Origin of the sequence: Photobacterium lutimaris (assembly GCF_003025555.1) — a bacterium.
GTDB lineage: Bacteria > Pseudomonadota > Gammaproteobacteria > Enterobacterales > Vibrionaceae > Photobacterium > Photobacterium lutimaris.
This window is the reverse complement of sequence record NZ_PYMH01000008.1, coordinates 56,390-112,508: the sequence shown is the minus strand read 5'-3', so window position 1 is coordinate 112,508 and position 56,119 is coordinate 56,390. Positions and strand designations below refer to the sequence as shown.

The 56,119-nt window shown below is 51.8% G+C and carries 54 protein-coding genes and 17 tRNA genes (1 of these 71 only partly in view); 22 read left to right on the top strand and 49 right to left on the bottom strand.

The annotated features are described in order from the left end of the window. Positions 1-55: 55 nt before the first annotated feature. From C9I99_RS16750 to C9I99_RS16735, 4 genes are all read right to left on the bottom strand, one after another. Positions 56-517 (bottom strand): DoxX family protein, encoded by a 462-nt coding sequence (locus C9I99_RS16750; protein WP_107350002.1) that lies wholly within the window; start codon positions 515-517, stop codon positions 56-58. 316 nt (positions 518-833) lie between these two features. Then, the gene (locus C9I99_RS16745) at positions 834-1,970 is read right to left on the bottom strand and encodes a glycerate kinase (protein ID WP_107350001.1); all 1,137 of its coding nucleotides are present in this window, start codon (positions 1,968-1,970) and stop codon (positions 834-836) included. A gap of 12 nt (positions 1,971-1,982) precedes the next feature. Next, complete coding sequence (locus C9I99_RS16740; protein WP_107350000.1) at positions 1,983-3,248, bottom strand: GntP family permease; 1,266 nt, start codon at positions 3,246-3,248, stop codon at positions 1,983-1,985. Positions 3,249-3,405: 157 nt separating this feature from the next. Beyond that, entirely contained in the window at positions 3,406-4,542 is a 1,137-nt protein-coding gene (locus C9I99_RS16735; RefSeq protein ID WP_107349999.1) for a sugar diacid recognition domain-containing protein, read from the bottom strand. A 118-nt stretch (positions 4,543-4,660) separates the two neighbouring features. Here C9I99_RS16735 and C9I99_RS16730 point away from each other — a divergent pair, with 118 nt between their 5' ends. From C9I99_RS16730 to C9I99_RS16705, 6 genes are all read left to right on the top strand, one after another. After that, complete coding sequence (locus tag C9I99_RS16730; RefSeq protein ID WP_107349998.1) at positions 4,661-5,029, top strand: YacL family protein; 369 nt, start codon at positions 4,661-4,663, stop codon at positions 5,027-5,029. Between the two features lie 191 nt (positions 5,030-5,220). After that, on the top strand, positions 5,221-5,559 hold the full coding sequence (locus C9I99_RS16725) for a P-II family nitrogen regulator (RefSeq protein ID WP_107349997.1): 339 nt from the start codon (positions 5,221-5,223) through the stop codon (positions 5,557-5,559). Between the two features lie 25 nt (positions 5,560-5,584). Then, positions 5,585-6,814 (top strand): ammonium transporter, encoded by a 1,230-nt coding sequence (locus tag C9I99_RS16720; protein ID WP_107349996.1) that lies wholly within the window; start codon positions 5,585-5,587, stop codon positions 6,812-6,814. Positions 6,815-6,975: 161 nt separating this feature from the next. Further along, complete coding sequence (locus tag C9I99_RS16715; RefSeq protein WP_107349995.1) at positions 6,976-7,989, top strand: Fe(3+) ABC transporter substrate-binding protein; 1,014 nt, start codon at positions 6,976-6,978, stop codon at positions 7,987-7,989. A gap of 182 nt (positions 7,990-8,171) precedes the next feature. Further along, positions 8,172-9,800 (top strand): ABC transporter permease, encoded by a 1,629-nt coding sequence (locus C9I99_RS16710; RefSeq protein ID WP_107349994.1) that lies wholly within the window; start codon positions 8,172-8,174, stop codon positions 9,798-9,800. Next, entirely contained in the window at positions 9,800-10,834 is a 1,035-nt protein-coding gene (locus C9I99_RS16705) for an ABC transporter ATP-binding protein (RefSeq protein ID WP_107349993.1), read from the top strand. Before C9I99_RS16710 ends, C9I99_RS16705 begins: the two co-directional genes overlap by 1 nt. 87 nt (positions 10,835-10,921) lie before the next feature. Here C9I99_RS16705 and C9I99_RS16700 read toward each other — a convergent pair whose 3' ends face one another. Further along, entirely contained in the window at positions 10,922-11,512 is a 591-nt protein-coding gene (locus tag C9I99_RS16700) for a TetR/AcrR family transcriptional regulator (RefSeq protein WP_107349992.1), read from the bottom strand. A gap of 223 nt (positions 11,513-11,735) precedes the next feature. Here C9I99_RS16700 and hpt point away from each other — a divergent pair, with 223 nt between their 5' ends. Further along, positions 11,736-12,269 (top strand): hypoxanthine phosphoribosyltransferase, encoded by a 534-nt coding sequence (gene hpt, locus C9I99_RS16695; RefSeq protein WP_107349991.1) that lies wholly within the window; start codon positions 11,736-11,738, stop codon positions 12,267-12,269. Between the two features lie 97 nt (positions 12,270-12,366). Here hpt and can read toward each other — a convergent pair whose 3' ends face one another. Then, positions 12,367-13,026 carry a carbonate dehydratase gene (can, locus tag C9I99_RS16690; protein ID WP_107349990.1) on the bottom strand — a complete coding sequence of 220 codons (660 nt, stop codon included), beginning with the start codon at positions 13,024-13,026 and terminating at the stop codon, positions 12,367-12,369. A gap of 197 nt (positions 13,027-13,223) precedes the next feature. Between can and C9I99_RS16685 the strand changes: the two genes are divergently transcribed. Continuing rightward, positions 13,224-14,156 carry an ABC transporter ATP-binding protein gene (locus C9I99_RS16685; protein WP_107349989.1) on the top strand — a complete coding sequence of 311 codons (933 nt, stop codon included), beginning with the start codon at positions 13,224-13,226 and terminating at the stop codon, positions 14,154-14,156. Further along, positions 14,153-14,923: an ABC transporter permease gene (locus C9I99_RS16680; protein ID WP_107349988.1), complete on the top strand. Its 771-nt coding sequence runs from the start codon at positions 14,153-14,155 to the stop codon at positions 14,921-14,923. Before C9I99_RS16685 ends, C9I99_RS16680 begins: the two co-directional genes overlap by 4 nt. A 79-nt stretch (positions 14,924-15,002) precedes the next feature. Here the strand turns inward: C9I99_RS16680 and panC are convergent, their stop codons facing one another. The 8 genes from panC to thpR all read right to left on the bottom strand — a co-directional run bounded on the left by panC (position 15,003) and on the right by thpR (position 21,745). Beyond that, positions 15,003-15,881 carry a pantoate--beta-alanine ligase gene (gene panC / locus C9I99_RS16675; RefSeq protein ID WP_107349987.1) on the bottom strand — a complete coding sequence of 293 codons (879 nt, stop codon included), beginning with the start codon at positions 15,879-15,881 and terminating at the stop codon, positions 15,003-15,005. Between the two features lie 9 nt (positions 15,882-15,890). Beyond that, the gene (panB, locus tag C9I99_RS16670) at positions 15,891-16,685 is read right to left on the bottom strand and encodes a 3-methyl-2-oxobutanoate hydroxymethyltransferase (protein ID WP_107349986.1); all 795 of its coding nucleotides are present in this window, start codon (positions 16,683-16,685) and stop codon (positions 15,891-15,893) included. 28 nt (positions 16,686-16,713) lie between these two features. Beyond that, complete coding sequence (folK, locus tag C9I99_RS16665) at positions 16,714-17,199, bottom strand: 2-amino-4-hydroxy-6-hydroxymethyldihydropteridine diphosphokinase (RefSeq protein ID WP_107349985.1); 486 nt, start codon at positions 17,197-17,199, stop codon at positions 16,714-16,716. Beyond that, entirely contained in the window at positions 17,196-18,566 is a 1,371-nt protein-coding gene (pcnB, locus tag C9I99_RS16660; protein WP_420849249.1) for a polynucleotide adenylyltransferase PcnB, read from the bottom strand. The genes folK and pcnB overlap by 4 nt, the downstream gene beginning before the upstream one ends. A 212-nt stretch (positions 18,567-18,778) precedes the next feature. Continuing rightward, complete coding sequence (gene gluQRS, locus C9I99_RS16655; RefSeq protein ID WP_107349983.1) at positions 18,779-19,681, bottom strand: tRNA glutamyl-Q(34) synthetase GluQRS; 903 nt, start codon at positions 19,679-19,681, stop codon at positions 18,779-18,781. Positions 19,682-19,807: 126 nt separating this feature from the next. Beyond that, on the bottom strand, positions 19,808-20,257 hold the full coding sequence (dksA, locus tag C9I99_RS16650) for an RNA polymerase-binding protein DksA (RefSeq protein ID WP_107349982.1): 450 nt from the start codon (positions 20,255-20,257) through the stop codon (positions 19,808-19,810). A gap of 136 nt (positions 20,258-20,393) precedes the next feature. Further along, entirely contained in the window at positions 20,394-21,107 is a 714-nt protein-coding gene (gene sfsA / locus C9I99_RS16645) for a DNA/RNA nuclease SfsA (protein ID WP_107349981.1), read from the bottom strand. A gap of 17 nt (positions 21,108-21,124) precedes the next feature. Further along, on the bottom strand, positions 21,125-21,745 hold the full coding sequence (gene thpR, locus C9I99_RS16640) for an RNA 2',3'-cyclic phosphodiesterase (RefSeq protein ID WP_133638256.1): 621 nt from the start codon (positions 21,743-21,745) through the stop codon (positions 21,125-21,127). A gap of 95 nt (positions 21,746-21,840) precedes the next feature. Here thpR and hrpB point away from each other — a divergent pair, with 95 nt between their 5' ends. Next, complete coding sequence (gene hrpB / locus C9I99_RS16635; RefSeq protein ID WP_107349979.1) at positions 21,841-24,306, top strand: ATP-dependent helicase HrpB; 2,466 nt, start codon at positions 21,841-21,843, stop codon at positions 24,304-24,306. Positions 24,307-24,321: 15 nt separating this feature from the next. After that, a complete protein-coding gene (gene mrcB / locus C9I99_RS16630; protein ID WP_107349978.1) occupies positions 24,322-26,775 on the top strand; it encodes a penicillin-binding protein 1B in 2,454 nt (817 codons plus the stop codon). A gap of 78 nt (positions 26,776-26,853) precedes the next feature. On the opposite strand, the gene C9I99_RS16625 is transcribed toward mrcB, so the two are convergent. From C9I99_RS16625 to mutY, 22 genes are all read right to left on the bottom strand, one after another. Then, complete coding sequence (locus C9I99_RS16625) at positions 26,854-28,110, bottom strand: cyclic di-GMP phosphodiesterase (RefSeq protein WP_107349977.1); 1,257 nt, start codon at positions 28,108-28,110, stop codon at positions 26,854-26,856. Between the two features lie 148 nt (positions 28,111-28,258). Continuing rightward, positions 28,259-28,334, bottom strand: a tRNA-Thr gene (locus C9I99_RS16620). 42 nt (positions 28,335-28,376) lie between these two features. Further along, positions 28,377-28,452, bottom strand: a tRNA-Asn gene (locus C9I99_RS16615). Between the two features lie 49 nt (positions 28,453-28,501). Beyond that, positions 28,502-28,577: transfer RNA gene (locus C9I99_RS16610), tRNA-Phe, on the bottom strand. 55 nt (positions 28,578-28,632) lie between these two features. Then, a tRNA-Thr gene (locus C9I99_RS16605) sits at positions 28,633-28,708 on the bottom strand. A 10-nt stretch (positions 28,709-28,718) separates the two neighbouring features. Then, positions 28,719-28,794 (bottom strand) — tRNA-Asn (locus C9I99_RS16600). 49 nt (positions 28,795-28,843) lie between these two features. Then, positions 28,844-28,919, bottom strand: a tRNA-Phe gene (locus tag C9I99_RS16595). 32 nt (positions 28,920-28,951) lie between these two features. After that, positions 28,952-29,027: transfer RNA gene (locus C9I99_RS16590), tRNA-Thr, on the bottom strand. A gap of 46 nt (positions 29,028-29,073) precedes the next feature. Continuing rightward, positions 29,074-29,149, bottom strand: a tRNA-Asn gene (locus tag C9I99_RS16585). Between the two features lie 47 nt (positions 29,150-29,196). After that, positions 29,197-29,272, bottom strand: a tRNA-Phe gene (locus C9I99_RS16580). Positions 29,273-29,405: 133 nt separating this feature from the next. Then, the gene (locus C9I99_RS16575) at positions 29,406-30,035 is read right to left on the bottom strand and encodes a glutathione S-transferase family protein (protein ID WP_107349976.1); all 630 of its coding nucleotides are present in this window, start codon (positions 30,033-30,035) and stop codon (positions 29,406-29,408) included. A gap of 292 nt (positions 30,036-30,327) precedes the next feature. Beyond that, positions 30,328-30,403, bottom strand: a tRNA-Asn gene (locus tag C9I99_RS16570). Positions 30,404-30,452: 49 nt separating this feature from the next. Beyond that, positions 30,453-30,528, bottom strand: a tRNA-Phe gene (locus tag C9I99_RS16565). 55 nt (positions 30,529-30,583) lie between these two features. Beyond that, positions 30,584-30,659: transfer RNA gene (locus tag C9I99_RS16560), tRNA-Thr, on the bottom strand. A 10-nt stretch (positions 30,660-30,669) separates the two neighbouring features. Continuing rightward, positions 30,670-30,745, bottom strand: a tRNA-Asn gene (locus tag C9I99_RS16555). A gap of 49 nt (positions 30,746-30,794) precedes the next feature. Further along, positions 30,795-30,870 (bottom strand) — tRNA-Phe (locus C9I99_RS16550). 32 nt (positions 30,871-30,902) lie between these two features. Beyond that, positions 30,903-30,978 (bottom strand) — tRNA-Thr (locus C9I99_RS16545). A 46-nt stretch (positions 30,979-31,024) separates the two neighbouring features. Then, positions 31,025-31,100: transfer RNA gene (locus C9I99_RS16540), tRNA-Asn, on the bottom strand. Between the two features lie 44 nt (positions 31,101-31,144). Next, positions 31,145-31,220, bottom strand: a tRNA-Phe gene (locus tag C9I99_RS16535). Positions 31,221-31,348: 128 nt separating this feature from the next. Beyond that, the gene (gene mltC, locus C9I99_RS16530; RefSeq protein ID WP_107349975.1) at positions 31,349-32,485 is read right to left on the bottom strand and encodes a membrane-bound lytic murein transglycosylase MltC; all 1,137 of its coding nucleotides are present in this window, start codon (positions 32,483-32,485) and stop codon (positions 31,349-31,351) included. A 105-nt stretch (positions 32,486-32,590) separates the two neighbouring features. After that, positions 32,591-32,863 carry an oxidative damage protection protein gene (locus tag C9I99_RS16525; RefSeq protein ID WP_107349974.1) on the bottom strand — a complete coding sequence of 91 codons (273 nt, stop codon included), beginning with the start codon at positions 32,861-32,863 and terminating at the stop codon, positions 32,591-32,593. A gap of 67 nt (positions 32,864-32,930) precedes the next feature. After that, the gene (gene mutY / locus C9I99_RS16520; RefSeq protein ID WP_107349973.1) at positions 32,931-33,989 is read right to left on the bottom strand and encodes an A/G-specific adenine glycosylase; all 1,059 of its coding nucleotides are present in this window, start codon (positions 33,987-33,989) and stop codon (positions 32,931-32,933) included. A gap of 155 nt (positions 33,990-34,144) precedes the next feature. On the opposite strand from mutY, the gene trmB reads away from it, so the two are divergent. The 3 genes from trmB (at position 34,145) to C9I99_RS16505 (ending at position 36,363) form a co-directional block, all read left to right on the top strand. Further along, positions 34,145-34,882: a tRNA (guanosine(46)-N7)-methyltransferase TrmB gene (trmB, locus tag C9I99_RS16515; protein ID WP_107349972.1), complete on the top strand. Its 738-nt coding sequence runs from the start codon at positions 34,145-34,147 to the stop codon at positions 34,880-34,882. A 104-nt stretch (positions 34,883-34,986) separates the two neighbouring features. Next, positions 34,987-35,907 (top strand): glutaminase B, encoded by a 921-nt coding sequence (glsB, locus tag C9I99_RS16510; protein ID WP_107349971.1) that lies wholly within the window; start codon positions 34,987-34,989, stop codon positions 35,905-35,907. 54 nt (positions 35,908-35,961) lie between these two features. Further along, the gene (locus tag C9I99_RS16505) at positions 35,962-36,363 is read left to right on the top strand and encodes a YggN family protein (RefSeq protein ID WP_107349970.1); all 402 of its coding nucleotides are present in this window, start codon (positions 35,962-35,964) and stop codon (positions 36,361-36,363) included. A 98-nt stretch (positions 36,364-36,461) separates the two neighbouring features. Here the strand turns inward: C9I99_RS16505 and hemW are convergent, their stop codons facing one another. The 7 genes from hemW to C9I99_RS16470 all read right to left on the bottom strand — a co-directional run bounded on the left by hemW (position 36,462) and on the right by C9I99_RS16470 (position 41,394). Next, a complete protein-coding gene (gene hemW / locus C9I99_RS16500) occupies positions 36,462-37,628 on the bottom strand; it encodes a radical SAM family heme chaperone HemW (RefSeq protein ID WP_107349969.1) in 1,167 nt (388 codons plus the stop codon). Between the two features lie 3 nt (positions 37,629-37,631). Next, positions 37,632-38,225 (bottom strand): XTP/dITP diphosphatase, encoded by a 594-nt coding sequence (locus tag C9I99_RS16495; protein ID WP_107349968.1) that lies wholly within the window; start codon positions 38,223-38,225, stop codon positions 37,632-37,634. A gap of 112 nt (positions 38,226-38,337) precedes the next feature. After that, positions 38,338-38,775, bottom strand: a complete 438-nt coding sequence (locus C9I99_RS16490) for a DUF4426 domain-containing protein (RefSeq protein ID WP_107349967.1) — start codon at positions 38,773-38,775, stop codon at positions 38,338-38,340. A gap of 145 nt (positions 38,776-38,920) precedes the next feature. Then, positions 38,921-39,214 carry a DUF167 family protein YggU gene (yggU, locus tag C9I99_RS16485; protein ID WP_107349966.1) on the bottom strand — a complete coding sequence of 98 codons (294 nt, stop codon included), beginning with the start codon at positions 39,212-39,214 and terminating at the stop codon, positions 38,921-38,923. Then, the gene (locus tag C9I99_RS16480; RefSeq protein WP_107349965.1) at positions 39,211-39,765 is read right to left on the bottom strand and encodes a YggT family protein; all 555 of its coding nucleotides are present in this window, start codon (positions 39,763-39,765) and stop codon (positions 39,211-39,213) included. Before C9I99_RS16480 ends, yggU begins: the two co-directional genes overlap by 4 nt. 9 nt (positions 39,766-39,774) lie before the next feature. After that, positions 39,775-40,593, bottom strand: coding sequence for a pyrroline-5-carboxylate reductase (gene proC / locus C9I99_RS16475; RefSeq protein ID WP_107349964.1), 819 nt, complete (start codon positions 40,591-40,593; stop codon positions 39,775-39,777). Between the two features lie 99 nt (positions 40,594-40,692). Beyond that, entirely contained in the window at positions 40,693-41,394 is a 702-nt protein-coding gene (locus C9I99_RS16470; protein WP_107349963.1) for a YggS family pyridoxal phosphate-dependent enzyme, read from the bottom strand. Between the two features lie 23 nt (positions 41,395-41,417). Here C9I99_RS16470 and C9I99_RS16465 point away from each other — a divergent pair, with 23 nt between their 5' ends. Together C9I99_RS16465 and C9I99_RS16460 are read left to right on the top strand one after the other, a co-directional pair. Further along, a complete protein-coding gene (locus tag C9I99_RS16465; RefSeq protein ID WP_107349962.1) occupies positions 41,418-42,455 on the top strand; it encodes a type IV pilus twitching motility protein PilT in 1,038 nt (345 codons plus the stop codon). A 14-nt stretch (positions 42,456-42,469) separates the two neighbouring features. Continuing rightward, a complete protein-coding gene (locus C9I99_RS16460; RefSeq protein ID WP_107349961.1) occupies positions 42,470-43,576 on the top strand; it encodes a PilT/PilU family type 4a pilus ATPase in 1,107 nt (368 codons plus the stop codon). 339 nt (positions 43,577-43,915) lie between these two features. Here C9I99_RS16460 and ruvX read toward each other — a convergent pair whose 3' ends face one another. The 4 genes from ruvX to rsmE all read right to left on the bottom strand — a co-directional run bounded on the left by ruvX (position 43,916) and on the right by rsmE (position 46,745). Beyond that, complete coding sequence (gene ruvX, locus C9I99_RS16450; protein ID WP_107349959.1) at positions 43,916-44,344, bottom strand: Holliday junction resolvase RuvX; 429 nt, start codon at positions 44,342-44,344, stop codon at positions 43,916-43,918. Beyond that, positions 44,341-44,904 (bottom strand): YqgE/AlgH family protein, encoded by a 564-nt coding sequence (locus C9I99_RS16445; RefSeq protein WP_107349958.1) that lies wholly within the window; start codon positions 44,902-44,904, stop codon positions 44,341-44,343. Before C9I99_RS16445 ends, ruvX begins: the two co-directional genes overlap by 4 nt. 144 nt (positions 44,905-45,048) lie before the next feature. After that, complete coding sequence (gshB, locus tag C9I99_RS16440) at positions 45,049-45,996, bottom strand: glutathione synthase (protein WP_107349957.1); 948 nt, start codon at positions 45,994-45,996, stop codon at positions 45,049-45,051. 17 nt (positions 45,997-46,013) lie between these two features. Then, entirely contained in the window at positions 46,014-46,745 is a 732-nt protein-coding gene (gene rsmE / locus C9I99_RS16435) for a 16S rRNA (uracil(1498)-N(3))-methyltransferase (protein ID WP_107349956.1), read from the bottom strand. Positions 46,746-46,976: 231 nt separating this feature from the next. Here rsmE and C9I99_RS27230 point away from each other — a divergent pair, with 231 nt between their 5' ends. Then, positions 46,977-47,141 (top strand): hypothetical protein, encoded by a 165-nt coding sequence (locus tag C9I99_RS27230; protein WP_166645472.1) that lies wholly within the window; start codon positions 46,977-46,979, stop codon positions 47,139-47,141. Between the two features lie 21 nt (positions 47,142-47,162). On the opposite strand, the gene C9I99_RS16425 is transcribed toward C9I99_RS27230, so the two are convergent. Beyond that, positions 47,163-47,645 carry a SprT family zinc-dependent metalloprotease gene (locus C9I99_RS16425; protein ID WP_107349954.1) on the bottom strand — a complete coding sequence of 161 codons (483 nt, stop codon included), beginning with the start codon at positions 47,643-47,645 and terminating at the stop codon, positions 47,163-47,165. Positions 47,646-47,837: 192 nt separating this feature from the next. After that, complete coding sequence (metK, locus tag C9I99_RS16420; protein WP_107349953.1) at positions 47,838-48,992, bottom strand: methionine adenosyltransferase; 1,155 nt, start codon at positions 48,990-48,992, stop codon at positions 47,838-47,840. 396 nt (positions 48,993-49,388) lie between these two features. Between metK and tkt the strand changes: the two genes are divergently transcribed. The 5 genes from tkt to mscS all read left to right on the top strand — a co-directional run. Further along, positions 49,389-51,383: a transketolase gene (gene tkt / locus C9I99_RS16415; RefSeq protein ID WP_107349952.1), complete on the top strand. Its 1,995-nt coding sequence runs from the start codon at positions 49,389-49,391 to the stop codon at positions 51,381-51,383. A 273-nt stretch (positions 51,384-51,656) separates the two neighbouring features. Then, positions 51,657-52,733 (top strand): erythrose-4-phosphate dehydrogenase, encoded by a 1,077-nt coding sequence (gene epd, locus C9I99_RS16410; RefSeq protein ID WP_107349951.1) that lies wholly within the window; start codon positions 51,657-51,659, stop codon positions 52,731-52,733. 78 nt (positions 52,734-52,811) lie between these two features. After that, the gene (locus C9I99_RS16405; protein ID WP_107349950.1) at positions 52,812-53,975 is read left to right on the top strand and encodes a phosphoglycerate kinase; all 1,164 of its coding nucleotides are present in this window, start codon (positions 52,812-52,814) and stop codon (positions 53,973-53,975) included. Positions 53,976-54,121: 146 nt separating this feature from the next. Then, complete coding sequence (fbaA, locus tag C9I99_RS16400; RefSeq protein ID WP_107349949.1) at positions 54,122-55,198, top strand: class II fructose-bisphosphate aldolase; 1,077 nt, start codon at positions 54,122-54,124, stop codon at positions 55,196-55,198. Between the two features lie 538 nt (positions 55,199-55,736). Then, positions 55,737-56,119, top strand: the 5' portion of a protein-coding gene (mscS, locus tag C9I99_RS16395; RefSeq protein WP_107350110.1) for a small-conductance mechanosensitive channel MscS. It continues 541 nt past the right edge of the window; 383 of the gene's 924 nt are visible here — the first part of the coding sequence; its start codon is at positions 55,737-55,739; its stop codon lies beyond the right edge, outside the window.

Genomic DNA, 56,119 nt, shown 5'->3' with positions numbered 1-56,119 from the left:
AAAAAACGCCTCCAATTGGAGGCGTTTTTTTATGGTAAGTATCAAGAATAAAGGTTTAAGCGGTTTTCTCTTTGGCCAATGCTTTCGCTTTACGGCGCTTGCTCAGCCAGAAGTGCTCAAGACCGATACGGCCACCGCCTTGTACCATCAGGGTGAGGTAAACCAGCGAATAGATAAAGGCCAGTTCGGCCCCCGCCCAGCCTTTTAGCATTCCTACCGCGTAGGTGGCGGTTCCCATGGTAAACAGTAGTACCAAGGCGCTGACACGAGTTAGTACACCCAGCATCAGGGCGATAGAGCCCAGTACTTCGGCCAGCATTGCCAATACCAGGCTTGGGGTGGAGCCAATGCCGAGCGGGTCGATAAATGTCGGGGCTAGCTCACTGAAGTTCATTATTTTGCCGACGCCGTGGGTCAGCATTGCACCGCCGATGGCCAACCGGAGCAACAGCAGGAGCAGATCTTCGATACGGTGAGATCCGTTTCGGCCGGATAGGAGAGCAAGTAGTTTGTCCATGACAGGATCCTTCACGAGAATAAGAGTAGCTTGCCCTATTAGACTACGGGGGAGATGACCATAGTCTGAATGACGCGGATCAATGTGTGGTTCTGTGAGGAGGCTAACACTGCTTGGGTTGGTGTTTTTGTGGGGAAGGTAACACTCGGGCTAGAGGCTAGAGGCTAGAGGCTAGAGGCTAGAGGCTAGAGGCTAGAGGCTAGAGGCTAGAGGCTAGAGGCTAGAGGCTAGAGGCTAGAGGCGTAGGGTAGGAGCTTCAAATGGGAAAGAATGAAGCTCTACCCTACAACTTAACGGTCTGCGCGAAAGATCAGGATTAGCGTTTGCCCACCGTCAGCATCGCGGCCACGTTGCGTGCGGTCATCTGGACATTGAATGCTGCTTCATCCATGGCTGTTTGGAGATCCATCGCGCGAGGTGTCACGCTGAATACGGCGTCGATACCGTGGTCGTAAACCGCGTCGCAATCGGCGGCCAGACAACCTGCGATACCGATCACCGGGATATTGAACCGCTTGGCGGAACGGGCAACACCGATAGGGGTTTTGCCGTGAACCGTCTGGCTGTCGATACGGCCTTCACCGGTAATGACCAGGTCGGCATCAGCACACACATCCAGCAGGTTGACCGCATCCATCACAATGTCGATACCCGGGCGCAGGCTCGCATCTAGCAGGCCAAGTAGGGCGGCACCAAGGCCACCGGCAGCACCGGCACCGGCCATGTCTTTCACATCACGGCCCAGTTGGGCTTTGATGATGTCAGCGTAGTGGGCCAGATTCACATCAAGCTGCTCGACCATTTGTGGTGTGGCACCTTTTTGTGGGCCGAAGATATGCGACGCGCCTTTAGGGCCGCATAGCGGGTTGTCGACATCACAAGCGACTTCCAGCTTCACAGTTGCTAGGCGTGGATCAAGGTTGGTTTTGTCGACAGTCGCAATACGGGCTAGCTCAGCACCGCCAAAACCGATTTCTTCACCGTTTTCGTCCAGCAGGCGGATACCCAGCGCCTGGGCCATACCGATACCGCCGTCGTTGGTGGCACTGCCGCCGATACCGACAATGATGTGCTCGACGCCTTTGTCCAGCGCCGCTTTGATCAATTCACCGGTACCGAAGGTGGTGGTTTTTAGCGGGTTGCGCAGTTCGGGTGCAACAAGATGCAGACCGGAAGCGGCAGCCATTTCGATGATCGCCGTGCGGCCATCTCCCATCACACCGTAGAAGCCTTCTACCTGCTCGCCCAGCGGGCCAGTAACGGGGTGCGCGATGATTGAGCCGTTGGTCGCATCCACCAGAGATTGAACGGTGCCTTCGCCACCGTCAGCCATTGGCAATTTGTGGTATTCCGCTTCCGGTAGGACTTGGCGGAAGCCCGCCTCGATAGCCGTTGCCACTTCCATGGCCGTCAAACTTTCTTTGTATGAATCAGGGGCAATAATAATTTTCATGGCTATAAATCCTTAAACGAAGAAACCGAATACACCAAAAATAAGGGTTGAGATGACAGCGATCACGAGACCGACTGCTGATTCGTATGGCACTAGCTTGAGACGCTCTTTGATATCCATATGAACAGCACCGCCTGTGGCATGGAAGAAGCTGCCGTGCGGCATGTGGTCTAGCACTGTGGCACCGGCGTGGATCATTGCCGCACCAGCGAGTGCCGGTACGCCCAGCTCAAGGATCGTGTGGCTGAACACGCTAGCAGCAACGGCAGTACCTGCCGTGGTGGAAGCGGTGGCCAGTGACATCATAGAGCCGGAGATAGGCGCGAGCAGGTAAGATGGCAGGCCAGAAGCGGTTAGCAAATCAATCAGGCCGTCGCGCAGACCTGAGTTGGCAATAATACCAGCCAGGGTACCGGTACCCAGTAGCATGACAGCAACCGGTGCCATACGGGTCAGGCCAGATACAGCAAAGTGGTTGGTATCGCGGAAGCGGCCCATGACAACGGCACCGACCAAGCCACCTAATGGTAGGGCGATCAGTGGATCAACATTGATCCCGGCAATAGGGCGCAGCGCCAGTAAAGAAATTGCGATAAGCGGAGCCACAATGGCTGCACCGAATGTCGGCAGGCGGCTGTGGTCGACTGCGACGACTTCGTGCTCGGCCACTTTGCTACCGCGGTTAACCAGCTTCTTAGCGATGAAATAAGCGAAAACCATACCGCACAGGCCAGGGATCACACCGGCTGCCATCACTGATGTTAGCGGGACATTAAAGGCATCAGCGGCAGCAATGGCATTGGGGTTTGGCGACATGATGTTACCGGCTTTACCACCACCGACCATGGCCAGCAAGATAGCCATTTTTGATAGGTCGGCACGGCGTGCAATCGCCAGCGCAATGGGGGCGACAGTGATAACGGCAACGTCGACAAAGACGCCGACGGCGGTCAGGATCATGGTGGCGACGGCCAGTGCCAGCAGGGCGCGGGTTTCACCGACTTTTTTGACAATGGTTTCAGCGATGGAAGTCGCCGCGCCGGACTCAATCAGTACGCCGGCCAGCACACCCGCAGCCAAGATCCGTAGCACTGCTGTGACAATGCCTTGGGCACCGCCGATCATCAGGTTAACGGTATCGGTCAGAGATACACCGCCGACAATACCACCGACAAGGGCACCGATGATCATGCCGTAAGCAGGTGGGACTTTCTTCAGGATCAGGCTAATGGCCACTACCAGCGCAGCCAGCGCGCCAAGTGTTGATACTTCTACCATGTTCTATTCCACGTCAAAATTAAAAAGAAAAAAGAAAATTCCTAACTGCGGTGGAATGTACTCGGACTGGTGGCTTTTGGCTTTAGGCGAGGTGACGAAAAATCATCACCCCAGATCTTCTTTTTTGTGCGCCTGCACAAGTTGTTGGTTTTTTGAACTAACAGGAGAGGGCGATGTATAATCGGGTTTTGTCAGATAAGTTATTGAAACTTAGCTGTGTTTCCTGTTCGATACGATCGAGTCGGTAACGCAGGGTATTACGGTGAATATGGAGCATTTCGCACGTTTGAGCTAAATCACAATTCTGAGCAAAAAATATCTTTAGGGTCTTGAGCAAGGTCCCTTTGGGGTCATTGGCCTTGAGAGCATCGAGCGGTTTGACCAATTGCTCGTAGCGCCAAGGGTCGTCTTTGAGTCCGCTGAGCAATACAGGTAGCAGGTGATCTTGGTAGAACAAGACATCCTCGTCGTTTTTACCGGCACTGAGAGTCGCCTGGGCTGTTTGGAATGAGCGAGATAACCCCGGCAGGCCGGGAAAGTAGTCGCCCAGGGCGATCTGAATCGAGAACTGGCTCTCCTTGGCAACCCGGCGCATCAGTTTGTTGATCCGCTTTTGCTCGATATCCCGTGACCACCCCGCCTCTTCTAACGTGATAGGCTTAAGCACCACAATTTCATTGAGCGACACCGAGTGGATCCCGACCAGGTTATCGCGCTCGGGGTATTCGAGTAGATGTACCATTTTTTGCAGGTGCTCGAGTGACAATGACTCGCCTTCAGCTGGGAGTACTTTGACCAAGGCAGCTATGCGCGGCTGGGCCAGATCCAGATCGAGCTTCTGGGCAATGGAGAGCAGTTGGGCGTCATTGAGCTCGGTGTCCTTGATCAGCTGCAGTACCAGTTCTTCGCGATGGCGCTTGTTCCACTGGACCTGAGACATCAAGGCTTCTTGTTCGACGATCAGTTCGGCGGTCATCTTGACCAGTTCGCCATAGTTACGCACTTGATCAGGTGTGCCGGAAACCCCTACGACGCCTATAATTTGGTCGCGGAAGACAATAGGCAGGTTAATGCCGGGTTTAACACCTTTGAGCTGCAACGCGGTACCGGGATCAATCTCGACGACCCGGTTGTCAGTGATGGCCAGTACGGCACCCTCATGGCGTTGATTGAGGCGGCTGGGATCGCCTGAACCAATGATCCGGCCATGTTCGTCCATCACATTGACCGAGTAATGGATGATTTTCATCGTCCGCTCGACGATTTGCCGGGCAATGGTCGCATTGAGTTGCATTTCTGTGTCAGATCCTGAAAATGTGCGCTCTTGCGCGAAGAGGCGAGTACATCACCCCGCTTCAGTCAAGTTTACCATCATTGCACTTAAGATCACTGACATCACACAGAGGATAGCTATGGATTACGATTTTAAAAAGAATACCCTGGACGGTAGCTATCATGCGGTTTTCTCGATGGGGCATGAAGCCTTAGGGCGCTGGCTGGTGGAAGAGATCGGCAAGGACTTTGACAAGATGGACACTGTGATGTCCCAGCTTGGTGCACTGAAAAACAGCACCCAGGAATGGCGCGTTATAGGTGATGAGCTTACCCTCACCTTGCAGGACAACGAGGCGGTTATACAAGCTAATTACTTGTTTTCAGAGGACGATACTGAACTGGAAGATGACATGGACTTCTATGACGAAGAGGCTATGGCAGTTTGCGGGTTTGAGGACTTTGCACAGGTTTTGACGGCGTGGCGAGGATTCGTTACCCGTTTTTGACCAACAGGCCCGGTTGAGTGGGCGAATGCTTTATTTCGGTGAAAAGGCTGCACTATTACGGTGCGGCCTTTTTTGTATTAACATCACATATTTTTTTAAATCGTTGAAAATAAAGTATTAAAAAAGTTGGCACGTTGCTTGTTTGTTATTGAACTGTGATTGAGAAGGAATTCCGTTTTGAGGAGCAGGCAATGAAATTGATCAACGCAATAATCAAACCATTTAAGTTGGATGATGTACGTGAAGCGCTAGCAGATGTTGGGGTCGAGGGAATGACCGTTACTGAGGTGAAGGGGTTCGGTCGCCAGAAAGGCCATACCGAGTTGTACCGCGGTGCGGAGTATCAGGTCGACTTCCTGCCGAAGGTCAAACTGGAGATTGCCACTCAGGCTGAAAATTTAGAGGCCATTATCGAAGCCATTTCAAAGGCTGCACAGACCGGCAAGATTGGTGACGGCAAAATTTTTGTCTATGACCTAGACCATGCAGTACGTATTCGTACCGGTGAAACGGATTTAGAAGCTTTATAAGAATTAAGCGTAGGGGACGAAGATTATGGAACTCGCAACGACTGTAACTGAGCTGCGTTATGCACTCGATACTTTTTACTTTTTGATTTCTGGTGCGCTGGTGATGTGGATGGCTGCGGGCTTTGCCATGCTGGAAGCCGGCTTGGTGCGCTCTAAGAACACCACTGAAATTCTAACCAAAAACTTCTGCTTGTATGCCATCGCTTGTACCATGTACCTGATTGTCGGCTACAACATTATGTATGTTGATAATGGTGAAGGTGGCTGGATCCCTTCCATTGGTGCCCTGATTGGTACGCAGGCCGAGGGAGCCGATCACTCACTGGAATCTGATTTCTTCTTCCAGGTCGTGTTTGTGGCAACGGCGATGTCTGTTGTATCTGGGGCGGTTGCCGAGCGTATGAAGCTGTGGTCATTCCTCATTTTCTCTGTCATTTTGACTGCTTTCATCTACCCATTAGAAGGCTACTGGACGTGGGGCGGCGGCTTCCTGTCTGAGGCGGGCTTCAGTGACTTTGCCGGCTCGGGTATCGTCCATATGGCCGGTGCAGCAGCAGCTTTGGCGGGTGTGATACTGCTGGGCGCCCGTAAGGGGAAATATGGCAAGAACGGGGCTATCCACCCAATCCCGGGCTCAAACATGCCGCTGGCGACACTGGGTACCTTTATCCTGTGGCTGGGCTGGTTCGGCTTCAACGGCGGCTCGCAGCTGATGGTGTCTGACTTTGATAACGCCACGGCTGTCGGACAGATCTTCCTGAACACCAACGCTGCTGCCGCAGCAGGTGCCATCGCTGCACTGGCTGTGTGTAAGACAACATGGGGCAAGGCCGACCTAACAATGATCCTCAACGGCGCCTTGGCTGGCCTGGTAGCGATTACTGCCGACCCATTGTCTCCATCGCCAATGTCATCTGTGATTATCGGTGTGGTAGCGGGTGCCGTTGTCGTGTTTAGTATCATCGGCTTGGACAAGATCAAGATTGATGACCCAGTCGGTGCTATCTCGGTTCACGGTGTGTGTGGTTTCCTTGGCCTGATGGTTGTGCCGTTCAGCAATGCTGATGCGACCTTTGGTGCGCAGCTATTAGGTGCTGCTGTTATCTTCGGCTGGGTATTTGCTGCAAGCCTGGCGGTATGGGCTGTACTGAAGTACACCGTTGGCATCCGAGTGACCGAAGAAGAAGAGCTGGCGGGGATGGATTTGCACGACTGTGGTATCGATGCCTACCCAGAGTTCGTCAGTGTGAAATAAGTAACATATATTTAGTTCACAACTTTAAAAAAACGCTGCTAATTGGCAGCGTTTTTTATTTTTTCTTGCTTTTACGCATTGTTTTGCTTTTCGGCTACAGTATAATTGATCGATATTGATAACCGTTATCATTACATTTTGCGTTTAAGGGAAGGATAAAAATGAAAAAGCTGTTGGCATCGGCAATTCTATTGGGTTTGGCGGCTCCTCAAGCGGCTATCGCTGCTGAAGAAGTGAATGTTTACTCATACCGCCAGCCGTTCTTGGTTGAGCCTATGTTCAAGGAGTTTACGGCTGAAACGGGCATCAAGGTAAATGTAAAGTTTGCTAAAGAAGGTTTGGCTGAAATGCTGCAGCGAGAAGGCCAGTACAGTCCTGCAGATGTGGTTTTGACAACGGATATTAGCCGTCTGGTTGAGCTTTCTGATAAAGAGCTTGTACAGGCCGTAGATAGCAAAGTCATTGATGGCAATGTACCAGCACAGTTCCGCGATAGCGAAGACGAATGGTTCGCTCTGACACTACGTACCCGTAACGTGTATTCATCGCGTGATCGTGTTGGTCGCCTACCTGCGGACTTTGATTACACTGACCTTGCCAACCCTGAGTGGAAAGGCAAAATCTGTACTCGCTCTGGTAAGCACCCATACAACATTTCTCTCGTTTCTTCGATGATTGCCCACTACGGTGAAGCTGAAACCAAAGAGTGGTTGGAAGGCTATAAAGCGAACCTCGCTCGCAAGCCTCAGGGTAACGACCGTGCGCAAGTTAAAGCCGTGAATGAGGGCTTGTGTGATCTAGCCGTTGGTAACAGCTACTACCTTGGTAAGATGGTCAATGACGAGAAGCAAAAGTCATGGGCTGAAGCGGTATACATTAATTTCCCAGGCCAGGAAAGTAACGGTACCCACGTGAACGTCAGTGGTATGGCAATGGCGAAATATGCGCCTAACCAGGAAAATGCCCAAAAACTGATGGAATTCCTGACTGGTGACAAAGCACAGCAGATGTATGCCGAAGTAAACTACGAATACCCTGTGAAAGAAGGCGTTAAGCGTTCAGAACTAGTGGCATCTTGGGGTGACTTCAAAGCCGATGATGTATCACTAGACAAAGTAGCCGAGTACCACAGCACAGCAATCAAACTGCTAGACGAAGTGAAGTTTGATCTGTAATTGGTTACAAAAAATGGGGTGTAATGCCCCATTTATTGCTAAAGGCTAAGTACTTTTTCCAATAAGTTGTGGTAGTTTCTCCCCTCCTGTAGCAAGGTTATTCCCCTGTCTCGGGAAGGCTTGCCGAAGGTGGAGAACCCCGGTGCCACATCTTGATTGCAAAAGGTACTAAGTAGTAAGCAATGAAAGAAAAATATCTCTTTTGGCGAACCAGCGGTTGGGGCTTTTCCCTGCTGCTGGTGTTGCCTATTCTCGCCATTTTTTACACCGCCCTTGGTGAGACTGACGACGTCTTCTCCCACTTGATGGGAACTGTGATGCCGACCTATGCCGCCAATACCTTCTGGTTGGTGGCCGGTACGATGCTATTGGCCCTGCTTTTCGGTTTACCGTCAGCGTGGCTGATGGCGATGTGTCGGCTCCCTGGTGAGCGGGTGCTGCAATGGTCATTGGTGCTGCCGCTTGCGATGCCGGGCTATATCATCGGTTATATCTATACCGACTGGTTTGATTATGCCGGTCCAGTCCAGATCCTACTGCGTGATATTTTGGGCTGGCAAACCATCCATGATTACTGGTTCCCGAATATCCGCTCGCTTGGTGGTGCTAGTCTAGTATTGGCGTTGGTGCTTTACCCTTATATTTACTTGTTGGCCCGTGCGGCGTTTATGGAGCAAAGTACCAGCTTGCTGCAATCGGCACGTTTGCTTAAATGCAGTCCATGGGACAGTTTCCGCCGTATCTCTTTGCCGCTGGCCCGTCCATCAATCGCCGTCGGTCTATCGCTGGTGGCGATGGAAACACTGGGCGATTTTGGCACCGTCAACTATTTCGCGGTCAATACCCTTACCACGGCGGTGTACGATACGTGGCTTGGCTATTCGAACCTTAATGCCGCAGCAAAAATTTCGGCTATCATGCTGCTGATGATTTTTGTTCTGATCAGTGCTGAGCGCTTTAGCCGCCGTAAGCAGAAACTGTTCCAGCAGGAATTTGAGCATGGCGATGATATTCGCTATACCCTTTCCGGCTGGAAGAAGTGGTTCGCATTGGCTTGGTGCTGGGGCTTGATTGGCTTTGCCTTCCTGATGCCGCTGATGCAGCTTGCTTATTATGCTTGGCATTATTTTGGCGATAGCTGGACCAGCCAGTTCCAACAGTACAGCTTCAATAGTTTGAAAGTGTCGCTTATTGCTTCTGTACTGGCGGTAGCACTGGCGCTGATCGTGAATTTCTATCGCCGCCTGGACGGCCGTAGTATCACGGTTGTGCCGACCCGCATTTCCTCCTTGGGCTATGCGGTACCAGGGACAGTGCTGGCAATCGGTGTGATGATCCCACTGACCAGCGCCGATCATTTGCTTAATGACTTTACCATTGCCAATGGCTTGGGCCGGCCGGGACTGATTTTCTCCGGTACCATGTTTGCCATTATTTTCGCTTTCGTGGTGCGCTTTGCAGCGGTGGCTGTGGGCAGTATCGAAAGTAGCTTGGCCAAGATCCCACCGTCACTTGATATGGCTTCCAAGACCATGGGCTATGCCTCAATGGCAATGCTGCGCCGGGTCCATTTGCCGCTGATCCGCCGTGGTTGTTTGATTGCGGGCCTGCTGGTGTTCATTGAGTCGATGAAAGAGCTCAATGCCGCACTGCTGCTGCGGCCGTTTAACTTCGAGACCTTGGCAACGTATGTTTATAATTTCGCTTCTGATGAGCAGCTAGAACTGGCTGCCTTGCCGGCGATCCTACTGGTCATTGTTGGCTTGATCCCACTGGTGATGGTAAACCGTTCTTTGGAGCAGAAACACTGATGACTTATGCATTATCTGTAAATAACCTGACCTGTAAATACAATGGTCTGGCCGTGCTGGAAAACTTGTCACTGCCGGTAAAAGACAATGAGATTGTTTGTTTGCTAGGTGCCAGTGGCTGTGGCAAAACAACGCTGCTCAAGGCAATCGCAGGCCTACTGCCGTTGGAAAGCGGTGTGATCCATATCAACGGTCGTACTATTGCCGATGAACATACTTGGTTGCCACCGGAGAAGCGTAATATCGGGATGATATTCCAGGACTATGCGTTGTTCCCGCACTTAACGGTGGCGGAAAATATCGCCTTCGGCCTGCGTGATTGGAGCAAGGAGAAAGTCACAGCCAAGATCCAGCAGATGCTGGAGTTGGTCCGCTTGACCGGGCTTGATGACCGCTACCCGCACCAGCTATCGGGTGGCCAGCAGCAACGTGTTGCCATTGCCCGTGCATTGGCCTGCGAGCCGGATTTGATCCTGCTGGATGAACCCTTTTCCAATATCGATACCCAAGTGCGCCATGGCTTGATCAAAGAGATCCGCCGTATTTTCAAGGCCCAGGGTGTGACGGCAATTTTCGTGACTCACAGCCGCGAAGAGGCGTTCGCCTTTGCCGACCGCATGGCGGTAATGAATAACGGGGTAATTGAGCAGTTTGGTAGCGCAACCGAGCTCTATTATCGTCCAAGCAGCCGCTTTGTAGCCGAATTCCTGGGTACTGGCTCCTATTTGCCTGTGACATTGGCTGATAACCGAACGCTGTCGACACCGTTCGGGGCGATTAACGTCAATGCAGCCACTGCCAGCAATGGTGACGCTGAGTGGTTGCTTCGGCCACAGAACCTCAAGGTACAACCGGCAGAAGATGGGGCTGGAATTATTACCGAGCAGCTGTTTATGGGGGATATTTGCCGCTATACGGTGGAATTCCAAGGCCACAGCCTGATTGTCAATTCACATCTTATCTTGCAGATCGGCGAAAGGGTCGCGGTAACCTTAGAGCCGCATGAGCCTGTGGTGTTTGCCGCAGCCAGTTAGTCGCTCCAGTAGAGATATTAGTAACATAAAGCGCAAGGCCGGTCATTTGACCGGCCTTGCTTGTTTTGGTCGTACCAAAAGTACCTATTACTTTTTGAGCAATGCTTTTATATGGCTATTAGCTAAAGCCTGCATCTCTTCCCGTTCTGGGGTGATGTTGGTTTGTAGGTAGAGCACGTAGCAGAGGCCCTGAAATTGCCATGTACGATCGCTGGGAGAAAAGTCACCGGATAGGTTAGCTTGTTCGAATCGGTCGGCAATTTTGGTGAAATTATCCTTGTTGCTACTGACGAATAGAGGCCAAATATCCTCACGGACCGAGGTACTCCATTCGAACCATACTTTTATCCAGTCTTGCTGTTCTATCACCTGATCAATAAGGTGATAGCAAACATCGGTGAGCTGGTTTTCTAGTGATTTCTCGCTGGCAAAGCTGTCGCTCATCATCAGCTTGAAGCGCTGTTCGACCTGGGTCAATACTTCTTCGACCAAGGCCTCTCGGGTTGGAAAATAGTTGAAAACGGTGGCAACTGACACGTTGGCCATATCGGCGATATCAGCATGGCCCGCCCGGCCGATGCCGCGTCTTGCAAAAACATCCAAGGCAAAGCTGAGAAGCTGCTCTTTACGTTTTTCAGGGGATAGACGAGTCCTTGTTTTTTTTGCGATCGTATCCATGTCGATGATTCCTAGCTCAATTGTCTTTGTTTTGGTTATGTTTTGTACGCGTTGTCACTTTACCGTAGCAACCGTCCATATTCAATCGTGTTTTATTCATTCTGTATCATATAATTGACAGGATCGATAAAATAACTATTACTTTTTAGGGGTGGTAGAATAAGGGTCCGTTTTTACCGCAAGCCGACAGGCGGCTGATTGAGCCGTACTGATGGAGATAAAGATGAAACATACCATTGAAGTAATGATTTCTGAGCAGGATGTTCAGGCACGTGTATTAGAGCTAGGAAAGCAAATTACTGAACATTATAAAGACTCTCAAGATCTTGTGATGGTGGGCCTGCTACGCGGCTCGTTTGTATTTATGGCCGATCTGGCTCGTGCAATTGAACTTCCGCATGAAGTCGACTTCATGACGGCATCAAGCTATGGCAATACCATGGAAAGCAACCGTGATGTCCGTATCCTTAAAGACTTGGATGATGACATCAAGGGCAAGGATGTACTGTTGGTTGAAGATATTATCGATACCGGTAATACCTTGAACAAGGTACGTGAGATCCTGTCGCTGCGTGAGCCTAATTCGATTGAGATCTGTACCCTGCTGGATAAGCCGGAGCGCCGTGAAGTTAACGTTGACGTTAAATGGGTGGGTTTCGAGATCCCTGACGAGTTCGTGGTAGGCGTTGGTATCGATTACGCGCAGAAATACCGCCACTTGCCATTTATCGGCAAGGTTATCCCTCTGGAAGATTAAATCATCGGGGTTACAGGTATTAAAAAGCGACTGCGAGCAGTCGCTTTTTTATTGCTTGTCTATCTCAGCATTTTGACATGACTTGGGGGGAGCTGGGTTATTTCTCGTTGAAACCCGGCAGTATTTCCGCCATGGCCGCCTGATAGGCCACTTCCAGTGATTCGCGGCTCGTTGCCGTGACTCCTAGGTCACTCAGTACCCCATCGTTGATACCGTAGATCCAGCCATGGATTTTGACTTGCTGTCCACGCTCCCACGCCTGTTGCATGATGGTCGAGTTACCGAGGTTGTAAACTTGACTGGCAACGTTGATCTCGCACAGTTTGTTGTCCCACTTCTCGCGTGGTAGTTGGCCTAAGTCGGAACGGTGCTTCATGTAAAGATCGCGGATATGCAGTAGCCAGTTGTTGATAAGGCCAAGCTGTGGGTTCTCGATAGCGGCGGTGACCCCGCCACAGCCATAGTGGCCGCAAACAATGATATGACGCACTTTCAGTACATCAACCGCATACTGAACCACTGAGAGGCAGTTGAGATCGGTGTGTATCACTTGGTTGGCGACGTTACGGTGAACAAATAGCTCGCCGGAGTCCAATCCGGTTAGGCGTTCGGCGGGAACTCGGCTGTCGGCACAGCCGATCCAGAGGTATTCAGGGTGTTGGGCCTCCGCAAGGTGGCTGAAGAACTCAGGCTTTTCTTCCTTAATGTTCTCTGACCAAGCTACGTTATTTGCGAATAGCTGTTTTATATCTGCCATGATGATGCCTTTCTCTGATATTTTATACCCGTAGCACAAGGAAGATCCCTTGTGCTGAGGAAATACAATTTACATAGGTATCAGTCCTGCGGGAGTTCTGAGACCGATGTAAACCGGATGTAACTATACACAAGCTATCTGGATATCAAATCGGAGTAGTTGTCCGAAGAAAGTTTCTAACATTAAGATCGCATTTTATGAACGCTTTGGAAATAAAAAACTTAAACAAAACCTATAAAGGTGGCGTTAATGCACTGAAAAATATGAGCCTATGTGTTAATGAGGGCGACTTTTTTGCTTTGCTTGGTCCCAACGGTGCTGGGAAGTCAACCACCATTGGCATCATCAGTTCTCTCGTTAACAAAACCTCCGGCGAGGTAAAGGTCTTTGGTTATGACCTTGATACCCAATTGGTCGAGGCCAAAAAGCAACTGGGGCTGGTGCCGCAGGAGTTCAACTTCAACCAATTTGAGACGGTCGAGCAGATCGTGATCAATCAGGCCGGGTACTACGGAGTGGAAAAGGAGCTGGCTAAGGAGAGGGCGAAGAAGTATCTCTCCCAACTGGATCTGTGGGGTAAGCGCAAAGAGCGTGCCCGTAACCTTTCTGGTGGGATGAAGCGCCGCCTGATGATTGCCCGTGCGCTGATGCATGAGCCGCGGTTGCTGATCCTCGATGAGCCAACCGCCGGGGTGGATATTGAATTGCGTCGTTCGATGTGGGATTTCCTGCGTGAAATCAACCGTGAAGGAGTGACGATTATCCTCACCACCCACTACCTCGAAGAAGCGGAGATGCTGTGCCGCAATATCGGCATCATCAACCATGGCGAGTTGATTGAAAATACCTCGATGAAAGCACTGCTTGGCAAACTGGAGGTCGAAACCTTTATTCTGGATGTGAAGCTGAATGGCAACAAGCCTGCGCTCGAAGGTATCGGTTGGACGCTGCCGGACAACCATACCCTGGAAGTCGATATCCAAAAAGGGGATAGCCTCAATCAAGTGTTTACTCTGCTGACCGAGCAGGGGATTGATGTTATTTCAATGCGCAATAAGGCTAACCGCCTTGAAGAGTTATTCGTGACTCTGGTAGCCAATAGTAAGAGCAAGCAAGGAGCCCAATCATGAACCGGCAGTATTGGATCGCATTCAAGAGTCTGATCACCAAAGAGGTGAATCGCTTTGCCCGGATCTGGGTACAGACCATGGTGCCGCCGGCTATTACCATGACCTTGTATTTTGTGATATTCGGTAACCTTATCGGCAGTCGGATTGGGGAGATGGGTGGTTTCAGCTACATGGAGTATATTGTGCCTGGCCTGATCATGATGTCGGTGATCACCAACTCATACTCTAACGTGGCCTCCTCCTTCTTCAGCGCCAAGTTCCAGCACAATATCGAAGAGTTGCTGGTGGCACCGGTGCCGAACTATATCATTATTGCCGGTTTTGTCGGTGGTGGGGTATTGCGTGGCCTTGGTGTCGGCGTGATTGTCTCGGCGGTGTCATTGTTGTTTGTCGACCTGCAGATCGCCCACTTTGGCGTTGTCGTCGCGACAGTCTTGATGACCTCGGTGGTGTTCTCACTGGGTGGGCTGATTAATGCCATCTTTGCCAAGACCTTTGATGATATCAGTATTATCCCGACCTTTGTGCTGACCCCGTTGACCTATCTTGGGGGCGTGTTCTACTCACTGAGCCTGCTGCCGGAATTCTGGCAGGGTGTGTCTAAGCTGAACCCGATTGTCTACATGGTCAATGCGTTCCGCTATGGCTTCCTCGGGGTGTCAGATGTCGGTATCGGCACCTCTTTCGCGGTGCTGGGTGTTTTCACCGCTATCCTGTATAGCCTGTGTTACTACTTGATCTCGCGGGGTATTGGTCTGCGCTCATAACTGGCGGGCCAAAGCGGTTAGCATAAAAACAAAAATCCCGGCCTTGGCCGGGATTTTTTATGGTGGTCACAAAGGAGGATTACTCTTCCACAGCGGTTGCCGTTGACGTATTGAGCTCAACCACTTGGTTGTCGATAAGGCGTGCCTTGCCGAGGAAGGCTGACATCAAAATCACCGCTTGCTGGGTGTCTTCGCTGACAGGCTGCAGACTGACCGCATCGCGGATATAGACTTCATCCGGTTGCAATCCAGCGGCGCGCAACTGGTCGTTGGCATCCACTACGATTTCAGCGTAATCGGTGCGGCCACCACGCATTTGACTGCTGATCCAGCGCATGGTGCGGGCCAGTACCGGTGCACGCTGGCGCTCGTCGACCGTTAGGTAGCCGTTGCGTGAGCTCATGGCCAGGCCATCCATCTCACGTACCGTTGCGACGCCGATAACCTCGATATCCATGGCGAGATCGATCACCATCTGGCGGATCAGGGCCAGTTGCTGGTAGTCCTTCTCACCAAAACAGGCAATATCTGGCTGCACAATATTGAACAGCTTGGTCACAATCGTCGAGACGCCACGGAAATGGCTCGGGCGCAGTGCCCCTTCAAGCATGGTGGAGAGTCCAGGTACCTCAACATAGGTTTGGCGATCCAGGCCTTCGGGATACATGCTATCGGGCGTCGGCGTAAAGACCAGCTCAACCCCTTCGTTGTTCAGCTTGGCCAGATCGTCTTCCAGTGTGCGCGGGTAGTTATCAAGATCGTCTGCTTTGTCGAACTGCATCGGATTAACAAAAATGCTGACTACAACCACGTCTGCCAATTCACGGGCTTTGCGGACCAGCGTCAGGTGGCCTTCATGCAGGTTTCCCATGGTCGGAACGAAAGCAATTCGACGGCCTTCACGGCGCCAGCTACGGACTTGCTCTCGGATCTGGGCAATCTCGGCGAATGTTTGCATTTATATTCCTTATTCAAAGGTATGTTCTGGGCCCGGGAAGGTTCCGGCCTCGACATCTTCTAGGTATTTGGTGACGGCTGCGCGCATCTCGCCGGTTTCTGCCAGGTAGTTCTTGGAGAAACGAGGGATATAGTTGGCTGAGATCCCAAACATATCGTGCATGACCAGGATCTGACCATCGGTTACATTGCCTGCTCCGATACCGATAACCGGTACTTCAACGGCTTTGGTGATGCGCTCTGCCAGGCTGACTGGTACGCATTCCAGTAAGATGATCTGTGCACCCGCGTTTTTCAGCAGGATAGCATCTTTTACCATCTGCTCAGCGTGGTCGGAGTCACGTCCTTGCACTTTATAGCCGCCAAAAATATTGACTGATTGAGGGGTTAGCCCCAAATGCGCACAAACAGGTACGGCACGCTCGGTCAATTTGGTCACGGTTTCAGCGAGCCATGCACCGCCTTCCAGCTTGACCATGTTGGCACCAGCACGCATGAGTGTGGCAGCATTCTCGCAAGCCTGCTCTGGTGTGGCGTAGCTCATAAATGGCATATCGGCCATCAGCAGCGAATTCGGGCTGCCAGCACGAACACTGCGGGTGTGGTAAGCGATTTCTTCAACCGTTACCGGCAAGGTGTCTGGCTTGCCTTGCAGTACCATGCCCAATGAGTCACCGACCAGCATCACCGGCACATTTTGCTGCTCGAACAGTTGTGAAAAGCTGGCATCATACGCGGTAACTGAGGCAAATTTACGACCTTCCTGCTTCCATTTCATCAGGTCGTTGATAGTGATCTTTTTCATGTTTTCTCCCTTTGGTCCTGAGAAACGGCTACTGAGACCAGATGCTCAGCCCGTTACGGTCTACCTGCTCAAGCAAAGCGGTCAGCGGCGTGTGGTCTGGCAGTACCAACTCAGGGGCAATTTCAGCGAGTGGGTATAACACGAACTCGCGGTCTTTCATTCCATAGTGCGGCACCGTAAGGCGCTCGCAGTGATATTCCAGGTCGCCGTAGAGGACGATATCGAGATCCAGGGTACGTGGCCCCCAGCGCTCAGCTTTGCGGACACGGCCGTGCTCTTGCTCGATGGACTGGGTGCAGTCGAGCAGGGCGAGCGGGCTGAGTTCGGTTTCGACAGCAACGACGGCATTGATGTAGTCAGGCTGGTCCTGCGGCCCCATTGGGGTGCTGCTGTAGAGCGAGGACACGGCGGTTACGTTGAGATCGGGGTGCTGCTTGAGCACCTCGATCGCACTGTTGGCCTGAGCGACAGGATCGGACAGATTACTGCCGATCGCAATGTAGGTCAGGATCATGATGATTTAGCCTGTGGCTTCTTGCGGCGCTGCGGACGGCGGCGACGGCTGCGAGGTGCACCCGAGCCCCCCTCGTTGATTTCCTGAACCATCTTGTGTCGCAGGTTGCGGTCACCGTGCTGGAATTGATCCCACCACAGGGCGAGGTCGGCAATCTCTTTGCTCTCGAAGTTACCGCGCATTTCCAAGAAATCGAAGGCTGCACGGAATTTCGGGTGCTCCATCATCTTGAAGGCACGTTTGCCGTTACGGCGGCTGAAGCGAGTCTGCTGCTGCCAGATATCACGGATCGTGGTCGTAAAGCGGCGCGGGATAGCAATGCTCTTGACCTGTTCATCGAGAATATCATTAGCCGCCACCATAAAGGCATCATAGTAGGCCAGACCACTGGTAAAGGCGACTTCTTCGGCGCGGGTAACCAGCGGGTACCACAGCATAGCGGCGAACATAAAGGCGGGGTTAACGCGTTTTCCGTCGCCGATACGCTTGTCGGTCGCAGCTAGAATATGCTCGATCATCAGCTCGGTCTGGCTGCTGTGATCTTCGGTGAAGTGCTCGCTCAGAAGCGGGAACAGTTGCTGGAACAAGTTGTATTCGCGCAACAACTTGTAGGTGGCAAGACCATCACCGGACTGAAGCAGCTTGAGGCTTTCCTCGAACAAGCGGGCGGCTGGAATATCCTGCAGCAAAGTTGATAGCTGCTTAATTGGACCAGCGGTGGCTGGCTCAATGGTCATATCTAACTTGGCGGCAAAGCGTACCGCACGAAGCATACGAACCGGATCTTCTCGGTAGCGGGTTTCAGGATCACCAATCAGGCGGACAATGCGGTTGTCGAGATCTTCGACCCCGTTGACATAATCGGCAACGGTAAAATCCTTGATGCTGTAATACAGGGCATTGATCGTGAAGTCACGGCGTTCAGCATCTTCTTCGATGGTGCCGTAGACATTGTCACGTAGCAGCATGCCTTCTTGGCTCTGGGCCGAGACCTGTTTCTTGTCTTTCAGGCTTGGCTTAGCATCTGCATGGTGGCCACGGAAGGTTGCTACCTCGATAACATCACGACCAAACAGGATATGAGCCAAGCGGAAACGGCGGCCAATCAGGCGGCAGTTACGAAATAGCTGCTTGATCTCTTCCGGCGTAGCATTGGTGGCAATGTCGAAGTCTTTAGGTTGTTTGTCCAACAGGAGATCGCGAACACCACCACCTACCAGATAGGCGTCATATCCGGCTTTATTTAGGCGGTAAAGGACCTTCAGCGCATTTTCGCTGATATCTTTACGTGAAATACCGTGCTCTTGGCGCTGATAAACTTGCAAGGCGAGTTCCTCATGGTCGAGATCACTTGCGTCTCGATTCAGTACCTTACGGCAAAAGCTGGCGACTCGATTAAAGATAATACACCTCATTTATGTGGTTCGGATTCAACAAACAGCCGCATATCATATATCACAGCAGCCCATTTTAGAATCCTAGCGCTTGTTTCCTTGCATTTTGAAGGCCATTTTCAGCCACTTTGAGGTAAACAAGGCGGTTAACTGTTACTGGGCGATAAAACTGCAGGCGCTCGGTTTCATCCGTGTGAAGGGGGAAACGGGGCCAGGGTAATCGCCGTTGTTTGCGGCAGGTTTGATAGCTGCCAATGGGCAATGCCCCAAAGTAGGATATCGCGGGTTGATGAGCTGGCCAGATCAACCGGCGGCTGCATGCCCAGAAACCGTATTGCTTCGATAAGGGCTGGTCTTGGGTTAGCCTTGTCGATTGCCGGGGCATGGTTCTGCTTTGATAGCTTGTTGCCACTCTCTGTCACTGCCAGTGGCAGGTGCAGATAATTTACTTCCGGTTGGCCGAGCAGGCGGTATAGCCCAATCTGGCGGCCGGTTGGTTCAATTAAATCGGCGCCGCGAACCACTTCAGTGATCCCTTGCTCGATATCATCCAGCACTACAGCCAGATTATAGGCGAATAAGCCATCGCGGCGGCGGATAATAAAGTCTTCCTCAGCGAGCGGAGCAGGGATGCTGATATGGCCATGCAGCAGGTCGTCGAAAGCCAGCACGGGGGCGTCAACCTTTAGGCGGATAGCATTGCCAGCCTCATCCAGCTGTTTGGCCCGGCAGCTACCTGGGTAGAAGCCTCCTGCTTGCTTGATTTGCTTACGGGTACATTGGCAGTAATACGCTTGTTGGTGGTCAAGCCAGCTCTCTATCTGGGCTTGATACGCGTCGTGGCGCTGGCTTTGGTACATGATACCGCCGTCCCACTCGAGGCCATAGGCTTCCAGAGTGCGCAGGATATCATCCGCCGCACCGGGCATTTCCCGTGGTGGATCCAGATCTTCCATCCTGACCAACCAAGTACCTTGGTTTGCTTTGGCCTGAAGGTAGCTGCCAAGGGCGGCAACCAGTGAGCCGAAGTGCAGTGGGCCTGATGGAGAGGGGGCGAAGCGACCGATATATTGCTTGATTGTACTCATAAAAAAATCACTATACCAAACTGAATATTACTCTCTGATTGGTCAGAATAGTATTCAGTATGGTATTAAACGAAAAAGGGAGCTTGGCGCTCCCTCTTGACTATCATGGTGCAGTACGTAGCGTACTTAGCCGGCCATCTGTTTTTCTTTGATTTCAGCCAGCGTCTTACAGTCGATGCATAGGTCGGCTGTTGGACGGGCTTCCAGACGGCGGATACCAATCTCAATACCGCAAGATTCACAGAAACCGAAATCGTCATCTTCAATACGCTGAAGCGTTTTTTCGATTTTCTTGATCAGCTTGCGTTCGCGATCTCGGTTGCGTAGCTCCAGACTGAACTCTTCTTCCTGAGCAGCTCGGTCAACGGGATCTGGGAAGTTGGCCGCTTCATCCTGCATGTGGTTTACAGTACGATCAACTTCTTCGCGTAGCTGGTTGCGCCAGGCATCTAGAATTTTACGGAAGTGCTCTAGCTGAGCTTCACCCATGTATTCTTCGCCAGCTTTTTCCTGGTAAGGTTCAACCCCAGCAATAGCCAGGATGCCTAGCGATTTTTTAACGTTGCTCTCTGGCATATAGCATCTCCTAATATACCTAATAACCGTCACTGGTTAAATTTGGGCGGTATCTATAGCAGAAAGGGAGTGGTGTGGCAATTGCTGCATATATTCAATTTTATACCAATGTGAAGAAAGCATCACTTTGAGGTAGTTACTGGTTGAATTTTATGCAATGGTCAAGATAGAGTTCCGTTGGTTTCAATACCGCCTTGTAACACAGGATCTCTACGCCAGCCCGTTCTGCTTGCTTAATTAATGAAAAGTAATCCGGGTCTATATGGTGTGCCGCAGATACTTTTTCAATCCCCGAATGTAAAATGGCGAAAAAAAGTATGGCACGCTCACCATTTTGTGCCACTTCTATTAACTCCCGCAGGTGTTTTTGTCCTCGGGAGGTGACTGCATCCGGGAAGTACCCTTGCCCTTCCTTTCCCTGCTCCAGCAGGGTGACACTCTTTACCTCGACGTAGCAGTCAGGCTTTTCTTCGTCTTGTAACAGAATATCTATCCTGCTGTTTTCACAACCATACTTAACTTCGGTACGGAGTGATGCATAGCCTTTCAATTCTGTGATGGCATTCTTGTTAATTGCTTCCACCACTAACCGGTTGGCCTGGGCGGTGTTGACGCAAATACTGTGTCCTTCCGGAGTTTGCGATAATTCCCAACTATGCGGATATTTTCGCTTTGGGTTATCGGATGTTGAATACCACACGGTGTTGCCTGGTTCGGCACATCCGGTCATGGCCCCGGTATTGGCACAGTGGATGGTGGTGACAGAGCCGTCAGGCAGGGTGATGTCGGCGAGAAACCGCTTATAGCGCTTGATAAGGGTCGCTGATTGCAGTGGCGGGGTGAACTTCATGCCTTGTCCTTGGGTTATTATTGGTAACGGCTGGTGAGTGACCATTGTCCGAGGCTCCGGTAATGGACGCTCTGGCGGCCGTCATGGCTGACTGATTCGGAAATATACAGGCCAAAGTGATTGAAGTGAAAATCTATTTTGTCGAATAGCGGTAGCGGCTCTGGGCGTCGGGTGGCGGATTTGGCAAGGGTGACATGGGGGCGGTAGGGGCGTGACTCTTGTTCGAGGCCGCAACTGAGGGCTAAGTCTTTCAGTTGCTGTGCCAGTGTCAATAATGCGGCGGGAGGCTGCTCAGGGGCCACCCAGATAACCTTGCTGCGTTTCCAGTACCCTAATGTGTTCAGTTGCAAAGAAAAGGCCTGTGGGGGCCTGAGTTGCTCGGTGGCGGTCACGATCGCCTCTGCCTGCTCGGTGGTCACCATGCCGAGAAAGGCCAGAGTGATATGGAGGTTATCGGCACTGACCGGGCGGCCGAACTGGCCACAGACCGCCGACAGGTGGGTGAGGCGGCGAAAAGCCTCGTCGCTATGATCGGGGGCCAATGCAAAGAATAGGCGCTGCTTTTTCTCTTTCATGAGGTAAATACCAAAATGAGTAATATCCTGCCTATCAGCAAGAATGAAAAGGGGCAGGCGCAAGGCGCTTGATTGCCAGTGTATTCACATCCATCAAAATCAACGGGTATAAGGTACAATGGTCAAGCCTAAATTGAATATGACACAAGGTGTTCCCATTGTCACAACTGCCTATTGATGACGTGCTTCCAGCACTGCTGACCCAACTTGATGCCTGCGCGCAACTGATCCTCAAAGCCCCGCCCGGTGCTGGTAAGTCGACCCGCTTGCCTCTGGTGCTCCTGCAACAGGAAGCCGTCGCGGGCAAGATAGTGATGCTGGAGCCGCGCCGGTTGGCTGCGAGGAACATTGCCCGCTACCTGGCCTCCCAGCTTGGTGAGCAGGTCGGAGAAACCATCGGCCTGCGGGTCAGGGGAGAGACCCGGGTCAGCCGTGATACCCGGCTGGAGATTGTCACCGAGGGGGTGATGACCCGGATGCTGCAGCAAGATCCTGAGCTGACAGGGATCGATTTGCTTATTTTCGATGAGTTCCACGAACGCAGTATCCATGCCGATACCTCACTGGCGCTGGCGCTGGAAGTACAAGAAGCGCTGCGCGACGATCTCAAGTTGTTGGTGATGTCAGCGACGCTGGATGCCGATGCCCTTACTGGCCTACTGCCTGAGGCCGGATACATTGAGTCAGAAGGGCGCAGCTATCCCGTTGAGCTGCGCTACCAGAAACTTGCCGATCAGACCCGGTTCATAGAGGCTACAGCCCGTGAGATTTCCGCGCTGCTGTCTACCGAGCCTGGCTCAATGCTGGTCTTTTTGCCGGGGGCGGGGGAGATCCGCCGTTTGGCTGAGCAGCTTGACGGCTTGCTCGGCCAAGATGTCTTGGTGTGCCCGCTATACGGTCAGCTAACCGGTAGTCAGCAACAGCAAGCGATAACCCCGGCCCCGAAAGGCAAGCGCAAGGTGGTGCTGGCAACCAATATAGCCGAAACCAGTTTGACCATTGAGGGGATCCGAATGGTGGTGGACTGCGGGCTGGAGCGTATCGCCCTTTGGGATCCGAAAACCGGGATCAGCCGTCTTGAGTCGGTCCGAATTGCCCGCTCTTCTGCCGAGCAGCGTGCCGGTCGTGCCGGCCGTTTGGAGCCGGGTATGTGCCTACGGTTATATAGTGAGGAGATGCTGGCACGCCAGCCTGCCACACCGCAACCGGAGATCTTACGGGCAGATCTCACTTCGCTGGCAATGGAGCTGGCACAATGGGGCTGCCAGTCAGCCGCTGATCTGCATTGGTTGGACTTGCCGCCAGCGCCTGCTCTGAAACAAGCCCATGCGCTATTGGTGAGCTTGGGGGCGTTGGATGACGCTGGCCGTATGACCGAGATGGGTACGGCGATACAGGCGCTGGGTGTCGATCCCCGCCATGCGGCGATGTTACTGATGGCGCAACAGCACGGGGAGCAGGCCATGGCAACCGCCGCTCTGATGGTCGCCTTGCTTGAAGAGCCGCCAAGGGGCAGCAATAACCCGGATTTGCACTTTCAGCTCAATCTTGTTGAGAGTGGCAAGCAATCACGCAGCAAGGCCTATCTGCAACGGGCCTCCCAGCACTTAGCGAAGCTGGGGGCCAAGCAAACAAGGCCCAAGGTTGCCAGCGAGTGGATCGCCCCTTTGCTGGCTGCTGGCTTCCCGGACAGGATCGCCTTGTCCCGCGGTAAAGACAGCCGATATCAGCTGGCTAACGGCCAAGGGGCAATGATGATGCCGGATGAACCGTTGGCAGATGAAGCGCTGCTGGTGGTTGCCGATATCATCAAGACCCGGCAGGGGGACAGTCGGATTTTCTCAGCGGCTCCCGCCCATTTGGCAGCGCTGCAGCAAAGCTTGCCCCACTTGTTTGTGTGGCGGGAGTGGCTGGATTGGGATGACAAGAAAGGCCGGCTGACCGCAGAGAGGCATTTGTGTTGTGGCAAGTTGGTGCTGGAGCGCCAGCCGATGGGCGAACCTGATCCCGCCAAGGCCAGCGAAGCCCTGCTCAATGCTATTGTGCGCAAGGGGCTAGGCATCTTGCCGTGGGGGAAGGCATCGGAAGGATTATTGCTCCGTGCCCGCTGTGCCGCCGAATGGCTGCCAGAGCTGGCGTTGCCGGCAATGGATGAAGCTGCCCTGTTGGCGGAAGCGGATACGTGGCTGCTGCCTTACATGAACGGGATGAAAACCCTCAAGGCCCTGGAGCGGATTGACTTGGTGGCGGCACTGGAAGCGCGGCTTGGCTGGGACAAGAAACAAGCGCTCGATAATGCGCTTCCCACCCACTACACGGTGCCGACGGGCTCACGCTATGCGATTCGCTACCTGCAGGGCCAACATCCGGTACTGGCGGTCAAGCTGCAGGAAATGTTTGGCGAAAAAGCCTCGCCGCTGATAGCCAACGGCAAAATCGCCGTAGTGCTGGAGTTGCTTTCACCGGCACAGCGGCCATTACAAATCACCCGTGACTTGGCGGCCTTTTGGCAGGGAGCCTACCGCGAGGTGCAAAAAGAGATGAAAGGGCGTTACCCTAAACACCCTTGGCCGGATGATCCTGCCAACCACGAGCCGACGAAAAAAACAAAAAAATACATGTAATAAAAGAAGATCATGATGACAGAGCAAGCAAGGCGTTCGGTGGCGCTGGCACCCCAAAAGCCCGCCACGGGAAAGGACGGTACCAAAAAGCCGGTGCGCAAGCGCAAGCCGGCGGCTGCGAACCCAAACAAGGCAACGGCCAAGAAGCGCCCGGCCAAGTCGACCCGTAGCCGCAAAAAGAGTACCAAGGGGAAACGTCAGGGGTTACCAGGATGGTTCAAATGGGTGGTCGGGTTTGGCCTGAAGGTCTCCATTGTTGTTCTGGCAGTGCTGCTGGTGGTTGGGATCTACCTCGATAACATTGTCCGTGATCGTTTTGATGGCCAGCTGTGGAACCTACCTGCTGTTGTTTACGGCCGGGTACTGGATTTGCAGCCGGGACAGGCGATCACCCTTAATGAAGTCCGCCGCGAGTTGGATTTACTGCAGTATCACAAGGTGCGCACCCCGCAACGCAATGGCGAGTACTCATCTTCGTCGACCCGTATTGAGGTGATCCGCCGCCCCTTTGAGTTTGCCGACGGCCCTGAGGGCGCTCGGCATATTATGCTGACTTTTGATGGCAGCGAGCTGAAAAGTATTCAGGAAGCGGGATCCAAGCGCCAGCTTGGTTACGTACGGATCGAGCCCAAGATGCTGGGGATGCTGGAAACTGGAGAAAGTGAACAGCGGTTATTCTTGCCGCGTGAGCAGTTCCCCGAAGTCCTGGTTGATGCCTTGCTGGTGACAGAAGACCGTGATTTCTACCATCATGATGGCGTATCGCCTCTGGCCATCGCCCGGGCGATGGTGGTCAACCTCAAGGCGGGAAGAACCGTGCAGGGGGGGAGCACCCTGACCCAGCAGTTGGCCAAGAATATGTTCCTGTCCCGTGAGCGTTCGCTATGGCGGAAGATCCGGGAGGCCTACATCGCCATTATCCTGGATTATCGTTATAGCAAAGATCAGATCCTCGAGGCCTACCTCAATGAGATCTACTTGGGACAAAATGGCGGCAAGGAGGTTCATGGCTTCGGCTTAGGAGCGAGATTGTATTTCGGCCGTCCGCTGCAGGAGCTCAGGATCGATCAGCAGGCCCTACTGGTGGCCATGGCAAAAGGACCGTCCTACTACAACCCATGGCGCAACCCCGAGCGTGCCAAGCAGCGTCGCGACTTGGTGTTGAGGTTGATGATGGACAGCGGGACCCTATCTGGCGCGGACTATGAACTGGCAGCGTCAAGGCCGTTGGATGTTCAATCCCGGCCGATGATCGCCCGTCGCCAACCGGCTTATTTCCAGCAGTTGCGCCGCGAACTACAGCTGCGGGTCGGCAATAACTACACCCCGGGCGTTGGCCTGCGGATCTTCAGTACCCTGGATCCTTTGTCGCAGAAGGAGGCTGAGGACGCGGTGGTCAGTATGGTACCCAAGCTCAAGCAGAAAGCGGGCGTTGGGCTTGAAACGGCACTGGTGGCCGCCGACCGGCGCACCGGTGAGATCCGGGCGATGATCGGCGGCAGTAATCCGGGCTATGCTGGCTTCAATCGCGCACTGGATGCCAGCCGTCAAATCGGCTCGCTGGTCAAGCCGGCGGTCTACCTTGCCGCCCTGCGCCACCCCGAGCAGTTCTCCCTGGCCACAACGGTTGAAGATAAACCCATAATGCTCAGCGGCAGCAAAGGAAAAAACTGGCAGCCGCGCAACTATGATCGCAAGTTTCGCGGTGAAGTGCCGCTTTACTATGCGCTGGCAAAATCGCTCAACGTCCCTACGGTCAACCTTGGCATGCAGGTTGGGTTGAACGAAGTGATAGATACCATGGTGGACTTGGGCATTGATCGTGGCGAGGTACCTAAACTGCCATCTATCCTGCTGGGGGCTTTCACCCTGACGCCGTTTGAGGTGACCCAGATGTACCAGTCGGTTGCCAGCGGTGGACTTAAAGCCGATCTCACGGCTCTGCGGGCTGTTGTAGACCAGCAGGGCAACCAGCTTTACCAGTGGATGCCAAGGGCAAGCCAGACAGTACCGGAGCAGGCGGCGTGGCTGACCACCTATGGGATGAAAAACGTGGTCTCTCAAGGTACGGCACGTTTTCTTCAACCTCAATTTGGCTGGGCGGCCCTGGCCGGAAAGACCGGTACAACGGATAAAAACCGCGATAGCTGGTATGTCGGTGCCGACGGGCGTGAAGTGGTGACTGTCTGGGTTGGCCGCGATGATAACAAACCCGTCAACCTGACCGGCTCTGCCGGTGCACTGCGACTGTATAGTGATTACCTCAAGCGTCGTCAACCCGAGCGCTTGGCGCTGCCTTGGCCGCAGAAGTTGACTACGGCCAAGTTCAGTCAGATGCCTAACGGCACCTTGGTCAGGGACTGTGCCGGCCAGCATTCGTTGCCAATGTGGGATCAGGATGGCTCGGTCAAAGGCTACTGCGACGGTAACAAGCCAGCCGGGTGGATAAAAGAGATGTTCAGCTGGTAAGGATTTTTTACCGGCAGATGAGCACCCCTATTATCGATAATAGGGGTGTTTTTTTATGTTCTTTGCTGAAGAAAAGGCTTAGTCATCAGGATCGAAGTAGAAAGAGATCCGGCTCCGGGGATTGAGGTAGTCGTGAATCTTATCCGGTAGTTTATTCGGGTGGATAACTTGCTCGATACACAGGTGGCTTTCTTCCAAATCAATGATTGGCGCCTCGTTAGAGGGGACGGTTGGATCATAGAGCAAGATATTGGGCGTTAGCAGGCTCTCTGAGTTAACCGAAATAACCAAGCCTAATTGCTGATTTGACAGCTGGACCACACTGCCCGGCGGATAAACCCCGAGTAAGCGGATCAGTAAGGCCAGGTAATCATTGTTGTACTGGTCTTTTTTATGCTTGAACAAGTAGGAGAGGGCGCTGTAGGGGATCTTCGCCTTGGCTGGATCCTGCGGGTGGCACAGGTTGTCATAGGCATTGACCACTGCAACCAATTGGGCTTTGGTATCGATTTGATCTGCCATCAGCTGCTTGGGATAGCCGCTGCCATCAAGCAGTTCGTGGTGCTGGGTAAGGATAGCCTTGGCCTGCTGCGGAAAGCTATCAGACAAGTTGGCCAGGTCGACACTGTATTTGGGGTGGAGTTTTAGATAGTTCTCCTCCGGTTCGGTTAACGGTGTCGTCTTACGGGTAATGGCCGTTGGCACCTTCATTTTGCCCATATCATGGAACAGGGCTCCGATGGCAATCGTCTTGATATCCTGCCCTGCCATACCACTGGAGCGGGCCAGCATCATTGACATGATGGCGACGTTCAGCGAGTGGCTGTAGATATCTTCATTGTCGCAGCCCTCATTCATGAGGTGCAGGGCGACATTGTCGGCTTCAAGCAGGGCGTCGACCATCTCTTCGACCAGCATTTCGGCTTCTTTGACAGCAGTCACTGGGCGGCTTTTGATTTTACCGACAATCGAGCGCAGTTGTGCCATCGAACGGGAAAAGTTCTTTTCACAGCGTTGCAGTTTGCGCTTGTAGTTCTTGAGTTTCTCTATGCGGCCTTGTTTTTCTTGCCATAGCTTTTCAGCTTGCTGGTCGAGAAAGCGGCTCTCGTGCTCGCTGATGGCCTCTAGGGTATTGTCCGGGTCAAGAGGCTGGCTGTCGCTTTTCTCCGGGATCAGCAGGACGTGCTTTATGCCCAGGTTCTTGATCAGACGAATTTGTTGGCTGTCTTTGATTTTGAAGTGGTTCAGCAGAAACGGATGATCGGTCCATTGCAAAGGCAGCTTGATATATAGCCCCTCGGTTAAGCGCTCTACTGATAGTTTGATACTGGCCATGGTGTCCGGCGCAACCTGTTGATACTAGCTCTTTATTCTACCTAACCGCGTTGATTTCCCCAATATGCGCGATGGTGCTTATGGCTGCTAGGGGGGGAAGAGGAATTGCACGCAAAAAAAAACCTCATCAAAGATGAGGTTTCAAAAATGGTGCCGACTACCGGAGTCGAACTGGTGACCTACTGATTACAAGTCAGTTGCTCTACCTACTGAGCTAAGTCGGCAAATTATTTTTATTAACTCAAGCACAAGGCTTAAGATTTATTTGGCTCCCCCTGCAAGACTTGAACTTGCGACATACGGATTAACAGTCCGCCGTTCTACCAACTGAACTAAGGGGGAATTATCTCTTTTTACATCATGTTGCTATTGCTAGCACCATAACTAAATATGGTGCCTCGAGGCGGAATCGAACCACCGACACGAGGATTTTCAATCCTCTGCTCTACCGACTGAGCTATCGAGGCAAAAGTAGCGATGGTTAAGTCTCTACTTTGCATTCTTGCTAAGCAAGAAAATAAATGGTGCCGACTACCGGAGTCGAACTGGTGACCTACTGATTACAAGTCAGTTGCTCTACCTACTGAGCTAAGTCGGCACACTATGTTTGGCTCCCCCTGCAAGACTTGAACTTGCGACATACGGATTAACAGTCCGCCGTTCTACCAACTGAACTAAGGGGGAATTATCTCTTTTTACATCATGTTGCTATTGCTAGCACCACAATTAAATATGGTGCCTCGAGGCGGAATCGAACCACCGACACGAGGATTTTCAATCCTCTGCTCTACCGACTGAGCTATCGAGGCAAAAGTAAAACTACGTTCTACTTTGCAAAAGATGGTGCCGACTACCGGAGTCGAACTGGTGACCTACTGATTACAAGTCAGTTGCTCTACCTACTGAGCTAAGTCGGCACACTGTATCTTTTTTAGTTTCAAGCCATTGGCTCAAAACTGAGTTTGGCTCCCCCTGCGGGACTCGAACCTGCGACATACGGATTAACAGTCCGCCGTTCTACCAACTGAACTAAGGGGGAATTATCTCTTTTAAATCATGTTGCTATCTAGCACCACAATATGAATATGGTGCCTCGAGGCGGAATCGAACCACCGACACGAGGATTTTCAATCCTCTGCTCTACCGACTGAGCTATCGAGGCAACGGGGCGCATTAAAAAGGTTTTCGGCCTTTGCGTCAATGGTTTTTTGATAAAAATATACTGACTTTGCCTTTTTTGCGCTGATTGCTCGGTTTTTGAACTTATTGTTGACGAGAAACGGCTTATAGCGCGGTTAATCGCTATCTAGAAGAGTTCGGTTTTCACGGTCAAGGGCACGAGAAAGAGCCGGTCGGCGACACACAAATTGCCTATATTTCTCAAGTTTCAATGGGAGTTTCTGATCAAACTTGATGGCCCAGTTGAGAGTGTGGGCCAGTAAAATATCGGCAACGGTTGGAAAATGCCCCAGTAAGTACTCGTCGCCTTGCATGCGGCTTTCTGCCACTTTGAGGGCTTTTTTGAATTCCCAGGCAGCAACCGCGAGCATTTCAGGCAGGCGAATGGACTCGGGGAGAGCGAAGCGGTGTTTGCCCATACTCCAGAGCGGCTGCTCCAGCTCGGTAATGATGTAGCTGATCCACTCGTGATGGCTGGCTGATTCGGCCGTACCGGGTGCTGGCAGCCAGTGGTGACCGTATTTTTCAGCAAGGTATAGGCAAATCGCCGAAGATTCACAGATGGTGATGTCGTTATCGCATAAGCAGGGGACTTTTCCCAGGGGATTAAGAGCGAGGAACTGGGGGGAGCGATGATCATTCTTGGCAAAATTAACCAAGCGGTATTGCCAGTCAAGGCTGAGCTCTTCAAGCAACCAGGAGACACGGAGCGAGCGGGTACGCGGATAGCCGTAAAGGGTGATCATCTTTTCTTCCTTGGTTTTTTTATCTTATTGACATTAAAGTTAGCAAAAAAAAGATGGCCTGCAGGTGCTGGCTGCGAAAGAGGCGGGGCTATTGCGTGGTTTACTCTGCTTTGAGACACGGGCAAGGGCTCAAAGCTGTGCCAAGTTGGTTTCAGGCGCAACAAAGGTGAGGCGTAGCCAAAAAACACACGAGATAGCTTGGAGAGGAAGATAAACAGGATGATTGTTTAAGTGCTCGAAGAGAGCGATAGATACGAAAAAGCCGCGTCAAATGACACGGCTTTCTCTAAAGTGGCTCCCCCTGCAAGACTTGAACTTGCGACATACGGATTAACAGTCCGCCGTTCTACCAACTGAACTAAGGGGGAATTATCTCTTTTTACATCATGTTGCTATTGCTAGCACCATAACTAAATATGGTGCCTCGAGGCGGAATCGAACCACCGACACGAGGATTTTCAATCCTCTGCTCTACCGACTGAGCTATCGAGGCAAAAGTAGCGATGGTTAAGTCTCTACTTTGCATTCTTGCTAAGCAAGAAAATAAATGGTGCCGACTACCGGAGTCGAACTGGTGACCTACTGATTACAAGTCAGTTGCTCTACCTACTGAGCTAAGTCGGCACACTATGTTTGGCTCCCCCTGCAAGACTTGAACTTGCGACATACGGATTAACAGTCCGCCGTTCTACCAACTGAACTAAGGGGGAATTATCTCTTTTTACATCATGTTGCTATTGCTAGCACCACAATTAAATATGGTGCCTCGAGGCGGAATCGAACCACCGACACGAGGATTTTCAATCCTCTGCTCTACCGACTGAGCTATCGAGGCAAAAGTAAAACTACGTTCTACTTTGCAAAAGATGGTGCCGACTACCGGAGTCGAACTGGTGACCTACTGATTACAAGTCAGTTGCTCTACCTACTGAGCTAAGTCGGCACACTAAATCTTTTTTAGTTTCAAGCCATTGGCTCAAAACTGAATTTGGCTCCCCCTGCGGGACTCGAACCTGCGACATACGGATTAACAGTCCGCCGTTCTACCAACTGAACTAAGGGGGAATAACATGTCGTTGCTTGCACCATGTTCTTCAAAAGAGAAGAAGTGGTGCCTCGAGGCGGAATCGAACCACCGACACGAGGATTTTCAATCCTCTGCTCTACCGACTGAGCTATCGAGGCAACGGAGCGCTATTAAACGGTTTTTCGTTCTTTTCGTCAACTATTTTTTTAGAAAAATTTCATTGTCGCATTCGGTTGCCTGCTTTTTGCTCGGAAACGCCGATTGTGGCTATTTCCTTGTCATAGCGTCAGATTTTTCCTTGGTTAAATTCTTTTTGGAATGCGGTGACTTTTTCCAAATACCTTCTGGCTTCGGCATTGCGGTGCTTGTTGGTCAGTGCCCAGTAGACTTGATTTGGTTGTAAACTGTTCAAATCGTTCATCGCCCGCTTGCGATCACTGCTGTGAAACGTATTGAGTACTCCACCCGTTCCACCGTTGTAAGCCGAGATCATGCTGTAATGGAGCGACAGCGGATCACGGACGTCTTTCAAATACCGGGTACGCAGGATGTAGAAGTAGGCTGTGCCGGTATCAATATTCCGCGCGGGATCAAACAGGTACTCAGGTGTCGGTATGCCTGGCTTGTTTTTCACTAGCTTGAACACATCGGCCCCGGCGGTTTTTGGTACTACCTGCATCAGGCCGTAGGCATTGGCATGGCTGACCGCGTAGGGGTTGAAACTGCTCTCGGTTTTGATAATGGCATAGATCAGATCTTCGGCAATGCCGTAACGGCGGGAGGCGTCGCGAACAATACTGGCATACTTGTAACCTCGCTGGTTGGCGTGATCGGCCACCATTGGGATTTCAACATAATAGACTTGGTGGAAGCGCTCCGAGCGCTTTTTCATTTTGCCGTCGATCAAATAATCGGCGAAGCGGTTGGCGCGCCATGACCATTCGATAGGCTTGCCCTCATTGTCGAGCACCTGGCCATAGAGGAATGGCTTGCCGCTCAACTCGATGGCCGAATCGGAATACAGGTCGACGCCGCCAGGGTTGTCCGGTGTCAGTAGGGTGGTGGTGATGGCTTCCTTGAGGTGCTTGGTCGGTTCGGTTTTCGCGACGGTTTCGACGATAACCACGCCACGCTCGAAGTCAACATGGGCGCGGCTACGGTAACCGTCGGTGTACTTAACGTATTGACGCTTGCTGGCGACCAGTGAGTCGTTATCCCCCCAATAGCGTTTTACCTGACCGTTGAAGGAGTTCATCAGCCTGTCGAGGGCGGCAGTGTCTTGGGTGAACTGGCCGGGCAACGGGGCGAGGTTGTTGGCAAAACGGTTGGTGGTGGAGTAGTCGACATCGTAGAGTTTTTCGATAAACTCCCGGCTACAGCCGCTCAGTAGGAGCAGGGACAAAAACAGCGCGCGTAATCTCATAGTTCCCGGAATAAGAAAAAGGCACCTTACCAAAGATGCCTGAATTAGTGACTGATATGCTTCCCTTGAGTTAAACGACCAAGCGCGGGGGAAGCATTAGCGGAATTATTCGCTCGGCGGCGTGTAGCCGTCGATAATGACATCTTGGCCTTCGAACAAGAAGTTCACCATTTCGGTTTCCAGCAGCTTACGGTGCGCCGGATCCATCATGTTCAGTTTTTTCTCGTTGATCAGCATTGTCTGCTTGCCTTGCCACTCGGTCCAGGCTTCCTTCGAGATGTTGTCGAAAATACGCTTGCCCAGTTCACCTGGATAAAGTTGGAAATCTAGGCCTTCCGCGTCTTTATTTAGGCGGGCACAAAATACGGTACGGCTCATCAGGGAGCTCCTTCGTTATAACGTTGATTCGGTAGCTTGGGTATAGTTATACCATGCTTGTACGTTTCTATCTATTTAGCTCGTAGCGCAGGCTCTCGAGGATCTGCTGTACCGGCGCTGCCAGCCCAATCTCTGCGGGTTGGTTGAGGTTATACCACTGGCCATTGCCCGCTTCGCTGATACCGTTGGGCTGCTCGGAAAGGCGCAATTTTACCGGCACGATATCCAAGTGATAATGACTGAAGGTATGGCGGAATGCGTTGAGCTGCTCTTGCTCACAGATGATCTCTAATTGATCAATTCGCTGCTCGATCACCGGAGTAAGATCGGCGTGATCCTGCTGCGGGAAGCACCAAAGGCCACCCCAGATCCCCGCCGGTGGGCGCTTTTCCAACCAGACATATTCGCCATACTGGAAAATGGCAAACCAAGCTTGCTTTTCCGGTAGGGTTTTCTTCGGTTTCTTGCCCGGAAATTCGGCTTGTCTGGCCTGGGCCTTGGCTTCACAGCGTTCGGCGACGGGGCAAAGTTCGCATTTGGGCTTGCTGCGGGTACAGATCATCGCCCCCATATCCATCATGGCTTGGTTATAACGCTCGACGCCTTGGGCCGGGGTGTTGGCCTCGGCTATTTCCCACAGTTGGTTTTCGACCGGCTTTTTACCCGGCCAGCCTTCAACGGCATAGCATCGGGCCAACGTGCGCTTTACGTTGCCATCCAAGATAGGGTGGTGTTGCTTGAGCGACAGTGACAGGACCGCGCCAGCGGTTGAGCGGCCGATCCCCGGCAGGGCAATGACCTGCTCGATGTCGGTCGGGAAAGTGCCGTTATGGTGGTCAACGATATGCTTGGCGGCTTTATGTAGGTTTCTCGCTCGGGCGTAGTAGCCAAGCCCGGTCCACAAGTGCAGCACTTCGTCTTGTTCGGCTGCCGCAAGCTCGGCGACGGTAGGGAAGCGTTCGATGAAGCGTTCAAAGTACGGGATCACCGTGGCGACTTGGGTTTGCTGTAGCATGATTTCCGACAGCCAGACCTTGTAGGGGGTCTTTTGCTGTTGCCATGGCAGGGTTTTCCGGCCAAATTTGTCATACCACGCTAAAATGGCATCAGAGAAGGTATTGGTCACAGTTTCAAGCTCACTTTACTGACAGCCGTCTTCGCCTGTCTTATTTTTGGCCCTGATTGCACCATAAAGTCCGGGTCGTCGCAATCGATAGACTTGCACTTGCGCTGTAACTTTGGATAATGCCGTTCCGTTTCTTTTTTGTTTGGATAGTAAGCATGAGCGAAGTTTCAAAAAAGTCAGGTGAAGTGACCCTGAACGAATTTACCGAAGACGGCAAGCTGGTACGTAAGGTACGAAGCTTTGTTCGTCGCGAAGGTCGCTTGACCAAGGGCCAGGAAGCGGCCATGGACAATAACTGGGCGGCCATGGGTATCGACTTCGCTCAGCAGATGCTGGACTGGAAAGAAGTATTTAATAACGATAACCCAGTTACACTGGAAATCGGCTTTGGTATGGGCGCCTCTCTGGTTGAGATGGCCAAGAATTCCCCAGAGAAAAACTTCATCGGTATTGAAGTGCATAGCCCAGGCGTGGGTGCTTGCTTGATGGGCGCAGAAGAAGCGGGTCTGACTAACCTACGTGTCATGTGTCACGACGGTGTCGAAGTGTTCGAGCACATGATCCCGGACGGTAGCCTTGATTGCGTACAGTTGTTCTTCCCTGATCCATGGCACAAGGCGCGTCATCACAAGCGTCGTATCGTGCAGCCAGCATTCGCAGAGATGTTGCGCAAGAAGTTGAAGATCGGTGGTATCTTCCACATGGCAACAGACTGGGAAAACTACGCGGAGCACATGGTTGAAGTGATGGACGCTGCACCGGGTTATCGCAACACGGCAACAGACGGTGCTTACATCCCGCGCCCTGAAGATCGTCCGCTGACCAAATTTGAAGCCCGCGGCCACCGTTTGGGCCATGGCGTATGGGACATGAAATACGCGCGTACCGAGTAAGTCTCAAGCGCATTTTGGCAAGGTATTGCCAAGCACCGCAGGGTGTATCAGTTGTTCGAAAAAAGCCAACCTCGTGTTGGCTTTTTTATCCTTGGAGAAAAGTAATGAAACCAACAGAGCAGTTGCTAAACGAGATTTTAGATGAAGTCAGACCGCTGATCGGCAAAGGAAAAGTGGCTGATTATATCCCGGCATTGGCGGAAGTTCCGGCCAGTAAATTGGGGATTGCTGTGTGTTATAACGACGGTGAAATTATCCAGGCTGGCGATAGCGAGGAAGGGTTCTCGATCCAGTCGATCTCCAAGGCGTTGAGCCTGACATTGGCGATGACATTGTATCAGCCGGATGAGATCTGGCAGCGGGTCGGCAAAGAGCCGTCGGGCCATGCTTTCAACTCGATGATCCAGCTCGAGCTAGAAAACGGTATTCCACGCAACCCGTTTATCAATGCCGGGGCGCTGGTGGTGTCGGATCTGCTGCACAGCCGTTTGTCTGCCCCGCAATACCGGATGCTGGAGTTGGTGCGCGGTCTGGCCCAGAACCCGCATATTTGCTACGACAAGGTCGTGGCCGCCTCGGAGATGCAGCACAGTGATCGCAATGCCTCGATTGCTTATCTGATGCGCTCTTTCGGCAACTTCGACAACGAGGTGATGCCGGTGCTGACCAATTACTTCAGCTATTGTGCCCTGAAAATGAGTTGTGTTGATTTGGCCAAAACTTTCAGCTACTTGGCAAATAAAGGGCTTCCTTTGGGCGCAAAAAAAACAATTATCACCCAAACTCAATGTAAGCAAATGAATGCACTGCTGGCGACCTGCGGGTTGTACGATGGGGCAGGAGAATTTGCATATCGGGTAGGTATGCCGGGCAAGTCTGGAGTCGGTGGCGGGATCATTGCCATCGTTCCCGGTGAAATGGCCATCGCCGTATGGTCGCCAGAGCTGGATCCTTCGGGTAACTCTCTGGCCGGTACAGCTGCCCTCGAATTGCTGGCTGAGCGGATCGGCCGTTCAATTTTTTAACGGGGTAACGCGGGTCGACCAACCTTAGCCTGCCCCGGTTATGGGGAGAGGCTTATGCTGTTGCGTGTTTGCGGGTATCAATTAGCGGTTGTCGGGTTTGCCTTGTCACTGGGGGCCCAAGCCAGTGACGCTCCGGTGTGCCAGTTTGAGTGGCACAACAGTCTGAGTATGCAGGATGGGGCGCTCAATCTGGAGTTGAAGGGAGAGAGTTTTCAGATCCAGCCCAGTGGCCAGCTGTATTTCGGGGTACACAAGGTTCAGCTCAATGACGAGCAATCTGCACTGCTGGCTGATTATCACCGTCTTATGCTCGATGATCTGCCCTATACCTTGTCCCACTCCCAGTTGATCGACCAGAAGCTGTGCGATCAGGTGGCAATGCGCCAAGCGAAGGAAAGCGAAATCCAATCCCAAATTCCCGCCCTCAAACGCTGGCAGAGCGTCACCCTAAATTGATGCCGCTACCCCTGTTGCAAAGTAGTAGAGCAAACCAAGCATAAACGCGTGTAGCTCCGGCCGAGAATATCGGTTTGGGCTACTCGCGGATTGAGTCGTTAATCTTGCTCGTCTTCGTCTACAAAGGCCGCTAGCAGATCGTTGAGGAACAATTTGCCGTGTTCGGTGATCTGCCACTGCTCGCCCTTATCTTCCAGGTAGTTTTGCTCAAGTGCCCAGTTGATAGGCCCTTCAATGCTCGATAACGGTAAGCCAGTACGATCGACATACTCTTGTTTCGGGCAGGCTTCTAGCAGGCGGAAGCGGTTCATAAAGAACTCGAACGGGCGCTCGCTGGCAGCAACCTGGTTTTCCTGATCCAGATACGGCTTGGCCGGGTTGAGGTAGCCGCGTGGGTGCTTGACCTTCACGGTACGGGTAATGGTACCGTCAGCAAAGCTCAGCTTGCCGTGGGCACCGCAACCGATCCCCAGATAGTCGCCGAAGCGCCAGTAGTTGAGGTTGTGGCGACACTGGCGGCCCGGTTTGCTGTAGCCGGATATTTCGTACTGGACGTAGCCCGCTTCGGCCAGCAGCTGGTGGCCTTGTTCGAAGATATCCCATAGGTCATCGTCATCTGGCAGTACCGGCGGCTTGGAGTAGAACAGAGTGTTGGGTTCGATAGTCAGCTGATACCAAGACAAGTGCGGTGGCTGCAAGGCGATGGCCTGTTTCAGATCCGACAGGGCGTCATCGATACTCTGATCCGGCAGGCCGTGCATCAGATCGATATTGAAACTGTCGAGTCCGGCCTCTTTGGCCAGCCCTGCGGCAGTAATGGCTTCTTTGCTGCCATGGATCCGGCCAAGGCGCTTGAGTTTTTCGTCTTGGAAACTCTGGATACCAATCGAGATGCGGTTGACTCCCACCGCGCGGTAGGCGTTGAAGCGGCCGGCCTCGACGGTGCCAGGGTTGGCTTCCATGGTGATTTCGATATCGTCGCTAAACGGGATCCGCTGCTTGACGGCCTCAAGCAAGCGGCCGATTTGCGGTGCGGAGATCAGGCTTGGGGTACCACCACCGATGAAGATGGAATGCAGCTGCCGGGCTTGGCGATTGAGATCATAGTTAGCCAAGTCGGTATCGAGATCTTCGATAAGGGCATCGATGTAATCGAGCTCCGGGATATCTGTTTTCAGCGCATGGGAGTTGAAGTCGCAATAAGGGCACTTCTGGACACACCATGGGATATGGATATACAGGCTCAGTGGTGGTGGTACTAGCATGGTTTATGCTTCCTTCAGGGCAGCAAAAAGTTTGGTAAGGGCTTTGCCGCGGTGTGAGAGTTGTTTCTTGCGGGCTGGTTCAAGCTGCGCGGATGAACATTGGTCTTCCGGTACCCAGAAAATGGGATCATAACCAAAGCCATTCTCACCGTGGGCTTCGGTCAGGATCTGGCCTTCCCAGCTACCGTGGCAGACGAGCGGGGTAGGATCATTCTCGTGGCGCATCATAACCAGTACGCAATGGAAACGGGCGGTACGCTGCTCTGGCGCGACCCCTTCCATTTCTGTGAGCAGTTTTTGCAGATTGTCTTCATCAGAGGCATCAACACCGGCGAAGCGGGCAGAATAGATCCCCGGTGCGCCCTTGAGGTAGTCGACTTCAAGACCTGAGTCATCGGCAATCGCGGGTAAGCCGGTTTCCTTGGCGGCATGGCGCGCTTTGATGATAGCGTTTTCGATAAAGGTGGTGCCAGTCTCGGCAACCGAAGAGACGTTGTAATCGCTTTGGGCAACCACATCGAAGCCGAAATCGGCCAACAGGCTAGCCATTTCTTTCACTTTGCCCTGATTGCCAGTAGCCAGTACTAATTTGCTCATCACAGTTCCTCACAATAAAGAGGGCGCTATCTTATCTCACTGCCCGGAAATTAAAAGGGGAGCACTAGGCTCCCTGTGTAGATACAGATACTAAGCAGCCGGCAATGTCGGTTCAGTCGACATAAAATGTCTGGTTAAAGTCGATGCTGCCTCGGGTGCCGTTGTGAGACATGTCGATGGAGAAATTGAAGCGCTCTTCATTGGCATGTTTGATTTCGGCGATGTAATAAATCGCCTTGCCTTCCCTTATCTCGCGAAAAGACAGGTTCTTTATGCTGCCGAGCAGGTTTTTAGCCTGGCCGTTAAGTACCGCGGTTACCGCTGGTTTTCCCGGCTTACCTGCATCAAGTACGGTGATATTGATCACGGCGGAGTATCGGCTGCGCTGGATTTTATAGGTACTGGCAACGTCGGGGGTAAGAAACGTGGATGGGAAGCTGGAGTAGTGAACCTCCAAATTACCGATTTTTTCGAACTGCTCGGCATGGGCCGGGAGGCTGGCCCCCAGGCTGGTTAGCAACAGGGCAAATAGGCTGAAAAAACGAGTCATTTAATTATCCTTTTATACGCACTGGGTCGGGGGTTGTCCCTGTACCGGGAGTGGGTATTGCTTAGTTCCATTATAGTCAGACGACGTCGCCTGATGAAAAACAGCCCGGCGTCTTGGGGGACGCCGGGCTGGAAACCGCAGTCGGTTATAACAGAGCTTTGATGGGCTCCGGGACAACTTTGGGGGCGGTGATACGTACTTGCTTGTGACGACCAAGCTCCCCTTTCTCGATGTCAATCTGCCCCTTGGCGACCTTGAACTGCTTGGACAGGTATTTGGTCAGATGGGCATTGGCCTTGCCATCAACCGGCGGGGCGGTGATCGCCACTTTGATTTCATCGCCATGCAGGCCAACCATTTGGTCACGGCTGGCCTTGGGCTGAATATAGAGCCGTAAAATCAGATCGTCACCATCAAGGTAAACGGCCTGTTGGCTCATAGCTGGAACCAGATTGGACCGACAACATCACCGATCAGGAAATTGGCAAACTGCAGGCCCAGAAATAGCACCAAGACACTCAGATCCAAGCCACCCATTGCTGGGATAATACGGCGGATAGGGGCTGTCAATGGCTCGGTAAGTTGGTGCATCACATATTCAACAGGGCTACGGCCCTGGCTGACCCAGCTTAGGATCGCGCGTAGCAGCAGTACCCAGAACAGCAGGCCACCGGCGGCTTTCAGCAGCGACAGGGCACCAATCCAGAAATATTCAGGGGTAAACATAAAGCCACCGCCCAGCACCAGCTGCAGGAGGATGAATTTACCCATGCTCAGAATGTAGGCAAACAGCAGCGTGGCGACATCCAGTGAGCCGATGGACGGAATAATGCGTCGCAGCGGGCCGACGACCGGCTGGGTTGCCTTGACGATAAACTGTGAAAACGGATTGTAGAAATCGGCACGCGCCCACTGGAGCCAGATGCGCAGCAGCACGACCATAATGTAGAGATCAAACAGGGTACTGACAAGAAAACCAATTGAGTTCATATACTAACCTTAAAATAATTTTTCCATTTCTTCAGCGCGGGAAACGGCAGCACGCATTGCTTTTGCTACGGTATCACTAAGTTGGCACTCGTTGAAAGTGCGGATTGCCTCGGCGGTTGTGCCGCCTTTTGAGGTCACCTGGGCACGCAGGGTCGCCAGATCGGTATCCGGGTTGGCAACGACCATTTCTGCCGCACCAAGCGCCGACTGCTGTACCAACATACGGGCTTGATCAGGGGTGAAACCTTGCTTGATCGCTTCTTCCTGCATGGCTTCCATAAACAGGAAGAAGTAAGCAGGGGCACTGCCGGCAGCAGCAATAATACCGTTAATTCCCGATTCTTGCTCTACCCAGCAGACTTCGCCGACAGCCTGCATTAAGTGTTCGGCAAATTGACGATCATTGGGGTTGATATGGCTAGAGGCGAACAGGCCGCTCATCCCTTTACCAATCAGTGATGGCGTGTTGGGCATTACGCGCACCAGACTCAAGTTGGTTGCCAGCATCTGATTGAGGCGTTCGGCACTGATGCCAGCGGCGATTGAGATCACCAGCTTGCCGGAAAAGTCGAGGATCTGCAGCGGGCGGCATACGTCTTCCATCAGCTGGGGCTTAACGGCCAGTACAATGACATCGGCATCGGAAGCGGCGCTGAGGTTATTGTCGGTGGTGTGGATCCCGTAATCACGGGCCAACGGCTCGCGGCGGGCTGAGCTTGGTGCGGTTGCGGTGATTTTGTCTGGCGCATAGCCGCTGGCAACGAGGCCGGCGATAATCGAGCGGGCCATGTTACCGGCACCAATGAAGGCGATCGCGCGTTGTTCCATGTTACATCCTTTGTGTATTCAAGGCCGGGAGGGACAATGACGTCCTTCCTAGACGTTATAATTGTGTGGCTATTATATACCCAAGTTATTCTCGCTGAACTACGAATAATCACGGGCGCCAAAAATAGCCGTGCCAATCCGGACGATGGTGCTGCCGGCGGCAACGGCGGCATCCAGATCGCCACTCATTCCCATCGACAGGGTATCAAGTTGCGGGTGTTTTGCCTTGAGCTTGTTCATTGTCTCGGCCAGGCTGGAAAATGCGGCGAACTGGCTGTCGTAGTCATCGGCTTTTTGCGGGATCGACATCAGGCCACGTAATACCAAGTTTGGCATGGTGGCGATTTCATCTGCCAGCGCGGCAACGTCATCAAAAGCCAGTCCCGACTTGGAGTCTTCACCGCTGGTGTTGACCTGAAGCAGGATATTGAGCGGCGGCATCTCTGCCGGGCGCTGTTCGCTGAGGCGGCGGGCGATCTTGGCGCGGTCGACCGAGTGGACCCAGTCGAAGTGCTCGGCAATCGGACGGGTCTTGTTGGACTGGATCGGGCCGATGAAGTGCCAGCTCAATGATGAAGCGATGCTTTGCTGGGCAAAGTACTGGACTTTTTCGACGCCTTCTTGCACATAGTTTTCGCCAAATGCCCGATGGCCAGCGGCAATCGCTTCCTCTATCGCGGCGATAGGCTTGGTTTTGCTGACTGCAAGCAGTTGCACCGATTCGGCATCTCTACCGCATTTTTCTGTTGCCAGGCCGATCTGGGTGATGACCTGTTCAATATTTTGCTTGATACTATTCATAATTGATTCTATGGGGAAAATTGATGGATATCACCGAACTACTGGACTTTAGTGTAAAGCATAACGCCTCTGATCTGCACCTTTCAGCTGGTGTTCCGCCGATGATCCGGGTTGATGGCGATGTGCGCAAGCTGAGTTTACCAGCGTTGGAGCATGCAGAAGTACACCGTCTGGTATTCGATATAATGAACGATGCCCAGCGACGGGAGTTTGAAGAGCGGCTAGAAGTCGATTTCTCATTTGAATTACCCGATGTTGGCCGTTTTCGTGTCAATGCCTTCAAGCAGGCGAGGGGCAGCGCAGCGGTATTCAGGACGATACCGGTCAAGATCCCGACCCTGGAATCACTGGGGGTGCCTGACGTGTTTTATCAGATCGCCCAGCTTCCACGCGGATTAGTGTTGGTGACCGGGGCAACAGGCTCGGGTAAATCGACCACGATTGCTGCGTTGGTCGATTACATCAACGAGAATTCAAATTGCCATATCCTGACCATTGAAGATCCGGTGGAATTCATCCATACCGGAAAACGCTGTCTTATCAACCAGCGTGAGGTACACCGTGATACCCACAGTTTCCATAATGCCCTACGCTCTTCGCTGCGTGAAGATCCCGATGTGATTGTGGTCGGTGAGCTCCGTGACCGTGAGACGATCAGCTTGGCCCTGACGGCGGCAGAAACCGGCCATTTGGTGCTGGGAACCTTGCATACCAGTTCGGCGGCCAAGACCGTCGATAGGATCATCGATGTATTCCCGGGCAATGACAAGGCGATGGTGCGATCCATGTTGTCGGAGTCGCTACGCGCTGTGGTATCACAGAACCTGCTCAAGTGTACCAGTGGTGGCCGTGTTGCTGCCCACGAGGTGATGATGGCGACACCGGCGATTCGTAACTTGATCCGGGAGGACAAAGTGGCGCAGATGTTCTCGATGATCCAGACCGGCTCGGCAATGGGCATGCAGACCATGGATCAGAGTGTCAAGATGCTGGTCGCCCAGGGGCTGGTGGAGGCCGAAGAAGGACGCCGGGTAGTCGACTCTGGCTTTTCGCAGTTTTAGTGGGGATAGAGATAATGACGTTACAGTATGCACTTAACGAGATGGTCAGCCGCAAGGCCTCGGATCTCTATATTACGGTTGATTCACCTTGCTTGCTCCGTATCGATGGCAATCTTCATCCCCTTGGCGATACGCTTGATCTTACAGCCATTGAGCAGATGTTTAGCGAGGCGATGGATAGAGAGCTGGAGGCGGAATACCGTGCCAGCAAGGAAGCTAACTTTGCCTTGGTGAGGGGGGAGTACCGCTTCCGGGTCAGCGCTTTCTGGCAGCGTGAGCTGCCGGGGATGGTGATCCGCCGTATTGAAACGGAAATCCCTGACTTTCATTCACTCAGCCTGCCGATGGACATGCAGAAGATGGCGCTGGCCAAGCGTGGCCTGGTCTTGGTTGTTGGTGCGACCGGCTCGGGCAAGTCGACGTCGATGGCTGCCATGACCGGTTACCGCAATGGCAACCGCAGTGGGCATATCCTGACGGTAGAAGATCCGATTGAATTCGTGCACAAACACAATAAGTGCATCATCACCCAGCGCGAAGTGGGGCTAGATACCGAAAGCTACGAAGTGGCGCTGAAAAACTCCCTGCGCCAGGCGCCGGATATGATCCTGATCGGTGAAATCCGTACTCCCGAGACCATGGAGTATGCGATGAATTTTGCTGAGACCGGTCATCTGTGTATGGCGACCCTGCACGCCAATAATGCCAATCAGGCACTAGAGCGGATCTTGCACCTTGTACCGAAAGAGCGGCGCGAGCAGTTCCTGTTTGATTTGTCCTTGAACCTCAAGTGCATCCTGGCCCAGCAGTTGATCCCCGATGCGCATGGTATCGGCAGGCATGGTGCGTTTGAATTGCTGATCAACACCCCGAGGATCGCCGATTTGATCCGCCGCGGCGAGCTGCATGAGATCAAAGATACCATGGCCAAATCGAATGAGTCGGGGATGATGACCTTCGATCAGTCGCTCTATGACCTTTACAGCACCGGCAAGATCACCGAGCAGGATGCCTTGCACCATGCCGATTCTGCCAATGATTTACGCTTGATGATCAAAGTCGGTAACAAGAACCAGCTAAATGCGAATTCGCTGTCAGGGGTCACGGTCGACATGGGCTGATCTTATTGATCATCGCAATGGGCTTGCTGGTAACCAAAAGCATTAGGGTTGTTATGATCTTAATGCTTTTTTTGTTGATCATTTTTTTTAAGTTATTGAAGTTAATGTATATTGATTGTGAGCATGATATCAGTGTACAGGTATATGAGCTTTCGGGTTTATATAGTCCAAAAGCTGTACAAGCTGATCACACCATGAGCTGCCTGGGGGATCCAAGCCCTTTTCTTCAGATCTTAGCAAGCGTTCGCTTTTTGGTGAAAACGGAGGGGAAAGCTGTACCTGTGGGGAGGTGATGGAAAGAGTACCTGGGTTCTAGGATCGAGAACCCAGGATTTTATGTTACCCGTATTGCTGCTCGAACCAGCTTTCGAGGATCACGACAGCTGATTGAGAGTCGATATTGCCTTTGCTGAGATTACGATAGCCGCCACGATCAAACAGATCGGAGCGGGCTTCAGCGGTGCTCAGCCGTTCGTCATGCAATTCAACCTGGCAGCCGAACCGACCGTGCAGGCGGTTGGCAAATTTTTTGGCCCTTGGGGTGATGGCTTCCAGCTCGCCACCCCGCATATCCAGCGGAAGGCCGACAACAACCAAGTCCGGTTGCCATTCTTTGATGATCTTTTCAATGTCATCCCAATTAGGGATCCCGTCTTTGGCCTTCAGGGCCCCTAGTGGGCTAGCAGTGCCGGTCAGCTCTTGGCCGATGGCGACACCAATGCTTTTCGTACCGTAATCAAAAGCCAGTACGCTGCGAGAATGACTCATGCATGTCCTTGTTCTGTGGAAAGGTTAGTGGCATTGATACCCAGTTGGGCAATGGCCTTGTTCCAGCGTTCATTGATCGGGGTATTGAACACCACATCAGTATTGGCTTCCGTTGTCAGCCAGACATTTTCGATCAGCTCTTTTTCAAGCTGGCCGGCATCCCACCCCGCATAGCCCAGAGCGACCAGAAAGTTGTCAGGTGATTCACTGGTCCCGAGTAGCGAGAGAATATCTTTGGATGTGGTGATGGAGACGTCAGCGGTGACATTGATGCTTGAGCTCAAGCTACCAACCCGGTTGTGCAAAACGAAACCGCGATCGGCAGAAACGGGACCGCCGTTAAATACCGGTTGCTCAAGGCTGGATGGATCCCTGACAGGCAGTTCGCGCTCAATATCGATTTGATCAAGCATATTACCGACCGAAATTTCAATCGGCAGGTTAATGACGATACCCATTGCGCCTTCGTCGTTGTGCTCGCAAATGTAGACAACACTTCCTTTGAAATTTGGATCTTGCATGCTTGGCATGGCTACCAGAAAGTGGTTAGTCAAGTTCATGGGAAGATACCTACTACCGATCGACTTACTTACAGTATGCCGACTAATTAACAGAATTGGTATTAAAGGGAGAGGATTTAACTGCTACGTCGCCCAATCAATGCAGCCCCACCTTAATTGAGTGGGGCTGCGCTGAGTCGCCAGTTATGCGTTGACGCGTCGCTCGATCGCATCCATCAGCTTGCCAGTGATAGAGACATCAAAGGCCGCTTCGATCTCGCGGATACAGGTCGGGCTGGTGACATTGATTTCTGTCAGCTTGTCACCGATCACATCGAGGCCAACGAAGATCAGGCCTTTTTCTTTCAATACCGGGGCGACCGTTTCAGCGATCTTGCGGTCGGTCTCGCTGATAGGGCGTGCCTCACCGCGACCGCCAGCGGCCAGGTTACCACGGGTTTCGCCTTTGGCCGGGATACGGGCCAGGCAGTAAGGCATCGGCTCGCCGTCGACGACCAATATACGCTTGTCACCATTGCTGATATCTGGCACGAAGGTCTGTGCCATGCAGTAGTTCTCGCCGTGGTTGGTTAGGGTTTCGATGATCACCGACACATTCGGATCGCCTTTCATGACTCGGAAGATAGACGAGCCGCCCATCCCATCGAGAGGCTTGAGGATCACATCCCCGTGCGCCTGGTGGAAGGCTTTGATCTTGTCGGCGCGACGGGTAACGATAGTGGTTGGCGTCAGTTCAGGGAACCAGGCGGTAAACAGTTTCTCGTTGCAGTCACGCAGGCTCTGTGGCTTGTTGACGATCAGGGCGCCTTCCTCTTCAGCGCGCTCGAGAATGTAGGTCGCATAAATGTATTCGGTGTCGAATGGCGGATCCTTGCGCATCAATACCGCGTCGAGATCTGACAGTGCGATCTCTTGTTCACTGTGAAAATCAAACCAGCCGTTTGGATCTTCCTTCAGGCTAACCACACGGGTGCGGGCAATGGCTTTTCCTTGCTCCAGTGACAGGTCGTTCATTTCCATATAGTGGATTTCCCAGCCACGACGCTGGGCTTCCAACATCATGGCAAAGCTGGAATCTTTTTTAATGTTGATAGACTCGATTGGGTCCATCACGATACCCAGTTTGATCATTGCTGTATTCCTCTTGGTTAGCCCAGATCGCCGAAGCGAACTTGTAATGCGGTGATCGCAGTCATTGCTGTCGTCTCGGTACGCAGCACGCGCGGGCCTAACAATACTTCATCAAAGGTGTATTGCTCGGTCATTGAAATTTCGTCTGCGGATAAACCGCCTTCAGGACCTATCAGTAGTTTCACTTTGGTCACTGGCTCTGGCAGGGTGTTAATCGAGTAACTTGCACGAGGGTGCAAGTTCAGCTTCAAGCCGTCGTACTCTTCGGCACACCATTCTTCTAGCTTCATGATCGGGCGGATTTCCGGCACGGTGTTACGGCCACATTGCTCGCACGCGCTGATGGCGATTTTTTGCCATTGCTGGAGCTTTTTCTCGAAACGCTCGGCGTTCAGTTTTACTCCGCAACGCTCTGAAATCAGTGGGGTGATGGTATTAACGCCCAGTTCGACGGATTTCTGGATGGTAAATTCCATTTTGTCACCACGAGAAACAACTTGGCCAAGATGAATATCCAGTGGTGATTCGACACTGTTTTCAACGCGCGCCTGGATGTCCACTTCCACACTCTTCTTGCTGGCATTGGTGATCACTGCCGGAAACTCAGCATTGCTACCATCAAACAGCAGCACTTCTTGGCCGGCTTGCATGCGCATTACACGACCGACGTGGTTGGCGGCGTCTTCACTTAGCATAACGGTCCCAGAGCTTGGTAATAGCTCCGGGTGGTAAATTCGTGGGATTCTCATGGCTATCTTGTAACCTGTTGGTTGTAGTCTGGCTGCATTATATCAACTCTCTCGCTGATTGCAGGCGGTTGGTAAAGAGATGGACGCAGTAAGAGAGAAAAACAAGGGGAGCGGGGAAATTAACCCGCTCTTTTTGAATTGTTCACAGCTCGCACTTTTGTACAAGCAAGGTTGCGCTACATGCTTGATTTGCAGCAATGCAAGTAGTCGCTTATATGCAAGGAATGTTCAATGGAAAAGAGGCTGATAGCAATAGCGCTGTCCAGTTGGTTGATATTGACGGGCGGCGACAAGGCACTGGTCCTGTCCCGATTTGTATCGGGCAAGCCGATGGTGAAGAGCGTGCGGCAGGTGCAGAGTACGCTCTTCTTCCGCGATGATTTCACCCGTGAGTAATTGACGCCTCGCCTATTGTCCCTACTGCTGTAAAGCCAGTGTATGGCCGCACTGGCGGCAGCGGTAATGGGCTTGCCCGCGCTGGATCTTGTTGTGGCGGCGGACAGTTATTCGGTGCTCGCTGCACTGGCAGCGGTAATGAAAGGTCTGGCCCTGTACCGAGCTGACATCGAAGCTGTGGGTGGTGCGCGGGGCTACACCGAACACTTCCTGCATGATGATCTGCCACTCCCTGCCGTGCGGGCGGACCTTGCCAAACAGTTTGAACGCCACCAGATGGGCAACTTCGTGGGGAACGACTTCGTTTAGAAAAGCGTCTGGGTTTTCTTCGAGCAACACCGGATTGAAGCGAACCTCCCAGCCTTGCAGTCGGGCGCTGCCGGCAATCTTCCCACGTTGGCTAAAGCGCACCTCAGGCATGGTCATGCGCTTGTTGAGCCGTTGGTTGGCCTGGGCAATACATTGCTTTACGCGTGCGGTAATTTGGTTTTGCAGGGTCGTCATTACACTTTCAGAGCTTGCTGGAGGAGAGGGGAGTATAGGGTGTTTAGGTTCGGGATCCTAGTTCCTGGATCCTAGGTTCTGGTTCCTTGAGAGAGTATTGCCAACGACTCTAGGAACTAGCTTCTAGGATCTAGAAACTCAAAATCAAAAAAGGAAGCCGAGGCTTCCTTTTTCTTTACCAGAGCTAGACGCTTACTTGATGTTCGCGAAGTCGCGCAGGATGTCTGCTTTGTCCGTTTTTTCCCATGGGAATTCTTCACGACCGAAGTGACCGTATGCCGCTGTCTTCTTGTACATTGGCTTAAGCAGGTCAAGCATTTCGATTAGGCCGTATGGGCGTAGGTCGAAGTGCTGGCGTACGGCTTCAACGATAATGTCGTGAGACACTTTCTCGGTGCCGAATGTTTCGATCATGATAGATGTTGGATCAGCAATACCGATAGCGTAAGACAGCTGAATTTCACAACGGTCTGCCATGCCAGCAGCAATGATGTTCTTTGCAACGTAACGTGCTGCGTATGCTGCAGAGCGGTCAACTTTTGATGGATCTTTACCAGAGAATGCACCGCCACCGTGACGAGCTGCGCCGCCGTAGGTATCTACGATGATCTTACGGCCTGTTAGACCACAGTCACCCATTGGACCACCGATTACGAAACGGCCGGTTGGGTTGATGAAGTACTTGGTGTCTTTGTTTAGCCACTCAGAAGGTAGAACTGGCTTGATGATTTCTTCCATTACGGCTTCTTGCAGTACTGGTAGTTCAATGCTGTCGCAGTGCTGAGTAGAAAGTACGACTGCATCAATACCCACGATTTTGCCTTGGTCGTAGGCAAAAGTTACCTGGCTTTTCGCATCAGGGCGAAGCCAAGGTAGGGCACCGTTCTTACGTACTTTTGCTTGGCGCTCTACCAAGCGGTGAGCGTATGTTACAGGTGCAGGCATCAGTACGTCAGTTTCGTTGGTCGCGTAACCGAACATGATACCCTGGTCACCGGCACCCAGCTCGCGAGGGTCTTCACGGTCAACACCTTGGTTGATATCCGGAGACTGCTTACCGATAGCACTCAGTACAGCACAAGAGTTGGCATCGAAGCCCATGTCTGAGTTGACATAGCCGATTTCACGTACGGTTTCACGGGTCAGCTCTTCGATATCAACCCAAGCTGAGGTAGTGATTTCACCACCCACCATCACCATACCGGTTTTTACGTAAGTCTCACACGCAACACGTGCTTTTGGATCTTGCTCCAAGATCGCATCCAAAACGGCATCTGAAATCTGATCTGCAATTTTGTCAGGATGACCTTCTGATACCGACTCAGAAGTAAACAGGTGCTTCGCCATGAGCGCTCCCATAAAAATAGTGTTAATTAAAAAAACTGAGCTCTATATGCCTATGATATCAATCACGCAATTGCGTACGGATATACGTTTGTATGTATAGAGCTACCTCCGTCTAGACGTCTATAATACCTTTTGTTGGGTGAAAATCAACATTGTAAAAAGTAGGGTCACTCGCAAAAAAGCAAGGCAAACGTTTACCCCGTAACGCTTTTATTACAGCGAGTTGGCATGGTTTTCGGTTCATGATCTTGATATAGAACTTATTTTTCGCAGGAAATCGTTTGCAGTCATAGCCCAGTCTTTGCGACAATACTCGCCCGCCGAACTGCGGCTAGCCTGAATCATTGATGGTAAGGGTAGCCGAATATTCAACGTCTACGAATTTCTGGAGCAGACATGTCTTCTCGTAAAGATCTTGCTAATGCAATCCGTGCCCTAAGCATGGACGGTGTTCAACAAGCTAACTCTGGCCACCCGGGTGCACCTATGGGTATGGCTGATATCGCTGAAGTACTGTGGCGTGGCCACATGAACCACAACCCACAAAACCCTGAGTGGGCTGATCGCGACCGTTTTATTTTGTCAAACGGCCATGGTTCAATGCTGATTTATTCTCTGCTTCACCTGACTGGCTACGATCTGTCTATCGACGATCTGAAGAATTTCCGCCAGCTACACTCTAAAACGCCAGGTCACCCTGAGTATGGCTATGCGCCGGGCATTGAAACGACCACGGGTCCACTAGGCCAGGGCATCACCAACGGTGTGGGCATGGCAATGGCTGAAAAAGCCCTTGCTGCTCAGTTCAACCGTGACGGCCACGACATCGTTGACCACAACACATACGTGTTCATGGGCGATGGCTGTCTGATGGAAGGTATCTCTCACGAGGCATGTTCTCTTGCGGGCACGTTGGGTCTAGGCAAGCTGATCGCATTCTGGGATGACAACGGCATCTCTATCGACGGTGAAGTTGAAGGCTGGTTCTCTGACGATACGCCTAAGCGTTTCGAAGCGTACGGCTGGCATGTTATTCCTGCGGTTGACGGCCACGATGCTGACGCTATCAACGCGGCTATCGAAGCGGCAAAAGCCGATCCGCGTCCGACCCTTATCTGTACCAAGACCATCATCGGTTTCGGTTCACCAAACAAAGCAGGCTCTCACGACTGTCATGGCGCACCACTGGGCCACGACGAAATCGCAGCGGCACGCGAGTTTTTGGGTTGGAACCACGGTCCGTTTGAAATCCCAGCAGACATCGCTGCTGAATGGGATGCCAAAGAAGCAGGCGCGGCCAAAGAAGCGGCTTGGAACGATAAGTTCGAAGCTTACGCAGCGGCTTACCCTGAGCTAGCGGCAGAGTACAAGCGCCGTGTTAACGGTGAGCTACCAGCGCAGTGGGAAGAGAAAGCGAACGCTATCATTGCCGATCTGCAAGCGAACCCAGCGAACATCGCATCACGTAAAGCGTCTCAAAACGCACTTGAAGCGTTCGGTCAGATGCTACCTGAGTTCATGGGCGGCTCTGCTGACCTTGCGCCGTCTAACCTGACAATGTGGTCTGGTTCTAAGTCGCTAGAAGCGAACGACTTCTCGGGCAACTACATCCACTACGGTGTCCGTGAGTTCGGCATGACTGCAATCATGAACGGTATTGCGCTACATGGCGGTTTCGTCCCATACGGTGCAACTTTCCTAATGTTCATGGAATACGCGCGTAACGCAATGCGTATGGCGGCACTGATGAAAGTGCAGAACATCCAAGTTTACACTCACGATTCTATCGGTCTGGGTGAAGATGGTCCGACTCACCAACCGGTTGAGCAGATTGCATCACTTCGTCTAACACCAAACATGAGCACATGGCGCCCATGTGATCAGGTTGAATCAGCAGTCGCTTGGAAACTGGCTATCGAACGTAAAGACGGCCCGACCTCGCTGATCTTCTCACGCCAGAACCTAGCCCAACAGCCACGTTCTGAAGCACAGGTTGCTGACATCGCGAAGGGTGGTTACATCCTGAAAGATTGTGAGGGCAAGCCAGAGCTTATCCTTATCGCAACCGGTTCTGAAGTTGAGCTAGCAGTGAATGCTGCAGCGGAGCTAACGGCTGAAGGTAAGAAAGTACGTGTTGTGTCTATGCCAGCTACAGATGCATTTGACAAGCAAGACGCTGAATACCGTGAATCTGTACTGCCATCTGATGTGACTGCACGTATTGCAGTAGAAGCGGGCATCGCTGACTTCTGGTACAAGTACGTTGGTTTCGGTGGCAAGATCATCGGTATGACGACATTCGGTGAATCTGCTCCAGCAGGCGAGCTGTTCAAGATGTTCGGTTTCACGACTGAAAACGTGGTGAACACGGCGAAAGAATTGCTGGCGTAAGCCGGGTTTGAATGACGTCGCTGAGCATTGGTGCGTGGCGATTTATTTTGAAGACTAAAAAAAAGACCCCAAACTGGGGTCTTTTTTTATATGAAATGCGATCTTTGTCACGTCCGTGGTTGCTGGTAAAGACCTGTATGAACGCAAGGTTTTACTGCTAAGTTGCTGAAATAAAAGAAACTGAATAGCTTGGGTGACTCTGCTCACATTTATGGTGATTCTCCGGGGTGCTTGTTATACACTAACGCGGCTTATTAATTTTGTAGCACGGATATGACACTAAAAGTCGCAATTAATGGATTTGGCCGTATTGGTCGCAGTGTGCTTCGGGCACTGTACGAAAGCGGTAAAGATCATCACATACAAGTCGTGGCGGTCAACGAACTGGCAGAGCCGGAAGGTATGGCTCATCTGCTGCAGTATGACACTAGCCATGGACGCTTTTTTAAGCCTGTCAGTCATGATCAGGAGCACCTTTTTATTGCTCATGATAATGGCGAAAAGGACAGTATCCGTATTCTTCACCAAAACGAAATCCACTTGCTGCCCTGGAAAGATCTAGACGTCGACATTGTCTTGGACTGTACCGGTACCTTTGGCAGTCGCGCCGACGGCGAGGCCCATATCAAGGCGGGCGCCCAAAAAGTGTTGTTTTCCCATCCTGCTGCAAATGATATCGACAATACCATTATCTATGGTGTGAACCACGACTCGCTCAAGCCTGAGCACCTCATTGTCTCCAACGGCTCTTGCACCACCAACTGTATTGTCCCTGTTATTAAAGTGTTGGACGAAGCCTTTGGCATTGAATCCGGCACCATTACCACTATCCATTCGGCGATGAATGACCAGCAGGTCATCGATGCATACCATAGCGATCTGCGCCGAACCCGAGCTGCTAGCCAGTCAATTATTCCGGTTGATACTAAACTTCACCTGGGTATTGGCCGTATCTTTCCGAAATTTTCTGACAAATTTGAAGCGATCTCTGTGCGCGTACCGACAATTAATGTCACCGCGATGGATTTAAGTGTCACTGTAAAAACAAATGTGAAAGTTAATGACGTAAATCAATCACTGGCCGAGGCTTCTCGTTGTACATTAGATGGCATAGTGGATTACACCGAAGTGCCGCTAGTATCAGTAGACTTCAATCACGATCCCCATAGCGCGATTGTCGACGGTACCCAGACCCGAGTAAGTAACCAGCATCTGATTAAGCTGTTGGTCTGGTGTGATAACGAATGGGGTTTTGCCAACCGGATGCTAGACACCGTTTTGGCAATGCACGCGACCGATACGGCCCAAGTGGTTGATGAGGAAAGCTCAGCGGTTTGCGATAAGCAGTAAAGAATTATTAGGGCCTGGCAGTGACGCTGGGTCGACAAAACTTTGATTTTAAATTAATTAATGTTGAGAGGACAAACCATGTCTGTAATCAAGATGACTGATCTGGAACTTGCGGGTAAACGCGTATTCATCCGTGCTGACCTAAACGTTCCTGTGAAAGACGGTAAAGTAACTTCTGATGCGCGTATCCTTGCGTCGCTACCAACTATCAAGCAGTGCCTAGAAGCTGGCGCGAAAGTAATGGTTACTTCTCACCTGGGTCGTCCAACTGAAGGCGAGTACGCGGAAGAGTTCTCTCTACAGCCTGTTGTTAACTACCTAAACGACGCGCTAGATTGTGACGTTAAACTAGCAAAAGACTACCTAGACGGCCTAGAGCTGAACACGGGTGAGCTAGTTGTTCTTGAAAACGTTCGCTTCAACAAAGGCGAGAAGAAGAACGAAGAAGCACTATCTAAGCAGTACGCTGCACTGTGTGACATCTTCGTAATGGACGCATTCGGTACGGCTCACCGTGCACAAGCATCTACTCACGGTGTAGGTACTTACGCACCAGTAGCATGTGCAGGTCCTCTTCTTGCTGCTGAGCTAGAAGCACTAGGCAAAGCAATGGACAACCCAGAGCGTCCGCTAGTTGCTATCGTTGGTGGTTCTAAAGTATCTACTAAGCTAACTGTACTTGAGTCGCTATCTAAAATTGCTGACCAACTGGTTGTTGGTGGTGGTATCGCGAACACATTCATCGCAGCTGAAGGTCACAATGTAGGTAAGTCTCTATACGAAGCTGACCTAGTTGAAACTGCTCAGAAACTAATGAAAGAATGTGCTATCCCAGTTGCTACTGACGTTGCTTGTGCAAAAGCATTTGACGAAAACGCAGAAGCTGAAATCAAGCACGTGTCTGAAGTTCAAGACGACGACATGATTTTCGACCTTGGCCCAGATTCTACAGCTGCTCTTGCTGAAATCATCGGCAACGCAAAAACTATCCTTTGGAACGGCCCTGTAGGCGTATTCGAATTCAAGAACTTCGAAGCGGGTACAGCAGGCATCTCTAAAGCAATCGCTGAATCTGCAGGTTTCTCTGTAGCCGGTGGTGGTGACACGCTAGCTGCTATCGACAAGTTCGGTATCAAAGCTGACGTTTCTTACATCTCTACGGGCGGCGGTGCATTCCTTGAGTTCGTTGAAGGCAAAGTACTTCCAGCTGTTGCTATGCTAGAAGAGCGTGCAAAAGCTTAATTAATTTGAGGGCGGGAGTACCGGCAAAGCACTTCCGCACTAATCGTTTGTGAAAGATGTCATGTTTTTGTAGAATATGGGCGCTTCGCAAACGATTGCACAGATTTATGTTTATATAAGACAACAAGGCAAATAGGACTATTGTTATGTCTAAGATCTTCGATTTTGTAAAACCTGGTGTTATTTCTGGCGACGACGTACAGAAAGTTTTTGAAATTGCTAAAGAGCACAAGTTCGCACTTCCAGCGGTTAACGTAGTTAACACTGACTCTGTAAATGCTGTTCTAGAAGCTGCTGCAAAAGTTAAAGCACCAGTTGTTGTTCAGTTCTCTAACGGCGGTGCTGCATTCTTCGCTGGTAAAGGCCTGAAGCTAGAAGGTCAAGAAGCACAAGTTAAAGGTGCTGTTGCTGGTGCTAAATACGTACACGCTGTAGCTGAAGCTTACGGTGTGCCAGTAATTCTTCACACTGACCACGCTGCTAAGAAACTTCTTCCATGGATCGACGGTCTACTAGACGCGGGTGAAGAGTTCTTCGCACAAACTGGTAAGCCTCTATTCTCTTCTCACATGATTGACCTGTCTGAAGAGTCTCTAGAAGAGAACATCGAAATCTCTGGCCAGTACCTAGAGCGTATGGCTAAGATGGGTATGACGCTAGAAATCGAACTAGGTTGTACTGGTGGTGAAGAAGACGGCGTTGATAACTCTGATATGGACGCATCTGAGCTATACACTTCTCCAGAAGACGTAGCTTACGCATACGAGAAACTAGTTGCTATCAGCCCACGTTTCACTATCGCTGCTTCTTTCGGTAACGTACACGGTGTTTACCAAGCGGGTAACGTTGTACTGACTCCAACTATCCTACGTGACTCTCAAGCATACTGTGCAGAGAAATTTGGTATTGCACCAAACGCGTTGAACTTCGTATTCCACGGTGGTTCTGGTTCTTCTGAAGCAGAAATCCAAGAGTCTATCGGCTACGGTGTTATCAAAATGAACATCGATACTGATACTCAGTGGGCTAACTGGGATGGCGTTCGTCAATACGAAGCTGCTAACCGTGACTTCCTACAAGGTCAGATCGGTAACCCAACTGGTGAAGCTGCGCCAAACAAGAAGTACTACGATCCTCGCGTATGGCTACGTGCTGGTCAGTCTTCAATGGTTGCTCGCCTAGAGAAAGCATTCTCTGATCTTAACGCTATCGACGTACTATAATTTTACGTCCTGCGCTAAGCTAAGAAAAAACCCGCTACGGCGGGTTTTTTTATGCCTGTAATTTGTTTGTTAATGCTCTCAATTTTTTGTTGGCGATTTTTGAGCCTAGGAGTATTATCCGGCGCGAAAAAGAGCTTTTAGTGCTCAACAAAATCAATTAATCACTGTTATAGTGGTGATTGCATAATACCAAGCTTACTAATAATCTGAGCATATCAGAGCCTTCTCTGCCGTTTGAGAGCAATCCAAACTGATGCAGATATAGTCGCTCTACATCAAGGCAGTTTGGAGCAGATATCGAGCGGCAGAATGGCTCCCGAAGGGCGAGCTTAAAAGGAACCGCTACTGTGTTGCTTGATTTTGATGGATATGAATACACCGGCAATCAAGCGCCTTGTATCTGTCCCTTTTCATTCTCGCTGATAAGCCAGAATATTAGTTAGTTTGGTATGAATTTCATAATTAAACCTATGATTATTGGTGCTCCCGCTGCTATTTTTTGTGGGAAAGGAAATAATATTTGCAGGATGAGAAAGGTATGAGTGAGAGTAGTGTTACAGATACCGTAACGGATACCGTCACAGGTGTTGCGGATACGGTGGTGGATACCATCAAAGATAATGATTTGACCAATGGCGTGCTCAATGCCGGTACTTGGGTGGCTGATAATCAGGAATTATTGATCCAGTACGGGGTGAACATCCTGTCTGCGCTGTTAATCCTGTTTGTTGGTAATATCATCACCAAGAGTATTGCCAATGGCGTGGCAAAAATGCTGCGCAAAAAAGATATGGACGAAGCGGTTGTTGAGTTCCTCCAATCGCTAGTACGTTACCTGTTGTTTGTCATTGTACTGATTGCAGCCTTGGGCCGTGTCGGTGTACAGACGGCATCTGTCGTTGCGGTGATCGGTGCCGCCGG

Coding starts and splice junctions, on each gene's coding strand:
- C9I99_RS16750 (WP_107350002.1), bottom strand. CDS start 517: ATGGACAAACTACTTGCTCTCCTATCCGGCCGAAACGGATCTCACCGT.
- C9I99_RS16745 (WP_107350001.1), bottom strand. CDS start 1,970: ATGAAAATTATTATTGCCCCTGATTCATACAAAGAAAGTTTGACGGCC.
- C9I99_RS16740 (WP_107350000.1), bottom strand. CDS start 3,248: ATGGTAGAAGTATCAACACTTGGCGCGCTGGCTGCGCTGGTAGTGGCC.
- C9I99_RS16735 (WP_107349999.1), bottom strand. CDS start 4,542: ATGCAACTCAATGCGACCATTGCCCGGCAAATCGTCGAGCGGACGATG.
- C9I99_RS16730 (WP_107349998.1), top strand. CDS start 4,661: ATGGATTACGATTTTAAAAAGAATACCCTGGACGGTAGCTATCATGCG.
- C9I99_RS16725 (WP_107349997.1), top strand. CDS start 5,221: ATGAAATTGATCAACGCAATAATCAAACCATTTAAGTTGGATGATGTA.
- C9I99_RS16720 (WP_107349996.1), top strand. CDS start 5,585: ATGGAACTCGCAACGACTGTAACTGAGCTGCGTTATGCACTCGATACT.
- C9I99_RS16715 (WP_107349995.1), top strand. CDS start 6,976: ATGAAAAAGCTGTTGGCATCGGCAATTCTATTGGGTTTGGCGGCTCCT.
- C9I99_RS16710 (WP_107349994.1), top strand. CDS start 8,172: ATGAAAGAAAAATATCTCTTTTGGCGAACCAGCGGTTGGGGCTTTTCC.
- C9I99_RS16705 (WP_107349993.1), top strand. CDS start 9,800: ATGACTTATGCATTATCTGTAAATAACCTGACCTGTAAATACAATGGT.
- C9I99_RS16700 (WP_107349992.1), bottom strand. CDS start 11,512: ATGGATACGATCGCAAAAAAAACAAGGACTCGTCTATCCCCTGAAAAA.
- hpt (WP_107349991.1), top strand. CDS start 11,736: ATGAAACATACCATTGAAGTAATGATTTCTGAGCAGGATGTTCAGGCA.
- can (WP_107349990.1), bottom strand. CDS start 13,026: ATGGCAGATATAAAACAGCTATTCGCAAATAACGTAGCTTGGTCAGAG.
- C9I99_RS16685 (WP_107349989.1), top strand. CDS start 13,224: ATGAACGCTTTGGAAATAAAAAACTTAAACAAAACCTATAAAGGTGGC.
- C9I99_RS16680 (WP_107349988.1), top strand. CDS start 14,153: ATGAACCGGCAGTATTGGATCGCATTCAAGAGTCTGATCACCAAAGAG.
- panC (WP_107349987.1), bottom strand. CDS start 15,881: ATGCAAACATTCGCCGAGATTGCCCAGATCCGAGAGCAAGTCCGTAGC.
- panB (WP_107349986.1), bottom strand. CDS start 16,685: ATGAAAAAGATCACTATCAACGACCTGATGAAATGGAAGCAGGAAGGT.
- folK (WP_107349985.1), bottom strand. CDS start 17,199: ATGATCCTGACCTACATTGCGATCGGCAGTAATCTGTCCGATCCTGTC.
- gluQRS (WP_107349983.1), bottom strand. CDS start 19,681: ATGAGTACAATCAAGCAATATATCGGTCGCTTCGCCCCCTCTCCATCA.
- dksA (WP_107349982.1), bottom strand. CDS start 20,257: ATGCCAGAGAGCAACGTTAAAAAATCGCTAGGCATCCTGGCTATTGCT.
- sfsA (WP_107349981.1), bottom strand. CDS start 21,107: ATGAAGTTCACCCCGCCACTGCAATCAGCGACCCTTATCAAGCGCTAT.
- mrcB (WP_107349978.1), top strand. CDS start 24,322: ATGACAGAGCAAGCAAGGCGTTCGGTGGCGCTGGCACCCCAAAAGCCC.
- C9I99_RS16625 (WP_107349977.1), bottom strand. CDS start 28,110: ATGGCCAGTATCAAACTATCAGTAGAGCGCTTAACCGAGGGGCTATAT.
- C9I99_RS16575 (WP_107349976.1), bottom strand. CDS start 30,035: ATGATCACCCTTTACGGCTATCCGCGTACCCGCTCGCTCCGTGTCTCC.
- mltC (WP_107349975.1), bottom strand. CDS start 32,485: ATGAGATTACGCGCGCTGTTTTTGTCCCTGCTCCTACTGAGCGGCTGT.
- C9I99_RS16525 (WP_107349974.1), bottom strand. CDS start 32,863: ATGAGCCGTACCGTATTTTGTGCCCGCCTAAATAAAGACGCGGAAGGC.
- trmB (WP_107349972.1), top strand. CDS start 34,145: ATGAGCGAAGTTTCAAAAAAGTCAGGTGAAGTGACCCTGAACGAATTT.
- glsB (WP_107349971.1), top strand. CDS start 34,987: ATGAAACCAACAGAGCAGTTGCTAAACGAGATTTTAGATGAAGTCAGA.
- C9I99_RS16505 (WP_107349970.1), top strand. CDS start 35,962: ATGCTGTTGCGTGTTTGCGGGTATCAATTAGCGGTTGTCGGGTTTGCC.
- hemW (WP_107349969.1), bottom strand. CDS start 37,628: ATGCTAGTACCACCACCACTGAGCCTGTATATCCATATCCCATGGTGT.
- C9I99_RS16495 (WP_107349968.1), bottom strand. CDS start 38,225: ATGAGCAAATTAGTACTGGCTACTGGCAATCAGGGCAAAGTGAAAGAA.
- C9I99_RS16490 (WP_107349967.1), bottom strand. CDS start 38,775: ATGACTCGTTTTTTCAGCCTATTTGCCCTGTTGCTAACCAGCCTGGGG.
- yggU (WP_107349966.1), bottom strand. CDS start 39,214: ATGAGCCAACAGGCCGTTTACCTTGATGGTGACGATCTGATTTTACGG.
- C9I99_RS16480 (WP_107349965.1), bottom strand. CDS start 39,765: ATGAACTCAATTGGTTTTCTTGTCAGTACCCTGTTTGATCTCTACATT.
- proC (WP_107349964.1), bottom strand. CDS start 40,593: ATGGAACAACGCGCGATCGCCTTCATTGGTGCCGGTAACATGGCCCGC.
- C9I99_RS16470 (WP_107349963.1), bottom strand. CDS start 41,394: ATGAATAGTATCAAGCAAAATATTGAACAGGTCATCACCCAGATCGGC.
- C9I99_RS16465 (WP_107349962.1), top strand. CDS start 41,418: ATGGATATCACCGAACTACTGGACTTTAGTGTAAAGCATAACGCCTCT.
- C9I99_RS16460 (WP_107349961.1), top strand. CDS start 42,470: ATGACGTTACAGTATGCACTTAACGAGATGGTCAGCCGCAAGGCCTCG.
- ruvX (WP_107349959.1), bottom strand. CDS start 44,344: ATGAGTCATTCTCGCAGCGTACTGGCTTTTGATTACGGTACGAAAAGC.
- C9I99_RS16445 (WP_107349958.1), bottom strand. CDS start 44,904: ATGAACTTGACTAACCACTTTCTGGTAGCCATGCCAAGCATGCAAGAT.
- gshB (WP_107349957.1), bottom strand. CDS start 45,996: ATGATCAAACTGGGTATCGTGATGGACCCAATCGAGTCTATCAACATT.
- rsmE (WP_107349956.1), bottom strand. CDS start 46,745: ATGAGAATCCCACGAATTTACCACCCGGAGCTATTACCAAGCTCTGGG.
- C9I99_RS27230 (WP_166645472.1), top strand. CDS start 46,977: ATGGAAAAGAGGCTGATAGCAATAGCGCTGTCCAGTTGGTTGATATTG.
- C9I99_RS16425 (WP_107349954.1), bottom strand. CDS start 47,645: ATGACGACCCTGCAAAACCAAATTACCGCACGCGTAAAGCAATGTATT.
- metK (WP_107349953.1), bottom strand. CDS start 48,992: ATGGCGAAGCACCTGTTTACTTCTGAGTCGGTATCAGAAGGTCATCCT.
- tkt (WP_107349952.1), top strand. CDS start 49,389: ATGTCTTCTCGTAAAGATCTTGCTAATGCAATCCGTGCCCTAAGCATG.
- epd (WP_107349951.1), top strand. CDS start 51,657: ATGACACTAAAAGTCGCAATTAATGGATTTGGCCGTATTGGTCGCAGT.
- C9I99_RS16405 (WP_107349950.1), top strand. CDS start 52,812: ATGTCTGTAATCAAGATGACTGATCTGGAACTTGCGGGTAAACGCGTA.
- fbaA (WP_107349949.1), top strand. CDS start 54,122: ATGTCTAAGATCTTCGATTTTGTAAAACCTGGTGTTATTTCTGGCGAC.